At 73.8% G+C, this 57,245-nt stretch carries 48 protein-coding genes, 1 tRNA gene and 1 riboswitch (1 of these 50 only partly in view); of the genes, 19 read left to right on the top strand and 30 right to left on the bottom strand.

Going from position 1 to position 57,245, the window contains the following annotated elements:
• The first annotated feature begins 34 nt into the window (after positions 1-34).
• From J2S46_RS25550 to J2S46_RS25540, 3 genes are all read left to right on the top strand, one after another.
• A complete protein-coding gene (locus J2S46_RS25550; RefSeq protein WP_191289448.1) occupies positions 35-328 on the top strand; it encodes a DUF3311 domain-containing protein in 294 nt (97 codons plus the stop codon).
• Positions 325-1,941 (top strand): monocarboxylate uptake permease MctP, encoded by a 1,617-nt coding sequence (gene mctP / locus J2S46_RS25545; protein ID WP_191289447.1) that lies wholly within the window; start codon positions 325-327, stop codon positions 1,939-1,941. The genes J2S46_RS25550 and mctP overlap by 4 nt, the downstream gene beginning before the upstream one ends.
• A 117-nt stretch (positions 1,942-2,058) precedes the next feature.
• Positions 2,059-2,811, top strand: a complete 753-nt coding sequence (locus tag J2S46_RS25540; RefSeq protein ID WP_191289446.1) for a histidine phosphatase family protein — start codon at positions 2,059-2,061, stop codon at positions 2,809-2,811.
• Positions 2,812-2,862: 51 nt separating this feature from the next.
• Here J2S46_RS25540 and J2S46_RS25535 read toward each other — a convergent pair whose 3' ends face one another.
• Positions 2,863-3,837, bottom strand: coding sequence for a helix-turn-helix domain-containing protein (locus J2S46_RS25535; protein WP_191289445.1), 975 nt, complete (start codon positions 3,835-3,837; stop codon positions 2,863-2,865).
• A 337-nt stretch (positions 3,838-4,174) separates the two neighbouring features.
• Between J2S46_RS25535 and J2S46_RS25530 the strand changes: the two genes are divergently transcribed.
• On the top strand, positions 4,175-4,669 hold the full coding sequence (locus tag J2S46_RS25530; RefSeq protein ID WP_073926196.1) for a GNAT family N-acetyltransferase: 495 nt from the start codon (positions 4,175-4,177) through the stop codon (positions 4,667-4,669).
• Positions 4,670-4,742: 73 nt separating this feature from the next.
• On the opposite strand, the gene J2S46_RS25525 is transcribed toward J2S46_RS25530, so the two are convergent.
• The 5 genes from J2S46_RS25525 to J2S46_RS25505 form a co-directional block, all read right to left on the bottom strand.
• Positions 4,743-6,338: a glycosyltransferase family 39 protein gene (locus J2S46_RS25525; protein ID WP_191289444.1), complete on the bottom strand. Its 1,596-nt coding sequence runs from the start codon at positions 6,336-6,338 to the stop codon at positions 4,743-4,745.
• A gap of 482 nt (positions 6,339-6,820) precedes the next feature.
• Complete coding sequence (locus tag J2S46_RS25520) at positions 6,821-9,121, bottom strand: glycosyltransferase family 39 protein (protein ID WP_191289443.1); 2,301 nt, start codon at positions 9,119-9,121, stop codon at positions 6,821-6,823.
• On the bottom strand, positions 9,121-10,185 hold the full coding sequence (locus J2S46_RS25515) for a glycoside hydrolase family 26 protein (protein WP_191289442.1): 1,065 nt from the start codon (positions 10,183-10,185) through the stop codon (positions 9,121-9,123). Before J2S46_RS25515 ends, J2S46_RS25520 begins: the two co-directional genes overlap by 1 nt.
• Positions 10,182-11,783: a glycosyltransferase family 2 protein gene (locus J2S46_RS25510; protein ID WP_370882241.1), complete on the bottom strand. Its 1,602-nt coding sequence runs from the start codon at positions 11,781-11,783 to the stop codon at positions 10,182-10,184. The genes J2S46_RS25515 and J2S46_RS25510 overlap by 4 nt, the downstream gene beginning before the upstream one ends.
• A 324-nt stretch (positions 11,784-12,107) precedes the next feature.
• Positions 12,108-13,142: a hypothetical protein gene (locus J2S46_RS25505; protein ID WP_191289441.1), complete on the bottom strand. Its 1,035-nt coding sequence runs from the start codon at positions 13,140-13,142 to the stop codon at positions 12,108-12,110.
• Positions 13,143-13,277: 135 nt separating this feature from the next.
• Positions 13,278-13,439, top strand: a riboswitch (cobalamin riboswitch).
• Positions 13,440-13,549: 110 nt separating this feature from the next.
• On the opposite strand from J2S46_RS25505, the gene J2S46_RS25500 reads away from it, so the two are divergent.
• Together J2S46_RS25500 and J2S46_RS25495 are read left to right on the top strand one after the other, a co-directional pair.
• The gene (locus J2S46_RS25500; protein ID WP_191289440.1) at positions 13,550-16,042 is read left to right on the top strand and encodes a ribonucleoside-diphosphate reductase subunit alpha; all 2,493 of its coding nucleotides are present in this window, start codon (positions 13,550-13,552) and stop codon (positions 16,040-16,042) included.
• Positions 16,043-16,089: 47 nt separating this feature from the next.
• Positions 16,090-17,085 (top strand): ribonucleotide-diphosphate reductase subunit beta, encoded by a 996-nt coding sequence (locus J2S46_RS25495; RefSeq protein ID WP_073926365.1) that lies wholly within the window; start codon positions 16,090-16,092, stop codon positions 17,083-17,085.
• A 118-nt stretch (positions 17,086-17,203) separates the two neighbouring features.
• Here J2S46_RS25495 and def read toward each other — a convergent pair whose 3' ends face one another.
• The 8 genes from def to J2S46_RS25455 all read right to left on the bottom strand — a co-directional run bounded on the left by def (position 17,204) and on the right by J2S46_RS25455 (position 25,626).
• Complete coding sequence (def, locus tag J2S46_RS25490; RefSeq protein WP_191289439.1) at positions 17,204-17,842, bottom strand: peptide deformylase; 639 nt, start codon at positions 17,840-17,842, stop codon at positions 17,204-17,206.
• A gap of 158 nt (positions 17,843-18,000) precedes the next feature.
• Positions 18,001-18,990 carry a tetratricopeptide repeat protein gene (locus J2S46_RS25485; RefSeq protein WP_191289588.1) on the bottom strand — a complete coding sequence of 330 codons (990 nt, stop codon included), beginning with the start codon at positions 18,988-18,990 and terminating at the stop codon, positions 18,001-18,003.
• 248 nt (positions 18,991-19,238) lie between these two features.
• Complete coding sequence (locus J2S46_RS25480; RefSeq protein WP_229912599.1) at positions 19,239-20,702, bottom strand: HD domain-containing protein; 1,464 nt, start codon at positions 20,700-20,702, stop codon at positions 19,239-19,241.
• A complete protein-coding gene (locus J2S46_RS25475; RefSeq protein ID WP_370882332.1) occupies positions 20,699-22,189 on the bottom strand; it encodes an HD domain-containing phosphohydrolase in 1,491 nt (496 codons plus the stop codon). The genes J2S46_RS25480 and J2S46_RS25475 overlap by 4 nt, the downstream gene beginning before the upstream one ends.
• Positions 22,190-22,673: 484 nt before the next feature.
• Complete coding sequence (rsrA, locus tag J2S46_RS25470) at positions 22,674-23,063, bottom strand: mycothiol system anti-sigma-R factor (protein ID WP_079198098.1); 390 nt, start codon at positions 23,061-23,063, stop codon at positions 22,674-22,676.
• Positions 23,060-23,803: a sigma-70 family RNA polymerase sigma factor gene (locus tag J2S46_RS25465; RefSeq protein WP_079198137.1), complete on the bottom strand. Its 744-nt coding sequence runs from the start codon at positions 23,801-23,803 to the stop codon at positions 23,060-23,062. Before J2S46_RS25465 ends, rsrA begins: the two co-directional genes overlap by 4 nt.
• Positions 23,804-24,097: 294 nt before the next feature.
• On the bottom strand, positions 24,098-24,757 hold the full coding sequence (locus J2S46_RS25460) for an alpha/beta hydrolase family protein (RefSeq protein ID WP_191289438.1): 660 nt from the start codon (positions 24,755-24,757) through the stop codon (positions 24,098-24,100).
• A 116-nt stretch (positions 24,758-24,873) separates the two neighbouring features.
• Positions 24,874-25,626: an SOS response-associated peptidase gene (locus J2S46_RS25455; RefSeq protein ID WP_191289437.1), complete on the bottom strand. Its 753-nt coding sequence runs from the start codon at positions 25,624-25,626 to the stop codon at positions 24,874-24,876.
• Between the two features lie 184 nt (positions 25,627-25,810).
• Between J2S46_RS25455 and J2S46_RS25450 the strand changes: the two genes are divergently transcribed.
• The 7 genes from J2S46_RS25450 (at position 25,811) to J2S46_RS25420 (ending at position 32,905) form a co-directional block, all read left to right on the top strand.
• Positions 25,811-26,539: a M50 family metallopeptidase gene (locus J2S46_RS25450; RefSeq protein ID WP_191289436.1), complete on the top strand. Its 729-nt coding sequence runs from the start codon at positions 25,811-25,813 to the stop codon at positions 26,537-26,539.
• Between the two features lie 40 nt (positions 26,540-26,579).
• The gene (gene aroA / locus J2S46_RS25445; protein WP_191289435.1) at positions 26,580-27,911 is read left to right on the top strand and encodes a 3-phosphoshikimate 1-carboxyvinyltransferase; all 1,332 of its coding nucleotides are present in this window, start codon (positions 26,580-26,582) and stop codon (positions 27,909-27,911) included.
• A gap of 16 nt (positions 27,912-27,927) precedes the next feature.
• Complete coding sequence (gene rsgA, locus J2S46_RS25440) at positions 27,928-28,983, top strand: ribosome small subunit-dependent GTPase A (RefSeq protein WP_191289434.1); 1,056 nt, start codon at positions 27,928-27,930, stop codon at positions 28,981-28,983.
• A gap of 167 nt (positions 28,984-29,150) precedes the next feature.
• Entirely contained in the window at positions 29,151-29,474 is a 324-nt protein-coding gene (locus J2S46_RS25435) for a DMT family transporter (protein ID WP_073926207.1), read from the top strand.
• Positions 29,475-29,577: 103 nt separating this feature from the next.
• Entirely contained in the window at positions 29,578-30,375 is a 798-nt protein-coding gene (gene hisN, locus J2S46_RS25430; protein ID WP_191289433.1) for a histidinol-phosphatase, read from the top strand.
• Positions 30,376-30,644: 269 nt separating this feature from the next.
• Positions 30,645-32,558: a sensor histidine kinase gene (locus J2S46_RS25425; protein WP_191289432.1), complete on the top strand. Its 1,914-nt coding sequence runs from the start codon at positions 30,645-30,647 to the stop codon at positions 32,556-32,558.
• Positions 32,555-32,905, top strand: coding sequence for a DUF742 domain-containing protein (locus tag J2S46_RS25420; RefSeq protein WP_191289431.1), 351 nt, complete (start codon positions 32,555-32,557; stop codon positions 32,903-32,905). The genes J2S46_RS25425 and J2S46_RS25420 overlap by 4 nt, the downstream gene beginning before the upstream one ends.
• An 86-nt stretch (positions 32,906-32,991) precedes the next feature.
• Here J2S46_RS25420 and J2S46_RS25415 read toward each other — a convergent pair whose 3' ends face one another.
• On the bottom strand, positions 32,992-34,470 hold the full coding sequence (locus J2S46_RS25415; RefSeq protein ID WP_191289430.1) for a catalase: 1,479 nt from the start codon (positions 34,468-34,470) through the stop codon (positions 32,992-32,994).
• A gap of 123 nt (positions 34,471-34,593) precedes the next feature.
• Here J2S46_RS25415 and J2S46_RS25410 point away from each other — a divergent pair, with 123 nt between their 5' ends.
• The gene (locus J2S46_RS25410) at positions 34,594-35,004 is read left to right on the top strand and encodes a Fur family transcriptional regulator (protein WP_191289429.1); all 411 of its coding nucleotides are present in this window, start codon (positions 34,594-34,596) and stop codon (positions 35,002-35,004) included.
• A gap of 127 nt (positions 35,005-35,131) precedes the next feature.
• Here J2S46_RS25410 and J2S46_RS25405 read toward each other — a convergent pair whose 3' ends face one another.
• From J2S46_RS25405 to J2S46_RS25395, 3 genes are all read right to left on the bottom strand, one after another.
• Positions 35,132-37,117: a tetratricopeptide repeat protein gene (locus tag J2S46_RS25405; protein ID WP_191289428.1), complete on the bottom strand. Its 1,986-nt coding sequence runs from the start codon at positions 37,115-37,117 to the stop codon at positions 35,132-35,134.
• A gap of 478 nt (positions 37,118-37,595) precedes the next feature.
• Positions 37,596-37,669: transfer RNA gene (locus J2S46_RS25400), tRNA-Met, on the bottom strand.
• Positions 37,670-37,782: 113 nt separating this feature from the next.
• The gene (locus J2S46_RS25395) at positions 37,783-40,728 is read right to left on the bottom strand and encodes a UPF0182 family membrane protein (protein WP_191289585.1); all 2,946 of its coding nucleotides are present in this window, start codon (positions 40,726-40,728) and stop codon (positions 37,783-37,785) included.
• Between the two features lie 195 nt (positions 40,729-40,923).
• Between J2S46_RS25395 and J2S46_RS25390 the strand changes: the two genes are divergently transcribed.
• Positions 40,924-41,487, top strand: a complete 564-nt coding sequence (locus tag J2S46_RS25390; protein ID WP_073926214.1) for a PPA1309 family protein — start codon at positions 40,924-40,926, stop codon at positions 41,485-41,487.
• Positions 41,488-41,575: 88 nt separating this feature from the next.
• Here J2S46_RS25390 and J2S46_RS25385 read toward each other — a convergent pair whose 3' ends face one another.
• The 4 genes from J2S46_RS25385 to J2S46_RS25370 form a co-directional block, all read right to left on the bottom strand.
• Complete coding sequence (locus tag J2S46_RS25385) at positions 41,576-42,658, bottom strand: YlbL family protein (RefSeq protein ID WP_191289427.1); 1,083 nt, start codon at positions 42,656-42,658, stop codon at positions 41,576-41,578.
• Between the two features lie 42 nt (positions 42,659-42,700).
• A complete protein-coding gene (locus J2S46_RS25380; protein ID WP_073926216.1) occupies positions 42,701-42,895 on the bottom strand; it encodes a hypothetical protein in 195 nt (64 codons plus the stop codon).
• 218 nt (positions 42,896-43,113) lie between these two features.
• Positions 43,114-43,554, bottom strand: coding sequence for a molybdenum cofactor biosynthesis protein MoaE (locus J2S46_RS25375; protein ID WP_229912598.1), 441 nt, complete (start codon positions 43,552-43,554; stop codon positions 43,114-43,116).
• A 234-nt stretch (positions 43,555-43,788) separates the two neighbouring features.
• Positions 43,789-44,937, bottom strand: coding sequence for an NAD-dependent epimerase/dehydratase family protein (locus J2S46_RS25370; RefSeq protein WP_370882240.1), 1,149 nt, complete (start codon positions 44,935-44,937; stop codon positions 43,789-43,791).
• A gap of 212 nt (positions 44,938-45,149) precedes the next feature.
• Here J2S46_RS25370 and J2S46_RS25365 point away from each other — a divergent pair, with 212 nt between their 5' ends.
• Together J2S46_RS25365 and J2S46_RS25360 are read left to right on the top strand one after the other, a co-directional pair.
• The gene (locus tag J2S46_RS25365; protein ID WP_191289584.1) at positions 45,150-46,673 is read left to right on the top strand and encodes a zinc-dependent metalloprotease; all 1,524 of its coding nucleotides are present in this window, start codon (positions 45,150-45,152) and stop codon (positions 46,671-46,673) included.
• Positions 46,670-47,257 carry an NUDIX hydrolase gene (locus J2S46_RS25360; protein ID WP_191289426.1) on the top strand — a complete coding sequence of 196 codons (588 nt, stop codon included), beginning with the start codon at positions 46,670-46,672 and terminating at the stop codon, positions 47,255-47,257. The genes J2S46_RS25365 and J2S46_RS25360 overlap by 4 nt, the downstream gene beginning before the upstream one ends.
• Positions 47,258-47,540: 283 nt before the next feature.
• Here J2S46_RS25360 and J2S46_RS25355 read toward each other — a convergent pair whose 3' ends face one another.
• The 4 genes from J2S46_RS25355 to J2S46_RS25340 form a co-directional block, all read right to left on the bottom strand.
• A complete protein-coding gene (locus J2S46_RS25355; protein ID WP_191289425.1) occupies positions 47,541-48,224 on the bottom strand; it encodes an AIM24 family protein in 684 nt (227 codons plus the stop codon).
• A 12-nt stretch (positions 48,225-48,236) separates the two neighbouring features.
• Positions 48,237-48,929 (bottom strand): AIM24 family protein, encoded by a 693-nt coding sequence (locus J2S46_RS25350; RefSeq protein ID WP_191289424.1) that lies wholly within the window; start codon positions 48,927-48,929, stop codon positions 48,237-48,239.
• Between the two features lie 35 nt (positions 48,930-48,964).
• Positions 48,965-50,326 carry a TerD family protein gene (locus J2S46_RS25345; RefSeq protein ID WP_191289423.1) on the bottom strand — a complete coding sequence of 454 codons (1,362 nt, stop codon included), beginning with the start codon at positions 50,324-50,326 and terminating at the stop codon, positions 48,965-48,967.
• 122 nt (positions 50,327-50,448) lie between these two features.
• Entirely contained in the window at positions 50,449-51,078 is a 630-nt protein-coding gene (locus J2S46_RS25340; protein WP_229912597.1) for a M48 metallopeptidase family protein, read from the bottom strand.
• A gap of 502 nt (positions 51,079-51,580) precedes the next feature.
• Here J2S46_RS25340 and J2S46_RS25335 point away from each other — a divergent pair.
• Both J2S46_RS25335 and J2S46_RS25330 read left to right on the top strand, forming a co-directional pair.
• A complete protein-coding gene (locus J2S46_RS25335; protein ID WP_191289422.1) occupies positions 51,581-52,672 on the top strand; it encodes a ThiF family adenylyltransferase in 1,092 nt (363 codons plus the stop codon).
• A 255-nt stretch (positions 52,673-52,927) separates the two neighbouring features.
• Complete coding sequence (locus J2S46_RS25330) at positions 52,928-54,298, top strand: ABC1 kinase family protein (protein ID WP_191289421.1); 1,371 nt, start codon at positions 52,928-52,930, stop codon at positions 54,296-54,298.
• 122 nt (positions 54,299-54,420) lie between these two features.
• Here J2S46_RS25330 and J2S46_RS25325 read toward each other — a convergent pair whose 3' ends face one another.
• From J2S46_RS25325 to J2S46_RS25310, 4 genes are all read right to left on the bottom strand, one after another.
• Positions 54,421-54,819, bottom strand: coding sequence for a putative WhiB-interacting protein (locus J2S46_RS25325; protein ID WP_191289613.1), 399 nt, complete (start codon positions 54,817-54,819; stop codon positions 54,421-54,423).
• A complete protein-coding gene (locus J2S46_RS25320) occupies positions 54,816-55,172 on the bottom strand; it encodes a WhiB family transcriptional regulator (protein ID WP_073926372.1) in 357 nt (118 codons plus the stop codon). Before J2S46_RS25320 ends, J2S46_RS25325 begins: the two co-directional genes overlap by 4 nt.
• 180 nt (positions 55,173-55,352) lie before the next feature.
• On the bottom strand, positions 55,353-55,799 hold the full coding sequence (locus J2S46_RS25315; protein WP_191289420.1) for a hypothetical protein: 447 nt from the start codon (positions 55,797-55,799) through the stop codon (positions 55,353-55,355).
• 264 nt (positions 55,800-56,063) lie between these two features.
• Positions 56,064-57,245: the 3' portion of an ATP-dependent DNA helicase UvrD2 gene (locus tag J2S46_RS25310; RefSeq protein WP_229912596.1), read on the bottom strand. It continues 1,068 nt past the right edge of the window; only the last 1,182 of its 2,250 coding nucleotides appear in the window; the start codon falls outside the window, past its right edge; its stop codon occupies positions 56,064-56,066.

Genomic DNA, 57,245 nt, shown 5'->3' with positions numbered 1-57,245 from the left:
CGACGAGGTGACACCTCTTCAGCCGGAGCCGCAGATGTCCGCAGATCTCGAAGTGCCCGAACCACTGCCCGGGCCGCCACCCGCGCCACTGCCCGCCGTGACGCCCGAGCGGGTCCTGGCCGGGCTCAGCCTCGCCGTGCCGGTGGTCGCCATGCTCTGGGTGGCCTCGTACACCAAGGCCGACCCGCAGGCCGGCGGCGTGCCGTTCTTCTACTGGTACCAGCTGCTCTGGGTGCCGGTCTCGGCCGTCTTCACCTTCGCCGCCTACCTGCTCGTCAACCGTGACGAGAAGGCCCGCAAGGCCGCCCGGGCGGGTGGGAAGCGATGAACAACGGCGTCAACGTGACCGCCCTGGCGGTGTTCGTCCTCTTCTTCCTGCTGGTCACCGTGATGGGCTTCATGGCCTCCCGCTGGCGCAAGGCGGACAACGCCCTGCACCTGGACGAATGGGGGCTCGGCGGCCGCAGCTTCGGCACCTGGGTGACCTGGTTCCTGCTCGGCGGCGACCTCTACACCGCGTACACCTTCGTCGCCGTGCCCGCGGCGGTGTACGCCACCGGCGCCGCCGGCTTCTTCGCGGTGCCGTACACGATCATCGCGTACCCGCTGGTCTTCCTCTTCCTGCCGCGGCTCTGGTCGGTCTCCCGGGTGCACGGGTACGTCACCCCGGCGGACTTCGTCCGCGGCCGCTACGGCTCCAAGGCGCTCTCCCTGGTGGTGGCGCTGACCGGCATCCTGGCGACCATGCCGTACATCGCGCTCCAGCTGGTCGGCATCCAGGCGGTGCTGGACGTGCTGGGCGTCGGCGGCGGTGCGGGCAGCAACTGGTTCGTCAAGGACCTGCCGCTGTTCATCGCCTTCGGCGTGCTGGCCGCCTACACCTACTCCTCCGGGCTCCGGGCACCGGCGCTGATCGCCTTCGTCAAGGACGCCCTGATCTACATCGTGATCATCGTCGCGGTGATCTACATCCCGATGCGGCTCGGCGGCTACGGCCACATCTTCGACACCGCCGCGCAGAAGTTCAGCACGCCCAAGTCCCCCGGGTCGCTGATCCTCGCCGAGAACAAGCAGTGGACGTACGCCACGCTGGCCCTGGGCTCGGCACTGGCCCTGTTCATGTACCCGCACTCGGTGACCGGGGTGCTGGCCTCCAAGTCGCGCAACACCGTGCGCCGCAACATGGCGATCATGCCGGCCTACTCGCTGATGCTGGGCCTGCTGGCCCTGCTCGGCTTCATGGCCATCGCGGCCGGGGTGGGCAGCGGGGTCAAGGGCTTCAACGCGCAGCTCTCGGTGCCCCAGCTGTTCGAGAACATGTTCCCGGACTGGTTCACCGGGGTGGCCTTCGCCGCGATCGGGATCGGCGCGCTGGTGCCGGCCGCGATCATGTCGATCGCGGCGGCCAACCTGTTCACCCGCAACGTCTACAAGGAGTTCATCCGGCCCGACGCCACGGCGGCGGACGAGACCCGGGTGGCCAAGCTGGCCTCGCTGCTGGTCAAGGTCGGGGCGCTGGCCTTCGTCCTCACCATGGACAAGCAGGCGGCGATCAACCTGCAGCTGCTCGGCGGCCTGTGGATCCTGCAGACCTTCGTCTCGATCGTCGGCGGCCTGTTCACCCGCTGGTTCCACCACTGGGCGCTGTTCGCCGGCTGGGCGGCCGGCATGGTCTACGGCACCTACCAGGCGTACGGCATCGCCAGCCCCGCCACCAAGCACTTCGGCGGCAGCGCGGCGAACATCCCGGTGATCGGCGAGATCGGCTACATCGGGCTGACCGCGTTCGTGCTGAACCTGGCGGTGGCGGTGGTGCTGACCCTGGTGCTGCGGGCCCTGAAGGCCCCGGTGGGCACCGACGAGACCGACCCGGACGACTACGGCGCCGAGGCCGGCGATGCGAGGACGCAGAACGCGCCGGTGCCCGCGGCGGCGCATTGACACGTCCTGCGCGCGCCCTGTGATCGCGCCGTCATCTCCGTGAACACTGGAGGTGACGGCGCGATCATATGTATGAACGGCTGTCGGTGGATCCGACGACAACGGGGAGAACCGGACATGGCAGAACTCGGCACCACCCTCAACGGCCAGCACCGGAGCACGCCCGGGCTGCGGCTGCCGTCCGTGCTGATCGCCACCCGGCACGGGGAGTCCACCGCGAACGTGGAGTTCCAGCTCGCCGAGGCGGCGGGCGCGCTGAGCGTGCCGATCAGCTGCCGGGACGCCGACATCCCGCTCTCCATGCACGGCCAGCAGCAGGCCCACGCGCTCGGCCGCTGGTGGGCCGCCCTGCCCGCCGGCGACCGCCCGCGCAGCGTCTGGTGCTCGCCCTACGTGCGCACCGCCGAGACCGCCCGGATCGCGCTGGCGCAGGCCGCCGGGCTCGGCGCGGTGCCGATCTCGCTGAACATCCGCTACGACGAACGGCTCCGGGACCGCGAGCTGGGCATCCTGGAGATGCTGACCGGCGCGGCCATCGAGGCCAAGCACCCGGAGGAGGCGGCCCGGCGGCGCAAGATGGGCGAGCTGTACTACCGGCCGCCCGGCGGGGAGTCCTGGTCCGACGTGGCGCTGCGGGTCCGTAGCTGTCTGCGCGACCTCGGCGAGGAGGAGGACGGCAACCCCGTCCTGGTGGTCGCGCACGACTGCACCGTGCTGATGCTGCGGTACGTGCTGGACCGGCTGACCGAGCCGCAGCTGCTGGCGGTGGAGCAGGTCGCCAACTGCTCGGCCAGTGTCTGGCGCACCGACGGCGGACGGCTGCGGCCCGAGCGGTGGAACACCACCGGACACCTGGACCCGGCCGGCTGATCCGCCGGGACCGGCGGCGCCGGCGCCCGGGCCGGCGGCGGCCCGGGCCGGTCAGACCCGCAGCTCGGGCTCCCCCTGCCAGCCGCCGGCGAAGGTCCGGCGGTAGGCCAGCGGGGTGGTGCCCAGCCGGCGGCCGAAGTGGTGGCGCAGGGTCGCGCCGTTGCCGAAGCCGCAGCGGGCCGCGATCGAGTCCACCGGCTCGTCCGTGCCCTCCAGCAGCCGCTGGGCCAGCAGCACCCGCTGCCCGGTCAGCCAGCGGTGCGGGGTGGTGCCGGTCTCCTGCTGGAAGCGGCGGGCGAAGGTGCGCGGGGACATGTGGGCGCGGGCCGCGAGCTGCTCCACCGTCCACTCCCGGTCCAGCTGGTGACGCATCCGGTCGAGCAACCCGCCGAGCGAGGCGCCGTCCTCCTCGGGCAGCGGCCGGGCGACGAACTGCGCCTGGCCGCCCTCCCGGTGCGGGGCGACCACCATCCGGCGGGCGATCCCCCGGGCGACCTCCGCGCCCTGCAGCCGGCGGACCAGGTGCAGGCAGGCGTCGATGCCGGCGGCGGTGCCGGCCGAGGTGATCACCGGGTCCTCGTCCACGTAGAGCACGTCCGGCTCGACGACGGTCCGCGGGTAGCGGCGGGCGAGTTCGGCGGCGTGCCGCCAGTGCGTGGTGGAGCGCCGGCCGTCCAGCAGCCCGGCCTCGCCGAGCAGGAAGGCGCCGCTGCAGATGGAGAGCACCCGGGCGCCGCCCTCGACGGCCGCCCGCAGCGCCTCGACGAGGGCCGGCGGGTAGGAGTCGCGCAGGCCGGTCGCGGTGACGACCACCAGGTCGGCCCCGGCCAGCCGCTCCGGGCCGTGCGGCACGTCGATGCTGAAGCCGGCGTGGGTGCGGTGCGGCCCGGTGCGGTCGCCGGCCAGCGCGAACTCGTAGACCGGCAGGCCGTCGCCGCTCCGGTCCAGGCCGAACACCTCGCAGGCCACGCCGAGTTCGAAGGGGTGGATCTCCTCCAGCACCACGGCCACCACATTGTTCAGCATGCCGTCCAGGATGCCGCCCGGGCGCCGGGAGCACCAGGGATCGGCTGGCAGTATTTCGATGCGATCGGGCATTCCTGCCACTCGTGGCGCCGCGGCGCTCCCGCGAGAGTGGAGCCATGGACACCTCGACGCTCACGAACGCGCTCGCTCTCCTCGTCGCCGTCGGCGGCTTCGGCCTGCTGGGCCTGCTGGTCGGGCGGGACTTCGACCGCAACGGCCGGCACGGACGCGACAACTGGCACCGGCCCGGCGGCTATCCGCACGAACCGGCGCCCGGCGACCGACTACAGGACGGCCTGCCCGCCGCCTGCGACCGGGCTTCGGGCAGACTGGAGCCATGGACCTCGTCATCCGCCGCGCCGTTCCTGCCGACCTCGAAGCCGTCGGCGCCGTCACCCACGAAGCCTTCGTCGGCGACGGCCACAGCCCGGCCGACGGCCCTTACGCCGCCAAGCTCCTGGACGCCCGACCGCGGTTCGAGCAGGCCGAGCTCCTCGTCGCGGTCGATCCGGGCGACGGACGGCTGCTCGGCTGCGTGACCTTCGCGACCGGCGGCACCGAGTTCGCCGACATCGCCGGCCCGCACGAGGGCGAGATCCGGATGCTCGCGGTCGGCGGCGCGGCCCGCGGCCGCGGGGCGGGCGAGGCACTGGTCCGCGCCACGATCGCCCGCAGCCGCGAACTCGGCCTGACCGGGATGGCCTTCTCCACCCGCCCGTCGATGACCTCGGCGCACCGCCTGTACGAGCGGCTGGGCTTCCGGCGGGCCCCCGAGCGGGACTGGGAGGTCCGGCCGGGGGTGGAGCTGATGGTCTACACGATGACCTTCTGAGCGGTGCGCCCCGGCCACGGCAGCTGCCGGGGCCGGGGCGCAACCGCCGGGACCGTCCGCCCCGGCCACGGGCTCAGCCCTTGCCCTTGTTCCGCTCCAGCAGCACCAGCCGCAGGTTGGGCACGTTCTCGCTCCGCACGGTGTGGAACTGCTTGAGCTCCTTGGCCACCTTGTCCGAGACCCCGCCGTACGGCCGCCGGTCGGTGGCGCCGACCAGCAGCCAGATCCGCTGGACCCCGGCCAGGCACTTGGCGGGCTCCTCGCACTCCAGGGCGCCGAAGCTGCCGGCCTCCTGCGGGGTGACGCTGAGCAGGACGTCCTTGGGAGCCGGCAGGCCGCGCAGCTCGTACGCCAGGGCCCGCCGCATCGAACTGCTCGGGTCGAAGACCACACCGTCCCCCGGCCGCAGCCCGGCGCTGATCACCCGGGCCCCGGCCCGGGCGTCCATCTCCCCCGGCAGGTCGTCCCGCACCTCGGACTGGGACGGCCAGGCCACCACGGCGACCACAGCGAAGGCCACCACCAGCGGAGCCGGCCCCACCACCCAGCGCGGCGGCGTGTGCGAGGCGGTCAGCTGCGACACCAGCCCGGGCAGCCGGCCCACCACCGCGGCGGCGAGCAGCGTCCAGGCGGGCACCGTGAAGAGCAGGTACCGGGCCAGGAAGAGATGCAGCCAATGAGCCGTCAGCACGGTGGCGAGCACCGGCACCACCGCCCAGCAGGCCAGCAGGCCCACCGGCTGGCGCAGCACCAGCAGGCTCACCGCACCGATCACGCCCGCCAGCAGCAGCGTCCAGCCGAGCCCGGCCGAACCGGCCAGGTCGGTGAGGAGCTGGCCGAGGTCGTCCCAGTCGCGGTCGTTCCAGGCGATCTGGCCGCTCTGGCCCGCGCCCAGCAGCAGCAGCGGGCTGAGCAGCAGCACCGCGCCGGCCATCGCGACGGCCCAGCGCACCGGCAGCACCCAGCGGGCGCTGCCCGCCCGTGAGCGGCGCGCCTTCTGGACGACCAGCAGCAGGTGCCCTGGCAGGATCATCAGGGTCACCAGATGGGTCAGCCCCATCCCGACCACGGTGGCGCCGTAGCCCGCCCAGGCCAGCACCGCCGGGTCCTTGCGGAGCGGCAGGGGGCGTCCCCCGGGCGCCGTCGCGGGCGGGCCGGCCGGGCGCTCGACGATCCTGGTCAGCAGCAGGGTGCTGCCGGCGGCGGCCAGCACCGCGAAGGCGTACGGACGGGCGTCCTGCCCGTACCAGGTGATGCTGGGGCAGACCGCGAACAGCAGCCCGCCGAGGGTGCCCAGCCGGGGCGTCAGCAGCCTGCGGCCGAGCAGGGCCACCATCGCGGCGGCGCCGGCCATGGCGAGGGCGGAGGGGATCCGCAGCGCGGCCTCGGAGTCCCCGAACAGGGAGACCCACAGGTGCAGCAGCACGTAGTACGGCGCCAGCACCAGGTCCATGTTGGCGGTCAGCGCGCCCAGGTCGCCCCAGGACAGGGTGGCGGCCCACCAGCTCGCGTGCTCGTCCCGCCAGAGCTGGCGCTGCTGGATGCCGTACAGGCAGAGCGCCAGGGTGAGCAGCGCGGGCGGCAGGGCGACGGCCAGCGCCACCCGCCGGTCCCGGGCCGGCTCCCCCGGCTCCGGCAGGGCCGTCGCACGGACCGGCGCCGCAGGCACGGGGACGGGCGGGACCTGAGCCGGCGGGACCTGAGCCGGACGGAGCGGAGCGGGCGGGACCTGAGCGGGCGGGACCTGAGCAGGAGGGAGCACCGCGGAAGGCACCTGGGCGGGCGGGGCCGCGGGCGCGGGCCGGAACCGCCGGCCCGGTGCCTGGACCGGCGCCGCGGCCGGCGGGGCGACCTGGACCGGCGCCACGGCCGGCGGGGTCGCAGGCACGACCGGCGGGGCGACGGGCGCCACGGGCGCGACCGGCGGCGCGACCGGCGGCGGACCGGCGGGAGCGGGCACGGGGCGCTCGGGCACGACGGCGGCGGGCGCGGGCGGCGCCGGGGGCACGGCCGGCGCCGCGGGCGGTGTGGGCGCCGGAGCTGCGGGCGGAGCCGTGGCGGGGGTCGGCGGGGTGGCGGCCGCGGGCGGCGTCTGCGGCCGGGGCGGCCAGGCCGCGGACGAGTCCGCCACGTCGGTGGGGGTCGTCATCTCTACTGTTTCACCCAGATCCGGTAGTAGCCCGTCCCGCCGACGTGGGTGAAGGGCAGACGGCCCAGCAGTCGGTAGTGCGGGCTCTGCGCCACGGCCTCCGCGACGACCCGGTCGGTCTCCGGGGTGGCGACCCCGTCGAGCACGATCAGGTCGAACCAGCCGTCGGCGATGGCGGTGCGGTAGCCGTCGTCCGCCGAGTGCAGCTTGCCGTCCTTGTCGACGTAGCCGATGCCGTACGTCGAGGTCCACTGGCTCTGCAGGGTCAGGTCGCGCAGGTAGTACACCGGCACGTTGTCCGCCGAGGCCAGGTAGCGCCCGTTGGCGTCCACGTGCTGGCGCAGCACCGCGACCATCCGGCTGGAGTCGGGCCAGGTGTTGAACCGCCACTCCGACTGCGACAGGCCCAGCGAGAGCATCACCACCCAGAGCAGGATCCCCAGTTGGGGGTGCCGGAAGTGCGGGCCGATCAGTCGTGCCATACCGATGCCGGCGATCGGGGCGGCGAACAGCAGCCCGAAGCCGATGTGCTTGTAGAGCGCGACCGACGTGTGCAGGTGGATCTGGTACGCGGGGGCGAGCAGCGCGGTGCCGGTGAGCAGCAGGCCGAGCATGATCCGGCGCTTGCGGCCGGGGCCGGTCAGCGCCAGGGCCAGCGGAGATTCGTTCATCCGGCCGCGCACCGCGTACGCGATCGCGCCGCCGCAGGCGGTGAGGAACATCAGGCCGCCGAACTCGGCGGACTGCCTCAGCAGTTCGGTCGCCTTCTCGGTGCCGTGGGCCCGGGCCGTGGTGGTGGCCTGGACACCGCTGAGCACGTCGGTGAAGGTCAGCCCGGCCCAGAGCAGTCCGCCCGCCCCGCCCCCCAGCAGCAGGCCGCGCAGCAGCGGCTGCCGGGCCTTGTTGCGGATGCCGGTGAGGACGGCGAGCAGGACCAGGCTGGGCAGGTAGAGCGCCGAGGCGTACTTCAGCCCGACGGCCAGCACCGCCACCGGAGCGGCGAGCACGACCACCGCCGCCGGCGCCCGGTCGGTGCGGACCACGATCCAGATCGACAGGGCCAGCAGCAGCACGGCCGGGGCGTCGTAGGTGGCGAAGAAGCCGAGCACCACGGTCGACTGGGTGACCGCGAACATCGCCGCCGCGCCGAGCGCCACCCGCTCGTTGAAGAGCCGCCGGCTGAAGCTGTAGAGCAGCGCGGTGGCCCCGAGCATGCAGAGCAGGCTGAACACCCGGACGCCGACCATGGCGAAGTGGTTCTCGACCACGGCCGCGACGATCGGGTAGAGCATCGGGGAGCCGGAGAAGTAGCTGTTGTAGTCCTTGGGCAGCGCGGTGCCGTACAGCAGGTGCGACAGTTCCGCGTGCCCCGCGTACATGTACAGCGCCTCGTCCTGGAAGGCGGTGTTGGAGAGTCGGACGGACAGCGCCGCCTGCAGTCCGAGGATGGCCAGCAGCAGGGCGCGGCTGACCCAGGAGCGGCGCCGGCCCGGGTCGAGCGACCAGCTGGCCTCCGGCACCGGGGCCAGGGTGTAGCGAGGGGCGTCGTCCTGCCCGTCCCGCTGGGCGGGGATGTCGGCCAGGGCCGGCACCTCCTCGGGATGCCCGGTCGCGCCGGACTCCTCGGGCGCCTCCCCGGCGGCCGCGGGGTGGGGCTCGGCCCGGTGCTCGTCCGACAGCTCCTCGTCCGGCCGGTGCCCGGCGGGCCGGTCCTGGCCCGCCCGGGCCGCCCGGGCCGCGGCCCGGCGTGAGCGCCCGGCGGCCGGCCCGGGCAGGGCGTTCGCGGACGGACCGTCCTGCGGCAGCTCGTCCCCGGGGGGCTCGTACGTCGCCGGCTCGAACGCGTCGGCCCGGTACGGGCCGTCGGCGTACACCCCTGGCTCGTAGAACGCGTCCTCGTACCGCGCGTCCCCCTCGCGGTGCCCGTCCTGGCGGTGCCCGTCCTGGCGGTGCCCGCCCTGGTGGGACGCCCCGGTGCGGGCACCGTCATGGCCCAGGCCGCCGTCGAAGGGGCCGCCGGCGAAGGGCGCGCCGGCGAAGGAGGCGTCATCGGAGGGGGCGCCGCCGAAGGGCGTGTCACCGGCGGACGCGCCGAACCGGCCGTCGTCGAAGGCACCGTCGTCGTGCGGGCCCGGTCCGGTGGCCGTCGGCCGCTGGGCCTGGAACCAGGAGCCCCCGGGATCGGGCCGGCGGACCGGCTCCTCGATCAGGGACTCGTCGGTGCCGGGCCGGTCGGCGGCCGGCAGGCCCTGATCCGGGTTCCCGCGCCGGCGGCGGCCGCTGTGCGGAGGGGAGGACGTCATCAGGGACTCTTCACATCGAATCCGTAGCGGCCGTCGGAGACCGCCTGTTTGAAGGAGGAGAGCGCCTGCGGATCGCTGTCGATCCGCCAGTTCGTCTCCTTGTTGATGTTGAACCAGATGAACCCGAGACAGTCCGGGCGCTTGATCACGTTGGCGGCCAGGTTGGCGATGTCGGCGGGCTTGCGCGCGCCGGGCTCCGAGCCGGTCTCGGCGATCAGCCAGGGCTTCTGGGTGAAGGTGCGGATCTGGGTCAGCGTCGGGGTGTAGAGGGTGTCGAAGGTGCCGGCCTCAAGGTGGGTGTAGTACGCCACGATCCCCACCCAGTCGACGTAGGTGTCGCCGGGGTAGTAGGGCTTGAGGGCCACGGCCGGCATCGGGTTGATGCTGTTCGGGCTCCACACCCAGATCACCTGGCCGACGCCGAGCTGGGCGAAGACGTCGTGCAGGTGCTGGTAGGCCGCCACGAAGTCGGCGGCGGTGGCGTGCTTGGTGCCCCACTCGTACCAGCCGCCGTTGAACTCGTGCGCGAAGCTGATCGCCACCGGGACGTTGGCGTTGCGGATGCCCGCCGCGTACCGCTTGACGTAGTCGTCGCTCTTGCCGGCGGCGATGTCGGCGAGGCTGACGGTGAACGGCTCCCAGGCGATGTACGGCAGGGCGCCGCTGTCCCAGGCGTTGCGGGCGCCCTTGGAGTCGTACTCGTCGCCCCAGCCGGAGTAGAACTCGATCATGTTGGGCTTCTTGCCGGCCTTGGCCGAGAACTCGTCCACCGCGGCCATCGAGAGCGGCGCGCCGTCGGCGGCGATCCCGAGGTACTTCTTCGCCGGCTTGAGCAGCGGGCGGACGTCGTACGGCAGTCCGGTGGCCTCGGCCGGCGCCGCGGCCGCACCGGTGGCCCCGGGCGCCGCGGCGGCGCCCGAGGCGGCCGCCGCGGACGGGGTGGGGCCGATGTTCTTCTCGCCGAGCAGGTCGCAGGCGGCCAGCGGGAGGACCAGGGCCGCGACCGCGATCAGGCGGACCAGCACCGGGAGCCGGCCCCCCGGGCGGGTGTTGCTGTCTGTCATGCCACTGCGTCCTGGGATCGGGGCTGGATGAGTATTCGGCCGACGGTGACGGCGTAGAACAGGCCGGAGGAGAGCACGAGGGCGAAGTCCGGCGGGTGCATGGTGAACATCCGGTAGACCGCGGCGCCCACCCAGACCACGGCCGTCCCGCCGCTCCAGAAGATGACGCCCCACCAGAAGCGCCGCTGCTTGTCCTTCTTCGCGCCGTTGGAGCCGGTCGGCTGCCAGCCCATCTGGCGGCCGCGGACGAGGTCCCAGATGGCGAAGAAGTGCGACCAGCCGTACATCATCCGGCCGGCCCAGGCCTCCAGGCGGTAGGGCGCCCGGTGCCACAGCGGGAAGATGACGGTCGCGTAGACCAGGCTGGGGATGACCAGCACCAGGTGCCTGACCTCCAGCAGCCTCGGCTGCAGGACGAGCAGCATGATCGGCAGCATCGGCAGCGCGAAGGTCATCAGCGCGGTGTGCATGTAGTACAGGAACCCGGAGACGTAGCAGAGCCGGGTGGTGAAGCCGAGCTTCGCCTGCCAGAACTTCTTGCTGGTCAGCAGGGACATCGAGCCCATGCACCAGCGGTACTGCTGGTTCTGGAAGGCGCCCGCGGTGTCCGGGCAGACGCCGGTGGAGAGCGCCACCGGGATGTACTGCAGGTCCCAGCCGAGACCGCGCAGGTCGAAGCCGGTGTGCACGTCCTCGGAGTGCGCGATGAGCGTGGTGCCGCCGTTCTCGGCCAGCGCCTCGCGCCGGTACACGGCGCAACTGCCGACGCAGATCGCGCCGTTGTTGCGCTGCCGGGCCACCTGCACCGAGCGGTAGAACAGCTCCTGGATGGCGCCCGCGCCGCGCTCGATCCAGTTCTGCGAGTCCAGGACGCGGAAGAACTGCGGCGACTGGACGATGCCCAGCTTCGGGTCCCGGTCCATGTACGGCAGGACCTCGTCCAGCAGGTCGTGGCGGGGCGCGAAGTCGGCGTCCAGGATCAGGATGTACTCGCCGTCCGAGCGGTCGAACCCGTAGTGCAGGTTGCCCGCCTTCTTGAACCAGCCGCGGTTCTCCCGGACGCCGTAGCGGAACCCGAAGTCGGCGGCCATCGCCTCCACCGCCGGGCTGGCCGCGTCGTCCAGGACGTACGGCATGACCAGACCGGGGTAGTGCTCGGCGAGCTTGCGGACGTGGGTCCAGGTGTTGTGCAGGGTCTCGATCGGCTCGCCGCAGACCGGCAGGAACACGTCGACGGTCGGGTACTCGGCCGGGGTCCACTTGCGGACCAGCCGGCGGTGCTCCTTGAGGTCGAAGTTCGGCGTGAAGCTGTTCACCCGCAGGGAGACCAGGTAGTACACGACGGTGAAGACGAGGAACGGCACGCAGAGCCAGAACCACGAGCCGACCCGGAAGAGCTCGACCTGGCTGATCACCAGGCAGACGAAGCTGATCACCGAGCAGAGCGTCAGCACCCACTGGTTGCGGACGGTGTAGTTGTACTTCTCCTGGGCGTTCGGGGGTGCCGGGAGCAGCAGGCCCGAGACGGGCTCCGACGCGTTCCGGCGGCGGCCGGACGACTTGCGTCTTCTGCTGGGCGCACTGGTCGCGGTGCTCACCGCGCGGTACCTCCTGGTAGCTGCGTTCCGCGTGCCGGAGCGAACTGACCATGCAGCAACTGTCCCCCGGGGCACCACACCTTATCGGACGCGCGTTCGCGGCCTGTTACGGCCGTCGTGAACAGGACGTCACGAACGGTCCGGCACGAACGGCCCGGTGCCCCCGGGCCCGGACGGCCCGTCACCCGCGACCGGCACCGGGGCGCGGGTCACCGGCCGGATCCGACCGGATCGGGCCAGGCCAGGCCGGGCAGGGGCCGGGCAAGGCGAGGGCCAGGCCAGGGTAGGGGTAGCCCGCCACCCCACGTCCGCGCGCGGAGGTACTCAGCCGGCGGTGGCCGCCGGCTTGGCCCGGCCCAGCAGGACCTCCTTGGCGCGGTCCGCGAGCGGGCTCGCCGCCGCGGCCGCCGCCGGATCGGCCTGGTCCGGCGTCTGCTTGAGCGAACCGGCGACGGTGAAGTACCCGAAGCGGCCCACCGCGGCGTGCGTCTCGGCGCAGCCCGACTTGTCGGTGACGCAGAAGGTGGCGACCCCGGGGCCGGACAGGCCCTGGACCAGGCCCGCGTGCCGGCCGAGCGCCTTGTCGGCGCCCGCCTTGTTGTCGAAGACGGCGATGCCGACCGTGACGGCGCTCTCCCCGGACACGTAGGTGGCCCGGACCAGCGAACGGCAGGCGTCGTCGCCGAGGGCGAGCCCGAGCCCGCCGGTGGTCGCCTTGGAACAGGGCGAGGTCGACCCGGTGACCATCCGGGTCCAGACCTTGCCGTCGATGGTGCGGGTCTGGTCGGGGAAGAGCGTCGCGGCGTCGACCGGGGCCTTGTCCGTCGAGGCGTCGGAGATCAGCGGCAGCGCCTGCTCCAGCGGCAGGCCGGTCGAGGCGGCCGGCTTCGGGTTCGGCTTGTTGCCGCCGCCGCCCTTGCCGGAGATGACCACGCCGGCGGCCACCACGCCGCCGACGAGCACCACGGCCAGCACCGCGGCGCCGATCCACAGCCGGCGGCGCTTGCGGGACTCGTTCTCGTGCTGGTCGGCCAGCTGGGTCCAGTTCGGCTCGGCCTGGAACGGCTGCGGCGCGGGCTGCCACTGCGGCGGCGGCGCCTGCTGCGGACCGGGCTGGGGGGCGAACGGCTGCTGCGGCTGGTGCTGCTGCGGGATCGGCGGGGGAACCGGCTGGCCCTGCGGCGGGAGCTGCTGCGCGGGCTGGCTGTACGGCACCGGGGGCGGGCCGAAACCACCCGGAGCCGGCGGGACGGGCTGCTGCCCCTGCGGCGGCTGCCCCGGTGCCCCCGGCTGCTGACCCTGGACCGGCTGTGCGGGCTGACGCGTCCAGTCGGACGGTACGCCCGTTCCCTCGCTCATGAGGCGAGATCGTAAAGCATGGTGCGCGCGGCAGGGCTGTCCGGTAATCAATCCGTTCCCAAATCCGGGCCCGGCACCCTCCCCCTTGCCTGCTCCGTGAGCCGACGACTGGTCGCCCGACACGCCACAGTGCACAACATGTGGTGCTTCATCGGGCTGGCGCCACTAGATGTATGCTCACTCCTGCTGTCGAACGCAGGGGAACCCGGTGCGAGTCCGGGACTGCCCCGCAGCGGTGAGCGGGCTGCCCGACCGGGCCACGCGAGTCCGATGACCTGCCGACGGTGTGCCACAGGGCTTCCCCGCAGTCGCCATGCAGCACAGCAGTATCGTCCGGGCCTCGCGGGTGGGCCGGGGGGTGGTTCGCGCGCGCCGTGAGGTGTTCCGCGCTGCCCTCCCCTGCGCCCATGCGGCCCGGCAGCCCCCTCGCCGACCGCCGCCGCCAGGAGAGAAGCGCCTTGACCACCGCTGCCTCAGTCACCCTGCCCGCCCAGGGTTCCAGCCCCGCCGCCCCGTCCGACCCGACGGTGTCCGACCCCGGTGGAGCGCTCCTGCGCCTCCTGACCGACCGCAGCGTCGACCTGCCCCAGGTCGACCCCGGCCACGTCGCCGCCGCCGCCCTGCGCGGCCGGCACGCCGGCTCCGACTTCGCGGAGCTGCGCGGGCTGGCCGTCGAGGCCGCCGCGTCGATGATCGCCGAGGACCCGCAGTACTCGAAGCTCGCGGCCCGGCTGCTCGCCCTGGAGATCCAGGACGAGGCCGTCGGCCAGGGCGCCGTCTCCTTCTCCGCCTCGATCACCGTCGGCCACGCCGAGGGCCTGATCGGCGACACCACCGCCGCGTTCGTGGCCAAGCACGCCGACGCGCTGGACGCCCTGATCGACCAGAAGGGCGACGACCGCTTCGAGTACTTCGGCCTGCGCACCGTGCAGTCCCGGTACCTGCTGCGCCACCCGATCACCCGCAAGGTGATCGAGACCCCGCAGCACTTCCTGCTCCGCGTCGCCAGCGGCCTGGCGGTCGGCGACGACGAGCAGTCGGTCCGCGAGGTCGCCGAGCTGTACGCGCTGATGAGCGCGCTCTCCTACCTGCCGTCCTCGCCGACGCTGTTCAACTCCGGCACCAAGCACCCGCAGATGTCGTCCTGCTACCTGCTGGACTCGCCGCTGGACAACCTGGACTCGATCTACTCGCGCTACGCGCAGATCGCCCGGCTCTCCAAGCACGCCGGCGGCATCGGCCTCTCCTACAGCCGGATCCGCTCGCGCGGCTCGCTGATCCGCGGCACCAACGGCAAGTCCAACGGCATCGTGCCGTTCCTGCGCACCCTGGACTCCTCGGTGGCGGCGGTCAACCAGGGCGGCCGGCGCAAGGGCGCGGCCTGCGTCTACCTGGAGACCTGGCACGCGGACATCGAGGAGTTCCTGGAGCTCCGCGACAACACCGGCGAGGAGGCCCGCCGCACCCACAACCTGAACCTCGCCCACTGGATCCCGGACGAGTTCATGCGCCGGGTCAACGCGGGCGGCGACTGGTCGCTGTTCTCCCCCGCCGACGTGCCCGAGCTGGTCGACCTGTGGGGCGCCGACTTCGACGAGGCGTACCTGAAGGCCGAGGCGGCCGGCAAGGCCGTGCGCACCATCCCCGCGCAGACCCTGTACGCCCGGATGATGCGCACCCTGGCGCAGACCGGCAACGGCTGGATGACCTTCAAGGACGCCTCCAACCGGGCCGCCAACCAGACCGCCCTCCCCGGCCGGACCGTCCACTCCTCCAACCTCTGCACGGAGATCCTGGAGGTCACGGACGACTCCGAGACCGCGGTCTGCAACCTGGGCTCGGTCAACCTGGGCGCCCACGTGGCCCCCGGCGCCACCCCCGCCGACCTGGTGAACGCGATGGACTGGGACCGGCTGGACTCGACCGTCCGCACCGCCGTCACCTTCCTCGACCGCGTGGTGGACATCAACTTCTACCCGACCCCCGAGGCCGGCACCTCCAACTCCCGCTGGCGCCCGGTGGGCCTCGGCGTGATGGGCCTGCAGGACGTCTTCTTCAAGCTCCGCCTGGACTTCGACTCCGCCGAGGCCAAGCAGCTCTCCACGCTGATCTCCGAGCGGATCATGCTGGTCGCCTACGAGCGCTCCAGCGAGCTGGCCGAGCAGCTGGGCCGGCACGAGGCGTACGCGGAGACCCGCGCCGCCCGCGGCCAGCTGCACATCGACCACTTCGGGACCACCCCGCAGTGGACCGAGCGCTGGGACGCGCTGCGCGCCCGGATCGCCACCACCGGCCTGCGCAACTCGCTGCTCCTCGCGATCGCGCCGACCGCGACCATCGCCTCGATCGCCGGCGTGTACGAGTGCATCGAGCCGCAGGTGTCCAACCTGTTCAAGCGCGAGACCCTCTCCGGCGAGTTCCTCCAGGTCAACCCGTACCTGGTCCGCGAGCTGAAGGAGCTGGGCGTCTGGGATGCGCAGACCCGGGACGCGCTGCGCGAGGCCAACGGCTCCGTCCAGGACCTCAACTGGCTGCCCGCCGAGGTCCGCGCGCTGTACCGCACCGCCTGGGAGCTCCCGCAGCGGGCGCTGATCGACCTGGCCGCCGCCCGGCAGCCGTACATCGACCAGAGCCAGTCGCTGAACCTCTTCATGGCCGCGCCCACCATCGGCAAGCTCAGCTCGATGTACGCGTACGCCTGGAAGGTCGGCCTGAAGACCACGTACTACCTGCGTTCGCGCCCGGCCACCCGGATCGCCCAGGCAGCCACCGGCACCGCCCGCGCGGCCGCCCCGGTGCCGGTGGCGGTCACCGCGCCGACGTCCACCCTCACTCCGGAGGAGGAGGCGGCTCTCGCCTGCTCCCTGGAGAACCCCGAGTCCTGCGAGGCCTGCCAGTGAGTTCCCCCACCCCGGAGACCGACTTCGACGCGCCCGGCCGCGAGAAGATGCTCCTCGACCCCGGCTTCGAGCTGACGCTGCGTCCGATGCGGTACCCGTCGTTCTACGACCGGTACCGGGACGCGATCAAGAACACCTGGACCGTGGAGGAGGTGGACCTGCACTCCGACGTCGCCGACCTCGCCAAGCTCAGCGAGGGCGAGCGGCACATGATCGGCCGGCTGGTCGCCTTCTTCGCGACCGGCGACTCGATCGTCGCCAACAACGTGGTGCTGAGCCTCTACAAGCACATCAACTCGCCCGAGGCCCGGCTCTACCTGTCCCGGCAGCTGTTCGAGGAGGCCGTGCACGTCCAGTTCTACCTGACGCTGCTCGACACCTACCTGCCCGACCCGGACGACCGTGCGGCGGCCTTCGACGCGGTGGAGAACATCCCCTCCATCCACCAGAAGGCGCAGTTCTGCTTCAAGTACATGAACGCCGTCGACCACCTGGACTCGTTGCGGACCAAGGACGACCGGCGCGCGTTCCTGCTGAACCTGATCTGCTTCGCGGCCTGCGTCGAGGGCCTCTTCTTCTACGGCGCCTTCGCGTACGTGTACTGGTTCCGCAGCCGCGGCCTGCTGCACGGCCTGGCCACCGGCACCAACTGGGTGTTCCGCGACGAGTCCATGCACATGGACTTCGCGTTCTCCGTGGTGGACACCGTCCGCCAGGAGGAGCCGGACCTCTTCGACGACGAGATGGCCAAGCAGGTCACCGAGATGCTGGAGGAGGCCGTCGAGGCCGAGCTCCAGTTCGCCCGTGACCTGTGCGGCGAGGGCCTGCCCGGCATGAACACCGAGTCGATGCGGGAGTACCTGCAGGCCGTGGCCGACCAGCGCCTCGCGCGCCTCGGCATGCCGGTCCGCTACGGCTCCAGCAACCCGTTCGGGTTCATGGAGCTGCAGAACGTCCAGGAGCTGACCAACTTCTTCGAGCGCCGGGTCTCCGCCTACCAGGTCGCGGTCGAGGGCTCGGTCGCCTTCGACGACGACTTCTAGCCTGCCCGGTCCCCGGCCCGGGGACGGCGACGGGGCCGGTCCGCACCTCGGGTGCGGCCCGGCCCCGTCGCCGTTCCCGGGCGCCGCGGCCGGTGGCCGCCGCGCCCGGGACGGGGGGTCAGTCGTTGGGGACGGTCGCGTACTTGGGCGTCCCCTCGGCCATCTGCTTCAGCGCGTCCTTGCGGTCGCGCTTGGAGAGCCGGTCGATGTACAGCTGGCCGTACAGGTGGTCGGTCTCGTGCTGCAGGCAGCGGGCGAAGAAGCCGGTGCCCTCGACCCGGATCGCGTTGCCGTCCTTGTCCTGGCCGGTGACCGCCGCGAAGTCGGGACGGGCCAGCTCGGCGTAGGCGGTGGGGACGGACAGGCAGCCCTCGTTGCTGTCGTCCAGCACCCGGCGCCCGGCCGGGAGCTCCTCCAGCACCGGGTTGACGACGTGTCCGATGTGGCGGACGCCCTCGTCGTCCGGGCAGTCGTAGACGAAGACCTTGGCGTCGACGCCGATCTGGTTGGCCGCCAGGCCGACGCCCTCGGCCGCGTACATCGAGACGAACATGTCGTCGATCAGCTCGGAGAGGCCGGCGTCGAAGGCGACGACGTCCTTGCACTCGTGGTGCAGGACGGGGTTGCCGACCACGGTGATCGGGCGGGCGGTGCCCTTGGAGAGGTCCGGCTCCTCACCGACCACCTTCAGCGGGGCGGCCGGCGCCTCGCCGTGCTCGTGGTCGTGCTCGTGGGTGTGGTCGTGCTGCTCCGCCATCGATTCTTCCGCTTCCCATGGGTCTGCCGAGGTGTCCGCTCAAGGGTACGGCCCCCGCGGGCCGCCGGTCCCTTACTTCCGGGTCGACGGCCGCCGCCCCGGGCGACGGCGCCCCGGGCCGCACCGGACCGGGCGCGGCCGCAGGGGCCCGGCAGGGCTCAGCAGACCTCTTCGAGGTCGCGGTAGGCCCGGCCGCCCGGGTTCGCCGCCACCCAGCGGTCGAGCAGGGTGCGGACCAGTGCGGCGGGGGCCGCGATGCCGCACTCCCGCTCGGCCAGCCAGGCCAGCCCGCCGGCCCCCTGGCTGAGGTGGCTCAGGTGCCCGGGGTGGGCGGCGTCGCCGTCGTCGTGCGGGTCGTGGTGGGCGGTGCGGCCGTCGTCGGCGGGCATCCGGCTCTCCGAGCAGGCCCGGCAGAGCAGCCGGACGGAGGAGGTCCAGTCCTCGGCCGCGTAGCCGGCGTCGGCGACCAGCCGCTCCAGGGCGTCCCGGTCACCGGCCGTGGCGGCGTGCAGCAGCACCACGTAGGTCGGCACCGGGGACGGCGCCCAGAGCTCGATCTCGTCGAAGACCGGGTAGGCCGCGCCGTCCGCGACCCGCTCGCCGTGCGGGGCGCCGTCGTGCAGCACCACCTCGCCCCAGCGGCGGCCGGAGGAGGGCAGCGGGATGGAGAGCACCTCGATCCGGGCCGGGTCCAGCCGGCGGCCCCAGACCACCTCGGACTCGCCCTCCGGGGAGAGCCGGACCGGGGTGGTGCCGAGGTCCAGGCTGACCGGGCCGTCACCCGGGGTGCCCGCCCGGCCGGGCAGCTTCAGCCCGTACGCCTGCCAGGCGCGGTGGGCCAGCGGCCAGTCCTGCAGGGCGGTGGCGGTGATGCCGAGGTTCCACCAGTCGGCGGCGCCGTGCTCGCGGTCGAGCAGGGCGACCGCGCGCAGGCCGGCGGCTCTCGCCTGCTCCCAGTCCCGGCGGAACTTGTGCAGCAGCGCCAGGTTGAACCAGGAGTCCGAGAGCCACGGCTCCAGGTCGGCAGCCATCACGAGCAGCGCCCCGGCGTCCTCGTACCGGCCGTCGCCGATCAGCGTGAAGGCCCGGTCGGTCGTCTGCCGCCAGGTGGCGGACGGCCGGTGCCGTGTCCGGTGGAAGATCCTCACGTTCGTCCCTGCCGTCGTCGTCCGCTGAGTCCCGCTGGTCACGCTCAGCCCTGCTGAGTCCTGATGCCTGCTGCCCCGCTCGGTTGCCGGGTCACAGGTCCCGCACCGCAAGTCCCGCACCGCGGGCCCCGTACCGCAAGCCCTGCGGCGTGAACCCTCGATGCGAACCCCGTGCCCCGGATCGGGTGTTCCACGCTACGACCGCATCCAACCACGGTCACCAGGGGCCGCGCTCCCCGCCGCCTGGTTCAGCCCGGTTCGCGGGCCCGGCCGCCCATCCGCGCCAGGGCCTCGACCACCCGCGGGTCGTACGCCCGGCCGCGTTCCAGCCGGAGCGCCTCCAGCGCCTCCAGGCGGCCGGCCGGGTCGGACAGGCCCCGGCCGCGGGCGGCGGTGAGCAGGTCGTCGTGGGCGTTGGCGACCCGGATGATCCGGGCGGACAGCGGCAGCGAACGGTCCAGCCCGCCGTCCGGCCGGCGGCAGGGGTCGGCCAGCCGGGCGACCTGCTCGGCGACCCGGGGCGGCACCCCGGTGCGGCGGATCACCTCGCTGCCCAGCCGGGCGATCCGCTGCTGCTCGGCCGTGGGCAGCAGGGCGGTGGCGCCGTCCGGGACGGGCTCGACCAGCGAGAGCTGCCCGACGTCGTGCATCAGCGCGGCGTACTCCAGCAGGGCGAGTTCCCGGGTGCCCAGCCCCAGCTCGCGGCCGAGCGCGCAGGCCGTGTCGGCGACCCGGCGGGCGTGGCCGGGCGGGGTGTAGCCGGCCACCTCGGTGGCCCGGGCCAGGGTGGCGATGGTCTGGCCGGTGGTGGCCCGGATCGCCGCCGCCCGGCGGAAGGAGACCTGGGCGAGCAGCAGCGGGGCGCAGAACACCGGCAGCGCCCAGAGGCCGATCTCGCCGGCCGCCAGGCTGACCAGCATCCCGGTGGCCACGATGGCCGAGCCGATCCCCGGCAGGGAGCGCAGCTCGTCCTCCAGCGCGGCCGGGAACCGCAGGCCGGTACGGGCCCGGTGCAGGGCGGCGGCGAGGGTCGCGTCGCAGAGCGCCGCCAGGGCGGCCACCGCCGCCAGGAACACCCCGTACGCGGGGCCGGCCGACGGCAGGCGGTCGAGCAGACCGCCGTTGTACAGCGGCTGGAAGACGGCGGCGGCGAACCCCACGGTGAGCAGCCGGCGGGCCGCGGTGTCCCGCCGGACGGGATCGCCCCAGGGCCGCCCTCGCCGGCGCCGCAGGGCCCGGCCGTAGGCGCCGGGCAGCGCCCGGGAGAGGACCGGTGCGACGGCGGCGAGCAGGCTGCCCGCACCGGCGACGGCGACCACCTGCAGCACCCCGTGGGTGGTCGGCAGGCCGCGCAGCGGCCCCAGCAGGGCGTACGCGAGGGCGGCGGCGGCCCCGATCGGGGCCTGCTCGCGGTCGCCGGGCAGGGTGATCCGGACGCATTCGCCGACCGCGATCAGGGTGAGGAAGGCGACCGCCACCAGGGGCTGGGCCACCCCGGCCGCAGCCGTGGCGGCGACCGCCGCGACCAGCAGCGTCGCGGCGGCGGTGTGCAGCACCGCGGGGACGGCGCCGGCGCCCCGCGGCCGGCGGGGCGCCCCGCCGGGGGCCTGCCCCGCCGGGGGTGCCGACTGCTCCGCGGGCGCGTCCGGGCCGGCCGCCGGCCGGGGGACCCGCTGCTCCGCCCGGCGGACCGGGCCGCGCCGGCGGCTCATGCCGGACCGGCCTGCGGTGCGTTCTTCCCGCCCTGGGCCGGCTCGTCGGCCGGCGCCGGGCCGTCGGCCTGGGCCGGGAGGCGGGGCGGCGCGCCGCGGGCCGGTTCGGGCACGCCCAGCGGGATGTCCGGGACCTCGCCGGTGCAGCCGCCGGGCGGCGGCAGCGCGGGCTGCCAGCCGTGCTCGCCGACCGCGACGACCAGGGCCCGCACCATCACCGGGTCGAACTGGCTGCCCGCGCAGCGCTCCAGCTCGGTGACCGCCTCGGCCACCGGGCGCCCGCGCCGGTACGAGCGGGTGGAGGTCATCGAGTCGAAGGCGTCCGCGACCGAGATGATCCGGGCGAACTCGGGGATCCCGTCCCCCGCCAGACCGCTCGGGTAGCCCCGGCCGTCCATCCGCTCGTGGTGGTGCAGGATGCCGGCGTGCGCCTCGCCGAGGAAGGAGATCCCCCGGACCAGCTCGTACCCGTACACCGGGTGCACCTCGACCGCCCGGCGCTCCTCCTCGGTCAGCGGGCCGTTGCGGCGCAGCAGCTCGGTGGCGACCCCCAGCTTGCCGACGTCGTGCAGGATGCCGGCGAAGCGCAGGGTGCGCAGCCGCTCGGGCTCCATCCCCAGCTGGCGGGCGATCAGCACGGCGGCCCGGCCGACCCGTTCGCTGTGCCCGCGGGTGTAGGCGTCCTTGATCTCGACGGCCTGCACCAGGGCCTGGACGGTCGCCTGGTGGGTGTCGCGCTCGCGGTGGCCCTGGGCCAGCACCCAGGCCGAGATGGTGAGCGGCAGGAGGGCCAGCAGCGCCGCGAAGGCGCCGTACGGTCCCTGCCAGAGCACGGCGACCATCAGGGCGCCGGCCGCGTGCACCAGGACGGGCAGGCCGATCGCGGCGGTGGCGCCGCGGAGCAGGACGGCCGGCGGCCGGCGTTCGGCCAGCGCCAGCATGGCGCCCACCAGCGCGCTGTTGACCAGGCAGAACACCGCGACGGCGGCGAAGGCGGGCAGCAGCGCCCCGGGGAAGCGCGAGCCCAGCAGCAACCGGGGCCCCGCCAGCAGGTGGAAGGCCCCGGCTGCGGCGAAGGCGGAGAGCGCCAGCTGGGCGGCGTTCCAGCAGCGGCGCGCGGCGCTGGGCGGGGCTGCGCCGGCGGCGAGCGCGCCCGGTACGGCGACCAGGGCGGCGGCCGCGGGCGGGAGCATCAGCAGCCCGGCGAAGAGCACCGGGAAGAAGGTGTAGGCGCCGGGCCGGGCCGGGGCGCGCCGGGGCGGGGGCCGGCGGCCGAGCAGCCGGGCCCGGGTGCGCAGGAGCATCTGCAGGCAGGGGGTGGGCAGGCCCTGGGCGACCGACTCCCAGCAGGCGTGCAGGAAGGCGAGCAGGCCGACCTTGGGCCAGTCGACGGGGGCGCCGAGCCAGTGGGGCGGCACGGCCGCGGCGGCGGGCAGCAACGGCAGGGCGCAGCAGTACGCGACCAGCGGCAGGACGAGGGCGGGCAGGGCGACGAGGTAGCGGACGGCTCCGGCCGGCAGGGCCGGGCCAACAGTGTCGGTAGCGATCCCGGCCTCCCCCGCCGTCCTGGTCCACGCCGCCCTCGACGCGTCGGGTGGCGCGGCGGCGGGTGTCGTCAGGAGGATAGGCCTCCGCCCCGGCGTGGGGACGCATGATCGCGGAATGGCCCTGCTGGCGCAGCCCCAACTCACCCGAACGAGTGAAACAGGTGGTCAGGGGTTCGCGGCCGGGCAGACCGAAGGCCCCGGGAGCGTGCTCCCGGGGCCTTCGGTCTGCCCGGCCCGTCGCGGGCCGTGCTGCGCAGTGCAGGGCCGCGGCGCGCCCGGCCGCACCACGGAAGGGCACGTCACGGAACGGCAGGCCGGCGGACGGGCACGGCATCCCCGCGGGCGTGCACGTCGCCGCTCCGACGGTTCGGGCGCCCCGGGCCGGTCGGCCGACGCGCGGGGCGTCGGCTCGTCCGGCGGTGGGTCACTCCGACGCGCCGCTCGCCTCAGCGGCCGCGTACGGCGCCGAGCGGGTGTCGCGGGTGGGTGCGGGGGCGGGCTCGGCCGTCATCTCGACGGTCGTCTCGACCGTCACCACGAGGGCCTCGCCCGGACGCTGACCGGCGCGGATCGAGTCGATCCTGGCCAGCACCTTGCCGCGGAGGTCCGCGGGGGTGTCGTCACAGCCGCAGGAGCGCTTGATCAGTGCCTTGATGGCCTGTTCGAGGCCGTACTTCTCCAGGCACGGCGAGCACTCGTCGAAGTGCACGCGCAGCTTGGCGCAGTCGCCCTCGGCCATCTCGTTGTCGAGGAATTCGTAGAGGTGGTCGAGGACCTCGCCACACTCGGTGTCGTGCGGATCGCCGCAGCTCATGAGCCCGAGCCCTTCGCTTCCTGCCCTGCCCCGGTGCCGGCGGGGACGAGCCCGCGCTCACGGGCGTAGTCCTCCAGCATGCCGCGCAGCTGACGGCGGCCACGGTGCAGCCGGGACATCACCGTACCGATGGGTGTACCCATGATGTCCGCGATCTCCTTGTACGCAAACCCCTCGACATCGGCGAGATAGACGGCGATGCGGAACTCCTCCGGGATGGCCTGGAGGGCGTCCTTCACGTCGCTGTCGGGGAGGTGGTCGAGCGCCTGGGTCTCCGCCGAACGCAGGCCGGTCGACATGTGCGACTCGGCCCGGGCGAGCTGCCAGTCCTCGATCTCCTCGGCCGCCGTGCGCTGGGGCTCCCGCTGCTTCTTGCGGTACGAGTTGATGAACGTGTTGGTGAGGATGCGGTACAGCCAGGCCTTGAGGTTGGTGCCCTCACGGAACTGGTGGAAGGACGCGTACGCCTTGGCGAACGCCTCCTGGAGCAGGTCCTCCGCGTCGGCGGGGTTGCGGGTCATCCGCAGCGCCGCCGAGTACATGGGATCCAGGTAGCCCAGGGCGTCGCGCTCGAAGCGCTCCCGCCGGGCCTCCTCGCTCTCCTCCGCGGACACCCGGAAGGTGTCCTCACCGATCGCCTCGGCCAGCTCCTCGCCGGTGAGCGCCTCACCTGTGGGCACGCCCTCGCGCGGGTCCGTACCCGGATCGGCCTCGTGCTCGGTCCCGACGACCGGACCCACCTCCTCGGCATAACGGGCATGGCCCACGGTGGGCCGTCCCGAAATGGAGGATATCGGGCTGACGGGCTTCTCGCCCGCGACAAGCCACTCGGACCAGGACGGGACGAAGCCGTTCTCGACCGCGCGCTCGTCAGGCCGCTCGGGGCACACGATCGAACCCATCTGCACTTGCCTTTCCACCGGGACTGAAGCTGACGAGGGTGACAACCATGCCGCTCCCGCCCGCATTCCCGGGGGCTCCGACCGCCCGACCGGTCGGGCCGGGGCCCAGCCCGGGCCCGGTCAGGGCCCGGTTCAGGCCGGCTTCCCGACCAGTCCGAGGACCCACTCGCCCACCGCGTCGGTGATCGTCTCCAGCACCTCGGCCTGCCCGACCGGCGCCCGCTTGGGCACCTCGAAGCCGTGGCTGCCGTACGGCACGGCCACCAGCCGCTGCCCGGCCGGCAGCTCGGGGAACTCGGCCGGCCCGCCGAAGGGGTCCGCCACGCTCTGCACCACCAGGGCCGGCAACCCGCACTCCAGCAGCTCCCCGGCCCGGCTCTTCTCCGGCTTGCCCGGCGGGTGCAGCGGGAAGGCCAGCGCCAGGACGCCGACGGCCCCGGTCGCCGCTCCCGTCCGGCAGGCGACCCGGGCCCCGGCACTGCGGCCGCCGGCCACCACCGGCAGGCCGTGCTCCGCCAGCACCTCCGTGACCGGGAGCCAGCCCGCGTCCAGCGTCCTCGGCGCCGGGGCGAGCCGCTTGCCGGCCACCCTCCAGGGCTGCTCGACGAGCGCGACGGTGATCCCCAGCGCCGGCAGCGCGACGGCCAGCGCCTGCAGGTCACGGGCCTCGATCCCGCCGCCGGCGCCGTGGCCGAGGGCGAGCAGCGCCTTGGCGGCGCCGCCGGCCCGGGCGTAGGTGATCCGGGCGTCGCCGGCGGGGGTGGGGACGAGGACGGGGTCGGTGGTCTGCATGGTGCGGGGCTCCGTACCGGGGTCGGCCCGACCGGACCGGGCGGGCGGGAACAGGCGGGGAAGGCAGGAGGGGACGGGAGAAGAGGGGAGGGTGGAGGGAAGGGCGAGGGGAGGCCTCAGAACAGGGTGGTGACCAGTTCCTCGGCGTCCAGCGGCCGGACCAGCCCGGGCCCGTCGTTGCGGATGCTGCCGACGGCGGCCGCCACCGGCGCCGCCAGCAGCGCGCCCGGGGCCGGCGGGACGAGCAGGGGAAGCAGCTCGTCCGGGTCGCTCAGGCGGGGGTCCAGCCAGTCGTCGAAGGTGGCCGGGTCGAGGAAGAGCGGCATCCGCTCGTGGATCGGGGCCAGCGTCTCCTCGGCGGCGGTGGTGACGATGCTGCAGGTCACCAGCCAGGCCTCGGGGTGGTCGGCGGGGTGCGCGCGGTCGCGCCAGAACTCGTAGACCCCGGCCAGCGCCAGCACCCCGCCGTCCGCGCGGCTGACGAAGTACGGCTGCTTGGGCGGCCGGCTTCCGCCGCCGGGCAGGGTCTGCCACTCGAAGTAGCCGTCGACCGGGATGATGCAGCGCCGGGCGGCGAAGGCCTGCCGGTAGGAGGGCTTCTCGTGGATCGTCTCGGCCCGGGCGTTGATCATCTTGACCGCCGACTCCGGGGACTTCGCCCAGGCCGGCACCAGCCCCCAGCGCAGCACCCGCAGCTGGCGCACCGGCCGCGTCCCGCCCTTGGGCAGGCGCTCCAGCACCGCGAAGGCGGGCCGGGTCGGCGGGACGTTCCAACTGGGCGCCAGCGTCTCGGCGGGATCCCACTGCTCGACGCCGAAGATCTCGACCAGGTCCTCGGGCTTGTTGGTGGAGGCGAAGCGACCGCACATGCCGTCAGCTTGCCACGCGGGCCCCCTTCACCACTTCCTCATCCACGGATCAGAACCGACGGCTACCCGGGCACCGTCCTGGCATGGGAGGCTGCCACCTCGACGGGGCGCCGGACCGGCCCCGGCCCCGGCACCGAGCCGGACGGCACCGCGACGAGCACGACCGGAGGCGAGACCCGCAGGCATGGACGGACACAGCATCGCCGAGGTGTGGGACCGCGTCCTCGGCACCCAGCCCGCCCCGCCGCAGTGGATCGCGCTCGGCAGCGCCGGCCTGGCCCTGCTCGCGGTGCTCCCGCAGCCGCTCTGGCGGATCACCCGCAACGTGGTGACCATCGCGCACGAGGGCGGCCACGGCCTGACCGCGCTGCTCACCGGCCGCCGGCTCTCCGGCATCCGGCTGCACTCGGACACCTCGGGCCTCACCGTGTCCTCCGGGAAGCCCACCGGTCCCGGCATGATCCTCACCGCCGCGGCCGGCTACACCGCGCCCTCGCTGCTGGGCCTCGGCGGCGCCGCGCTGCTGGCGGCCGGCCACACCACCGCGCTGCTGTGGATCTCGATCGCCCTGCTGGCCGGCCTGCTGATCATGATCAGGAACGCCTTCGGGCTGCTCTCGGTGATCGTCACCGGCGCCGCCTTCTTCCTGGTCTCCTGGTACGGCAGCAGCGAGTTGCAGGGCGCCTTCGCCTACCTGGGCGTCTGGTTCCTGCTGCTCGGCGGGGTCCGGCCGGTCGCCGAGCTGCAGCGCAAGCGCCGGCACGGCGGCGCGCGCGACTCGGACGCGGACCAACTGGCCCGGCTGACCGGCGTCGCCGCGCTCGTCTGGGTGACCGTCTTCCTGGTGGTGGCCCTCGCCTGCCTGGGCCTGGGCGGCAGCTGGCTGGTCGGGCCCGTCCCGCCATTCGGGTAGGCGCGAGGGCCCTCCCCGTACGGCCCCTAAACTGGCCCCTATGACCGACACCCTGTGGCCCGCCCCCGTCGCGACCACCGCCGTTGACGCGACCGTGACCATCCCCGGCTCCAAGTCGGTCACCAACCGAGCGCTGCTGCTGGCCGCGCTGGCCGGCGAGCCCGGCTGGGTGCGCCGCCCGCTGCGCAGTCGCGACTCCCAGCTGATGGCCGACGGCCTGCGGGCGCTCGGCGTCGGCATCGAGGAGACGGTCAACAACGCGACCGGCGGCAGCGGCGGCGGGGAGGCCTGGCGGGTCATCCCGGCACCCGTGCTGCGCGGCCCGGCCCGGATCGACGTGGGCAACGCCGGTACCGTGATGCGCTTCCTGCCGCCGCTCGCGGTACTGGCCGACGGCCCGGTGCACTTCGACGGCGACCCGCGCTCCTACGAGCGCCCCCAGCACGGCGTGATCAACGCGCTGCGCGCCCTGGGAGCCCGGATCGACGACGGCGGCCGCGGGTCGTTCCCGCTGACCGTGCACGGCTCGGGCGCGCTGGACGGCGGGCCGGTCGAGCTGGACGCCTCGTCCTCCTCCCAGTTCGTGTCCGCGCTGCTGCTCTCCGGCGCCCGCTACAACCAGGGCGTGGAGGTGCGGCACGTCGGCGGCCCGGTGCCCTCGCTGCCGCACATCCGGATGACGGTGGAGATGCTGCGGCTGGCCGGCGTGCAGGTCGACGCCCCCGAGGACGGCGGCGAGAAGGACGTCTGGCGGGTCACCCCCGGCGCGCTGCTCGGCCGCGACATGGTGGTCGAGCCGGACCTCTCCAACGCCGCACCGTTCTTCGCCGCCGCGCTGGTGACCGGCGGCCGGGTGACCGTCCGCGACTGGCCGGCCCACACCACCCAGCCGGGCGACCAGCTGCGCGAGATCTACACGCAGATGGGCGGCAGCTACCGGTTCACCGAGGAGGGCCTGGAGTTCACCGGCACCGGCCGGATCCGCGGCATCGAGGCCGATCTGCACGACGTCGGCGAGCTGACCCCGGTGATCGCGGCGGTGGCGGCGCTGGCCGACTCCGAGTCCCACCTGTACGGCATCGCCCACCTGCGCCTGCACGAGACCGACCGCCTGGCCGCGCTCGTCAAGGAGCTGAACGACCTCGGCGGCGACGTCACGGAGACCGAGGACGGCCTGCGGATCCGCCCGCGCCCCCTGCACGGCGGTGTCTTCCACACCTACGAGGACCACCGGCTGGCCACCGCCGCCGCCGTGGTCGGCCTGGCCGTCGAGGGGGTGGAGGTGGAGAACATCGCCACCACGGCGAAGACCCTGCCGGACTTCCCGCAGATGTGGCGGGACCTCCTCGCGGGGGCGGCGGCGAGGGCCTGAGCGGAGACTTGAGCACATGCGCCGCTACGGCAAGGACGCCGACGAGGACGACATCCGCAACCGCCCGGGCCGCAAGGGTTCCCGGCCACGGACCCGGATCCGCCCCACGCACGACGACGCCGCTGAAGGGATGATCCTCACCGTCGACCGCGGCCGGCTGACCTGCCTGGTCGACGCGGGGACGAAGAACGAGCGCGAGATCGTCGCGATGAAGGCCCGCGAGCTGGGCCGCAAGGGCGTGGTGGTCGGCGACGTCGTCAACATCGTCGGCGACCTCTCCGGCGAGCCGGACACCCTGGCCCGGATCGTCCGGGTGGAGGAGCGCACCTCGGTGCTGCGGCGCACCGCCGACGACGACGACCCGTACGAGCGGATCGTGGTCGCCAACGCCCAGCAGCTGGCCATCGTCACTGCGCTGGCCGACCCGGAGCCCCGGCCCCGGCTGATCGACCGCTGCCTGGTGGCGGCCTACGACGCCGGCATGGAGCCGATCCTGGTGCTCACCAAGTCCGACCTGGCGCCGGCCGAACCGCTGCTGGAGTCGTACGCGCCGCTCGGCATCACCTACGTGGTGACCCGGCGGGACGAGCTGGCCACCGAGGGCGCCGAGGCGGTCCGCGCCCACCTGCGCGGCCGGTCGACGGTCTTCATCGGCCACTCCGGGGTGGGCAAGACCACCCTGGTCAACGCCCTCGTCCCGCTGCACCAGCGGAGCACCGGCGTGGTCAACGCGGTGACCGGCCGCGGCCGGCACACCACCGTCTCCGCGCTGGCCCTGCGGCTGCCGCCGCCGCCCGGTGTGAAGCCGGGCTCGAAGAAGGCGCTGGACCCGGGCTGGGTGATCGACACGCCGGGCTTCCGCTCCTTCGGGCTCTCGCACATCGACCCCTCGCGGGTGATCCTCGCCTTCCCCGACCTGGAGCCGGGCACCGTGGACTGCCCGCGGGCCTGCAGCCACGACGAGAAGGACTGCGCGCTGGACGCCTGGGTCGCGGACGGCCACGCCGACCAGGCCCGGCTGTACTCGCTGCGCCGGCTGCTCTCCGCCAAGGACACCCGGGACGGCGACTGACCGGCGGTCACCCGGGGTCCGCCCGCCCGGTGCGGGCCCCGCACCCCCGGGAGCCGATCCCGTCCCGGATTGCGGTGCGCCGCGAGGTGTCGGAGCGGCCCGCTCTGGTGATCATAGGAAAGTCGGCCGCACCGGCCCGACCCGTCGATCGACAGGGAGTCAGCGCGATGGCATGGGCCTTGGTGATCCTCGCCGGCCTGCTGGAGACAGGTTTCGCGATCAACCTGAAACTCAGCGATGGCTTCACCAAGCTCTGGCCCACCATCGGCTTCTGCGCCTTCGCCCTCGGCAGCTTCGGACTCCTCACGCTCTCCCTGAAGAGCCTGCCGGTGGGCAGCGCCTACGCGGTCTGGACCGGCATCGGCGCGGCCGGCACCGCGATCTACGGCATGGTGTTCCTCGAAGAGTCCTCCTCCACCCTCAAACTGGTCTCGATCAGCCTGGTGATCGCCGGCGTCGTCGGCCTGCAGCTGAGCGGCAGCGGGCACTGATCCGGCCCGCCGTGCGGCCACCGGCGCGGCCGCCGCACGACACGGTCGTCCGACGACCGGGCCCGACTGTCGGGAAGCCGGGCACCTCGCTACTGTTTCGACCATGGCCGATTACCACGACGATCTCCGCCTCGCCCACGTCCTCGCCGACTCGGCCGACTCGATCACCCTGGAGCGCTTCCGGGCGCTCGACCTCAAGATCGAGACGAAGCCGGACCTGACCCCGGTCAGCGACGCCGACAAGGCCGCCGAGGAGCTAATCCGGGGCGTGCTCCAGCGGGCCCGGCCGCGCGACGCGGTGTTCGGCGAGGAGTTCGGCATGCAGGGCTCCGGCCCCCGCCGCTGGGTGATCGACCCGATCGACGGCACCAAGAACTACATCCGCGGCGTCCCGGTCTGGGCCACCCTGATCGCCCTGCTGGAGACCGGCGCCGACGGCGAGGAGCGGCCGGTCGTCGGCATGGTCTCGGCCCCCGCGCTGAACCGCCGCTGGTGGGCGGCCGAGGGCCTCGGTGCCTACGCCGGGCGCAGCCTGGCCAAGGCCTCCCGGATCCACGTCTCCGGCGTCTCCCGGCTGTCGGACGCCTCGTTCTCCTACTCCTCGCTCAGCGGCTGGGAGGAGCGCGGCCGCCTCGACCCGTTCCTGGACCTCACCCGGGCCTGCTGGCGCACCCGCGCGTACGGGGACTTCTGGTCGTACATGATGGTCGCCGAGGGCTCGGTGGACATCGCCGCCGAACCCGAGCTCAGCCTGTGGGACATGGCCGCGCCCTGCATCGTGGTACAGGAGGCGGGCGGCCGCTTCACCGGCCTGGACGGCGTACCCGGCCCCGGCGGCGCGGACGCGGTGGCCTCCAACGGCATCCTGCACGACGAGGCCCTGCGCCGGCTCGGCGTCTGAGCGGACGGGCCCGGCTCGGCGTCCGAGCGGACGCTCTGCGCGGGCGTCCGAACGGACGGGCCAGGCTCGGCGTCTGACGAACGTGTTTCGACGGCTGGTCGGCCGGATTGCCGACTGCTCATCAACTGCCGCCGGGCAGTGCGGGGTTCACGGCAACCCGGCGGCAATCAGCGCCCCCTAGGCTCGACGGGTCAAGGCCGGTACCGCAGCCGCGCCCCACTCCCCCGTGCGCCCACCCCGCCGGGCCGCCCGCCTAGGGGAACCCCGACGTGCGTACGTTCCGCATCCGCACCATCCGCCACCGGCTCGCCCTGCTGCTCGCCCTGCCCACCGGGGCCCTGGTGGTGCTGGCGTCACTCGGCACCGCCGGACAGGCCACCCGGTACGCCGAGGCCGGCCGCAGCAGCGACCGGGTGGCGCTCGCCGTCACCACCGAGAGCCTGGTGCACCAGCTCCAGCTCGAACGCGGGCTGACCGCCGGTCTGCTCGGCGGCGACGAGAGCTTCCGCGCCCAGCTCGGCGGCCGGCGGGCCGGCGCCGACCAGGCCCGCCGGACGCTGGACCAGCGGCTGGCCGCCGGACCGCCCGGCGCCGACGCCGTCCGGTCCGCGCTGTCCGGCCTCGCCCGGCTCGCCGAGCTGCGCGGGCGGGCCGACACCGGGACCGCGACCCGGGCCGACGCGCTCGGCTTCTTCACCGACGCGATCACCGGTCTCACCTCGGCGGCCTTCGCCGGCCTCGGTGCCTCGGGCGACGACCGGCTGCAGGCCTCGCTGACCACCCTGCGGGCGCTGACCGACGCCACCGAGGCGGCGGCGCTGGAGCGCGGCACCCTCAACGGGGTCCTGGCGTCCGGCTCGTTCAAGGGCGCCGACTACCCGTCGTTCGTCCGGATCACGGCGGTGAGGAACGCCGCCCTGGCGCAGGTGCCGCGCACCGCCACGGCGGCCCGGACGAGCGCGCTGGACGCCGCCCTGCGGACCCCGGCCGCGGTCTCCGTCGCCGGGATGGAGCAGCAGGCCCTGGCCGGCTTCGCCGCCGACCGCCTGCCGGTGACCCCGGCCGACTGGTGGCGGGCCGCGAGCACCCTCGTCGACGACCTGCAGCAGGTCGGGGCGCAGGCGGCGCAGGAGAGCCTGGACCGGGCGGACGAGCTGCGCTCGGCGGCCCTGCGCTCCCTCGTGCTGGACCTCGTGCTGGCGCTGGCCGCGGTGCTCGGCGCCGGCGCCCTCGGCCTGGCCGCCACCCGCTCGATCACCCGCCCGCTGGCCGCGCTGGCCGCCGAGGCCGGCCGGCTCGCCGACCGGGTGCTGCCGGACGCGGTCGCGCGGATCCAGGGCGCCGGCCCCGACCAGGACCTCGCCGAGGTCGCCGTCCTGCCGGCCCCTGAGCGCCCCGGCCGGGCGGCGGAGCTGGCCGAGGTCGGCGCCGCGCTGGACCGGCTGGCGGGGACGGCCGTGCGGCTCGCCGTGGAGCAGTCCGTCCTTCAGCGCAACAGCACCCGCTCCCTGGCCGGCCTGGGCCGACGCAACCAGGCCCTGGTGACCCGTCAGCTCGGCTTCCTCTCCGGCCTGGAGCGCACCGAGCACGACCCGGGCGTGCTGGCCAACCTGTTCGAGCTGGACCACCTGGCGACCCGGATGCGGCGCAACGCCGAGAGCGTCCTCGTCCTGGTCGGCGAGCCCAGCCCGCGCCGCTGGGCCCGGCCGGTCGGCATGGGCGACGTCGTCCGGGCCGCGCTCGGCGAGGTGGAGGACTACCGGCGGGTGGTGCTCCGCCGGGTGGACGAGGCGCTGCTGGACGGCGGGGCGGTCGCCGAGGTGGCGCACCTGCTGGCCGAGCTGATCGAGAACGCGCTGGCCGCCTCCGCGCCTGACACCGACGTCGAGGTCTTCGCGCGGCTCACCGGCACCGGGTACCTGGTCGCCGTCGTCGACCACGGGACCGGCCTGACCGAGGCCGGGCTGGAGCGGGCCAACGCCCGTCTCGCGGGGCAGGAGAGCTTCCTGGTGGGCAGCTCGGGGCTGCTCGGGCACTACGTGGTCGGCCGGCTCTCCGTCCGGCTCGGCGCGGAGGTCCGGCTGACCCCCTCGCCGGTGCACGGCGTGACGGCGACGGTGCTGCTGCCGGGCGCGCTGCTGGCCCCGGCGGCCCGGCCCGTGCTGGTCGGTGAGGCGCTGTGACGACCGCGGACGAGTACGAGACCGGGGAGGTGGTCCGCCCGTTCATCGTCTCCGGCGGCCGGACCAGCCCGGTCACCGGTGAGCTGCGGCTGGAGACCCTGGTGTCGGCCCCGCCGTCGGCGCTGACCGCGCCGCTCGGCTTCGAACGGCACCGGATCGTCGAACTCTGCCAGTACCCCCGCTCGGTGGCCGAGCTGGCGGCGCTGCTGCCGACCCCGCTCGGGGTGGCCCGGGTGCTGGTGGCGGACCTGGCGGCGGAGCGCTACGTCCGGGTCCACCAGGACGGGCCGGAGAACCCGTCGGTGGCCCTGCTGGAGCGGATCCGGGACGGGCTGCTCAGGCTCTGACCGGGCGGCGGCCGGACCCGGTCGTGGGTGCGGGCCCCGGGCAGCGTGGTGGCAACTGTCCCCGGGGCCCGCTGTTCAGGGGGCGGTCACTTCTGCTTGCGCAGCTCGCGGACCGCCGTCTCCAGGCGCCGGCCGTAGTCGGCGTCGGCCCGGCGGAAGTTCTCGACGGCCCGCTCGACGATGTCGTCGCGGTCGGCGGAGACCTTGGCGATGAAGCCGGCCAGGTTGTCGATCAGGCGGGTCTTCTCGTCCTCGCCGAACAGCCGGTAGAGGTTGCCGGCCTGCACGAAGTCGTCGTCCTCGCTGTGCGAGGGCGCCTCGTGGTTGCCGGTCGTGCCGGTGACGGCGGTCGCGGCCCAGAGCGGACGGCCGGTCTGCACCGGGCCGCCGAAGGTGTTCGGCTCGTAGTTCTTGCGGCGGCCGTGGCGGCCGTCGTACAGGTGGCCGTCGCGGCCGTTGGTGAGCGCCTCGGTGGCGTGCGGGCGGTTCACCGGCAGGTGGTCGGCGTTGATCCCGACCCGGTAGCGGTGGGCGTCCGCGTACGCGAACAGGCGGCCCTGGAGCATCTTGTCCGGGGACGGGCCGATGCCGGGCACGAAGTGCGAGGGCGAGAAGATCGACTGCTCGACCTCGGCGAAGACGTTGTCGGGGTTGCGGTTGAGCTCCAGCTTGCCGAACTCGACCAGCGGGTAGTCCGCGTGCGGCCAGACCTTGGTCAGGTCGAAGGGGTTGAAGCGGTACGTCGCGGCGTCGGCGGCCGGCATGATCTGGACGCTGACCGTCCAGCTCGGGAACTCGCCGCGCTCGATCGACTCGCGCAGGTCGCGCTGGTGCGAGTCGGGGTCGGTGCCAGCGAGGACGGCGGCCTCCTCGCTGGTGAGGTTCTTGATGCCCTGATCGGTCTTGAAGTGGTACTTCACCCAGAAGTGCTCGCCGGCCTCGTTCTGCCACTGGTAGGTGTGCGAGCCGAAGCCGTCCAGGTGGCGGTAGGAGGCGGGGATGCCGCGGTCGCCGAAGAGCCAGGTGACCTGGTGGGTCGCCTCGGGCGAGAGGCCCCAGAAGTCCCAGACGTTGTCGGCCTCCTGCGAGCCGGTGTACGGGTCGCGCTTCTGGGTGTGGATGAAGTCCGGGAACTTGACGGCGTCCTTGATGAAGAACACCGGGGTGTTGTTCCCGACCAGGTCGTAGTTGCCGTCCTCGGTGTAGAACTTCAGCGCGAAGCCGCGCGGGTCGCGGACGGCGTCGGCGGAGCCGAGGTTGCCGGCGACGGTCGAGAAGCGCAGGAAGGTCTCGGTCTCCTTGCCCACCTCGGACAGGAAGGCCGCCCGGGTGTACGCGGTCACGTCGCCGGTCACCGTGAAGGTGCCGTAGGCGGCGGCGCCGCGGGCGTGCACCACGCGCTCCGGGATGCGCTCGCGGTTGAAGTGCGCGAGCTTCTCGAAGAGCAGCTGGTCCTGTATCAGGGCGGGGCCGCCCGCGCCCGCGGTCTCGGTGTTCTGATTGTCGGCCACGGGCGCGCCCGCCTCCGTGGTCAGCGTGGGCCGCAGCTCGTCCTGGGCAGTCATGGGGAGACCTCCGCGTCATCCGGTCGTGAGGAGCCTCAGCCTAGCTTGGACTTTGTCCAAGTCAATACTCATCCGAAGTCCGGAGCCGTTCCGAAGGAAGACGGCCCTTGCTACCCTGGCCGCATGAGTGACCTGCTGGAACGACTCCGGATGCGCGGCTGGCGCCTGACCGCACAGCGGCGGGTCGTGGCCGAGGTGCTCGACGGCGACCACGTCCACCTCACCGCCGACGAGGTGCACGCCCGCGCCGTCTCCCGGCTGCCCGAGATCTCCCGGGCGACCGTCTACAACACGCTCGGCGAACTCGTGATCCTCGGCGAGGTCCTGGAGGTCGCCACCGACGGGCGTGCCAAGCGGTACGACCCGAACGCCCACCGCGCCCACCAGCACCTGATCTGCTCGGGCTGCGGCGCCATCCGCGACGTCCACCCGCTGGGCGACCCGATCGCCGCGCTCCCCGCCGACCAGCGCTTCGGCTTCACCCTCTCGGGCGCCGAGGTCACCTACCGCGGGCTCTGTCCCGACTGTCGCTAGCCGGCCGCCCGCCGGGGCGGCCGGCGGCCCCGGCACCCCGACCCCACCGCCGTCGGCCGCAACGGGCGTTCACCCCTGCGGCCCGCGCCGGGCCCGCCCCGGGCCCGGCGCGATCGGGCCCGCCCGCTCAGGCGCTGAGTTCGGCGTGCAGCGCGCCGAGCAGCCGGCCCGCCCGCTCGGCCACCTCGGCCGGACCGTAGTCCGCCGCCCGCCGGCACCAGTTCTCCGCCTGGACCGGCTCCCCGCGCCGCAGTGCCAGCAGGGCCAGGCGCAGCGCGGCCCGCCCGTGGCCGGCGTCGGCCGCCCGGGTGTACCAGAGCATCGCCTCGGCCTCGCTGTCCTGACGGGCCAGCAGCAGGCCCAGATTGAAGGCCGCGCTACGGCTGCCGGCCTCGGCCGCCCGGCGGTACCAGCTCTCCGCGATCTCCAGCGCGCCGCGCTCGGCGGCCCGCACGCCCATCCGGACCTGCGCCCGGCGGTGACCCGCGTCGGCCGCGACCGCGTACCAGTGCTCGGCCTCGGTGTCGGCGTCGCCGCGCCGGTCCAGCAGCGAGGCCAGCCGGAAGCAGCCCTCGGCCGAACCGCCGCCGGCCGCCTGGCGGTAGCGCTCCAGGGCGCCCGGCAGGTTGCCGCGCTGCTCCTGGACGACCGCCAGCTGGAGGGCGGCCTCGCCGTGCCCCTCCGCGGCGGCGCGCGCGTACCACTCGTGCGCCTGCTGGTGCTCCCCGCGCCCGGCGTGCAGCACGCCGAGGTTGAAGGCGCCGTCCACACTGCCCGCCTCCGCGGCCTTGGAGAACCACGGCTCGGCGCCGGACTCGTCGCCGCGCTGCAGCAGGACGACGGCCAGCGCGTTGCAGGCCTCCCGGTGGCCGGCGTAGGCGGCCCGCCGGTACCACTGCTCGGCCTGCTGGTCGCGGCCGGCGCCGGCGCAGAGCAGCCCGAGGTTGAAGGCGCCGTTCTGGTCGCCGGCGTCCAGCGCCGCCCGGTACCAGTGCTCGGCGACGGCGGCCTCCCCGCGGCCCGCGTGCAGCGCGCCGAGCGCGTTGGCGGCGTTGCCGTCACCGGCCTCGGCCGCCTCCTGCCACCACTCGGCGGCGGCCGTCAGGTCGCCGGAGTCGCGCATCAGGAAGCCCAGCGCGCAGGCCGCCCGGGGCTCGCCGTTCTGCGCGGACTGGCGGTACCAGCGCGCCGCCTCCTCCATCAGTGCCGGGTCGCCCTGGGCGCGCTCCTCCAGCAGCACGCCCAGGCGCAGCGAGGCGCGGGCGTGGCTGCGGGCGGCGGCGGTGCGGTACCAGGTCTCGGCGGTGTCCTTGTCCCCGGCCGCCTCGCGCATCCGGGCGAGCCGGTAGGCGGCCTCCCGGTGACCGGCGTCGGCGGACACCTTGAACCAGCGCTCGGCGCGCACGTCGCGCCGGTGCTCCATCAGGTCGCCCAGCGCGTACGCCCCCAGCGGGTGCCCGTGGTCGGCGGCGAAGTGCAGCCAGTACTCGGCGGCCTCCTCCTCGCCCTGGTCGCGCAGCTGCAGGCCGAGCGCGTGCGCGGCGGGGGCGCTGCCGGCCACGGCGGCCTGCCGCCACCACTGGGCGGCCTCGGCCCGGTGGCCCTGCTGGTGCAGCAGCACGCCGAGGTTGTTGGCGGCGGCGCGCACCCCGGCCGCGGCGGCGGCGCGCAGGTACGGCTCGGCGTCCTCCAGGTCTCCGCGGCGCAGCAGCAGCGCGCCGAGCCGGCTGGCGGCGTCGGTGTCACCCTCGTCGGCGGCCTGCCGGTGCCGGCTCTCCAGCGCGGCCTGCTCGCGGGCCGCGAGGGCGCGCTCGAAGGTGGCACCGTCGAGGCCGGCGCCGTCCTGGTCCGGGTCCTCGCCGCCGGGCGCGTCCGCGCGGCCGGCGTAGGGGCCGATGCCGGCGGCGAACTGCTGGGCGGAGACGTGGACGAGGCTGTCGGGGCCGTAGCCGGCCGACGGTCGGCGATCCGCCAGGCCGCTGGTGCGCTGGGCCGGCAGAGCCCCCGGCAGGCCTTCCGCGCCCTCGGGGTCGGGGCTCTGCGCCCAGCCCTCGGTGTCCGGTTCGGCCGTGACGGGCTTGCTCCCTGGTCCGTTCTTTCCGATCAGCTTCATGCCGACTCCCGCTCCCCCAGAGTGTCGCGGCATCTGCCGGGGGCAGATCGGAGCCGACGGCCGGTCAACGGCCGTGCCCCGTACCCCATGTGCTCCATCGTCGCATCACCCGCAACCCGCGTACACCTGCCCCGGCCAAATTTGGTGGTGCGGGCCGAAGCCGGCGGGATTGCTTCAGTGCTTTGTCGATTTCCCGACACTTCAGCCTCACAAACCCCCACCAGGGCCCCGATGGTGAGTGTTCGCCACCGAACGGCGGCGGGGCCGCACCGGCGGCCGGCGTTGGTCGGCACCCTTGGCGACACCCGGACAGATCTCCCGCCCGGCCGACCGGGACGGATCGGGCGAGCAACGCTAGATGGTACCGAAGGCACCGCCGCCGGGACCGCGCCCGGCCGGGACTCCCCCGGGCGGCCACCCTTCCGGCCGCACAACACCGAAGGCCCGGAGGAAAGATCCTCCGGGCCTTCGGCCTTTGTAGCGGGGACAGGATTTGAACCTGCGACCTCTGGGTTATGAGCCCAGCGAGCTACCGAGCTGCTCCACCCCGCGTCGGTAGTTGAACTCTAGCACGATCACGGACGGGGCCGTGAATCGCACCGGGCGGGCGGCCCGGCACGGTCCACGGCCCCGTTCCGCGCGACTGCGCGCGGCCCGGCCCGGAGCTACGGGGTGGCCCCCGGCGAGGGGGTCGCGGCCGGGGACGGCGAGGCGGCGGGCGCACCCGCCTTCTGCTCGGCGGCGATCGCCGCGCTCACCGCGTCCTGGAGGGCCTTCTGGGCCTGGCCGTACTTGACCCAGTCACCGGCCTTCAGGGCCTCCTGGCTGTCGGTGATCGCCTTCTGGGCGTCCTGCAGCGCCTTCTGCACCACCGGGTCGTTGCTGCCCGCGGCGGGCGGCGTGGTGGGGTTCGTCGGCGTGGTCGGCGTCGTCGGCGTGGTGGCGGGCGGCGTGGTCGTCCCGGTGGAGACACCGGCGAAGACCTTCTTCAGCGCCTCCTCCAGGGTGTTCTCGAACGCCACGTTGTCGTTGCCGTACACCGCGAGCACCTTCTGCAGCACCGGGTACTTGGCGCCGCGGCCCTTGACGTACACCGGCTCCACGTTGAGCAGCCCGCCGCCGACCGGCAGGGTGAGCAGGTTGCCGTACTCCAGCTGGGAGTCCCCGCCGCTCTTCAGCAGCGTCAGCTGGTTGGCGACCTCCGGCCGGGAGTTGAACTGGGACTGGACGAGGTTCGGCCCGAGGGTCTTGCTGTCGCCCGGCACCTTGAGGATGCGGATCTTGCCGTACTCGGGGCCCGGGTCCGCGCTGACCGCCATGAAGGCCGCCAGGTTCTCCCGCCCGCTGGGCACGAAGGTGGTGGTCAGCGAGAAACTCGCCGAGGTCACCGCCGGGTCGGGCATCCGGACGGTCAGGTAGTACGGCGGCTGGACCTGCTTGGTGTCGCTGGTCGGGTCGACCGGGATCTGCCAGATGTCGGTGCCGTTGAAGAAGGACCCGGCGTCCGTCACGTGGTACTGGCCGAGCAGCTCGCGCTGCACCTTGAACATGTCCTGCGGGTAGCGCAGGTGCGGCATCAGGGTGCTGGGGATGTCCGCCCTCGGCTTGACGGTGTCCGGGAAGGCCTTCATCCAGGTCTTCAGCACCGGGTCGGCGTCGTCCCACTGGTAGAGCGTCACCTCGCCGGTGTACGCGTCCACGGTGGCCTTGACCGAGTTGCGGATGTAGTTGACCTTGTTGGCCGCGGTCAGCAGCTCACCGCGCTGGTTGGTCAGCGAGTCCTTGGTGACCGCGCCCAGGGTGGTCTTCGAGGCGAACGGGTAGCCGTCCGAGGTGGTGTAGCCGTCGAGCACCCAGACCAGCTTGCCGTCCTGCACCACCGGGTACGGGTCGGCGTCGATGGAGAGCCAGGGCGCGACCTTCTCGACCCGCTCCTTGGGGGTGCGGTCGTAGATCACCTTGGCGCCGTCGGTGATCGCCCCCGCGTAGAGGATCTGCGGCTCGGCGAACTTCACCGCGTACGCGGCCCGGGTGAACGGGTTGTTCAGCGAGACACCGCTGCCCCCGGTGTACTGGTAGAGCTTGTCCCCGAAGTCGGTGGTGTAGTCGATCTCCTGGTTGGAGCCGCCGACGATCGAGTAGGTGCCGGTCTTCTCGCCGTAGTAGATCCGCTGCTGGTACTCGCCCAGCGAACCGGTGGCCGGCAGGCTCGACTCGGTGAAGACCGGCTGGCCCTTGTCGTTGACCTGGTTGCCCTTGGCCGCGACCGCGCCGTAGCCGTGAGTGAACTTGAAGTGGTCGTTGATCCAGTTCCGCTTGTCGCCCTGGACGCCGCTCAGGTCCAGCTCGCGCAGGCCGATCACGGTGTCCTGGGCGGCGGCGCCGTTGCCGTAGCGGTCGACGTCCAGGGTGCTCGGGAAGGCGTAGTACGACCGCTGCTGCTCGATCGACTGGAAGGTCGGCGAGACCACGTTCGGGTCCAGCAGCCGGATGTCCGCGATGGTCTGCGCGTCCGGCTTCAGGGCGTCCGCGGTGGTGCTGGCCTTCGGCGTGTACGGCTGGGTCTGGCTGTCCGCGATGCCGTACGCCTGCCTGGTGGCGTCGATGTTCTTCTGGATGTACGGCGTCTCCTTGGCCTGCTCGTTCGGCTTGACCTGGAACTGCTGCACGATCGCCGGGTAGACGCCGCCGATCAGCACCGCCGAGAGCGCCATCAGCCCGAAGCCGATCAGCGCCGGCACCCAGGTGCGGCGCAGCGGCGTCAGGAAGAACATCACGGCGCAGATCACCGCGACGAAGAACAGGATGGTCTTGGCCGGCAGGAAGGCGTTGGCGTCGACGTAGCGCAGGCCGGTCCAGCCGTCCACGCCCTTGTAGGAGCCGGTCTTGACCGCCAGCGCGTACCGGTCCAGCCAGTAGGCCGCCGCCTTGAGCAGGACGAAGACGCCGAGCAGCACCGCCAGGTGCCCCTGCGCGCCGACGCTGGCGCGCCGGCCCGGGCCCTGCAGCCGCAGGCCGCCGTACAGGTAGTGCACCAGGACGGAGGCCAGCAGCGCGACGATCACCGCGCTGAAGGCGAAGCCGAGCACGAACTCGTAGAACGGCAGCTCGAAGGCGTAGAAGGAGACGTCCAGGTTGAACTGGCTGTCCTTGACCCCGAAGGAGGTGCCGTTGGTGAACAGCAGCCAGGTGCGCCACTGGCCGGACGCGGCCGCGCCGGCGATCAGGCCGACCACCAGCGAGACGCCGATCAGCGCCCAGCGCTTGAACGGGGCGATCCCGGACCGGTAGCGGTCCAGGCTCTGCTGCTCGACCGACATCGCGGACAGCGGCGGGCGCAGCCGGTGGGCCAGCCAGATGTTGGCGCCGACGAACAGCGCCATCAGCAGGCCCACGACCGCGAACAGCCCGACCTTCGTCCACAGCTGGGTGGTGAAGACCGAGGAGTAGCTGACGGACTTGAACCAGAGCCAGTCCGTCCAGAACCCGGCGAACATGACGAACAGCAGGAACAGCACCGCGAGCACGCCCACCGTCAGCAGGAGCACCCGGGTGCGCCGTGAGGGCGGGCCGACTCTCGGCCGGAAGCCCGGTCCTGAGCGGTCGGGCATCTGGAACACCACGGTGGCACCTCGGCTGTGTCGTCTCGAATCGTTCGGTCCTCCATGCAACTTAATCAGTCTTTACCTGAGTTCCCAGGCTTTGCTGTCGGTTCGGTACCGGTTCCCCGGGCCGGGGCCAGGGGGCCGCCGCCGGGCCGGGAGCGCCGGGCACCGGGGCCGCTCGCCTCGTGTGAGGATTGAGACATGTCCGATGCTTCCAACACCCCGTCCGACGTCTCCAGCCTCCCCGCCGCCACCCCGCTGACCAGGGCCGCGCTGGAGATCGACGAGTACGCCTCCACCCTCGGCTGGGACCTCCCGGCCCGGCTGTTCGCCCTGGTGGACAGCGCCCAGCTGCGCAAGGCCGACCCCAAGCTGGCCAAGCAGCTCGGCCTGGCGGACTCCGACGAGCCCGGCCTCACCCCGATCGAGCAGGACGAGCTGCCGGCCGGCATGGAGCTGGACAAGTTCCTCGGGACGATCGCCTGGCCCGACATGATCGCCGGCTGCGCGCTGGTGGTCGAGCGCCTGATGCTCCCGCCGGGAGCCGAGCAGAGCCGCCCGAAGAACGCCACCGAGGCCCAGCTCGCCGAGTGGGTGGCCAACCACCCCAAGCGCGAGGAGGTGCGGATCACCGCCGCCGTGCTGCGCGACGGCAAGCGCGAGACGGCGCTGCGACTGCGCTCCAAGGACGTCGCGCGCGAGGTGCTGACCGGCCCCGACCTGGTACCGGGCCTGACCGACGCGCTGCTGGCCACCTTCGCCTGACCGGACGGGCCGGAGCAGACCGGGCCGGAGCAGACCGGACGGCCGTGCGGGCTCCGCACGGCCGTCCGGCCCGGGTCGGCCCGGCGGCTCAGCCCTTGCCGCAGGAGGGCAGCGCCGCGGTCTGCCCGGAGCGGACCTGCTCCAGCGACTTCAGCGCGCCGTCCAGGGTCTCCGCCTTGATCAGGGTGAGCCCGCTCGGGGTGGCCCCGGCGGCCTCGGCGCAGTTGTCGGCCGGGGTGAAGAAGTACTGCGCGCCGGCGTCGCGGGCGGCGATCAGCTTCATCGCGATGCCGCCGATCGGCCCGACCTTGCCGTCGTCCGTGATCGTCCCGGTGCCGGCCACGAACTTGCCGGCGGTCAGGTCCTCGGGGGTCAGCTTGTCGATGATCCCGAGCGAGAACATCAGCCCGGCGCTCGGCCCGCCCACGTCCTGCAGGCCGATGTCGATCTGGAACGGGTAGGTGTGCTTGGTGTCGGGGCCGATCCCGACGATCGCGCGGTCCCCGTCGGAGGCCTTGGCCGTGGTGATGGTGACGTCGGTCGGCCGGCCCTGGTCCGGCGCCGTGCTGTCCTTGCCGCGCGGGACGACCGTGAAGACCACGTTCTCGCCGGGCTTGTGCTTGGTGACCAGCTTGGCCACCTGGTCGTCCGCGGTCACCACGGTGCCGTCCACCGAGACGATCCGGTCGCCCGCGTGCAGCTTGCCGTCGGAGGGCCCGCCGGCCACCACCGAGGCGACGATCACCTCGCTGCCCATCGGGATGCCGAGCTCGCCGAGGGCGGCCGTCTTGGCACTGTCCTCGGAGGAGGCGAACTCCTCGGCGTTCTGCTGCTGCGCCTCCTTGTCGGTCTGCCCGGGCGGGTACACGTTCTCGTGCGGCACCACCAGGACGTCGCCGCGCAGCCAGCCGACCACCGCCGAGACCAGGCTCGGCTCGTACTTGGCGCCGGTCACCTGGACGGTGGTCATGTTGAGGTGGCCGGTGGTCGGGTACGACTCGTGACCGGTGATGGTGATCACCGGCCGGCCCGTCTTGTCCTGCACACCGAGCGTGTTGTACGTCGGCCCGGGGCTCATCTCCGTGTACGGCACCTTCATGAGCACGGAGACGCAGAGCAGGGCTATCAGCAGCAGGGTGGCGGCGAGCATCGTCGCAGAGCGGCGTGGCATGGCTCGACAGTACGGGACGCCGGTGGCCGGGCGCCCGCCGGGCTACCGGCCCAGGCCGTCCGTGGGAGCCGCGCCGGGGGCCGCCGTGGTGCGCTCCATCGCCGCCAGGAAGCGCTGGTGCTCGGCCAGCGAGGCCGGATCACCGGCGGATTTGGGGGCCCTGGCCGCCCAGAGCGCCCACATCGAGGCAAGCACCGCGGCGACCGCGGGAATGATCAACCAGGCGAGCGCACCCATATCCGAACTCCCAGCTCGTCGTGTCTATGAGCAGATTAACCACCCACACGAACAACGGGCGTGGCGCCATCCGGGTTACGGCACCGACAACCCGCCCACAGCCCCGGGAGGCGGCCTCAGGCCCGCCGGGAGGCCACGGCCGAACGAGTGAGACGGGTACGCCCGGACCGGCGGACGGGCGGGCCGGTGCCGGGCGGGGAGCCGCCGCGGACGGGCGCTCAGCAGGAGCCGGCGCCGACCCACTCCTCCTCGCCGTCGGAGAAGACCTGGTGCTTCCAGATCGGCACCTCGTGCTTGAGGTCGTCGATCAGGCGGCGGGCGGCGGCGAAGGCCTCGCCCCGGTGGGCGCAGGAGACGGCGACGATCACGGCCTTGTCGGTGATCTCCAGCCGGCCGATCCGGTGCACCGCGGCGAGCGCCCGGACGGGGAAGTCCGCGACGACCTTCTCGGCGATCCGGCGCATCTCCTGCTCGGCCGTCGGGTGGCAGCTGTACTCCAGCGCGGCGACCGACTTGCCGCCGTCGTGGTCACGGACCGTCCCGACGAAGACGGTGGTCCCGCCGGCCGCGTCGTCACCGACCGCCTCGTACACCTCGTCGAGGGAGAGCGGGGTCTCGCGGATCGCGAGCAGGCGGATGGGGTCGTGGTTCTCGGACATGCCCCCATGATTCCTCATCCGGGGCGACCCTGGGCAAGGGCCTTCCGCATCACGATTCCGAAATTTCGCATCGTGAGAAAATCCGGGATCCCGGGCGGACGCCCCGGGCGGCGGGGAATCCACGGGGAAAGCCGCGCTCCGCCCCGCGGTGGGCCGTCGGCCGGCAGGACGGCGCCCGACGGGCCGTAGTGAGGCCGGCAGGCCGGGCGGCCGGGGCGAGGCCGGGCGGAAGCCTCAGAAGCGGCGCCGCTTGCGCGCCCGGCGCACCAGCGCCGCCGTACCGACCAGGGCCACCGTGGCACCCGCCGCCCCCAGGCTGGTGGCCGCCTCCTTGCCGCCCAGCCGCCGGCCGGCCACCGCGTGCTTGCCGGCGACCTGCGCCAGCAGTTCCGCCAGCACCTGCTCGTTGGAGTGGGCCGGGCGCCAGCCCGCCTCGTGCAGCCGGCTGCCGGACACCACCCAGGGGTACATCGTGTAGGCGAGGTCCCCCGCCGGGGCCGGGGTCAGGCCCAGCCGGTGCAGCCGGGCGGCGGTGCCGAGCGCCAGCGAGGCGGGCAGCTCCATCCGCCGGATGCCGGAGAGCTTCTCGACGTCCTCCTGCTCCAGCCAGCCGTCGCAGCCGACCGTCACCTCGCCCTCGACCAGACCGAGCGCGGCGTACTCCAGCGCCGCCGCCAGGTCGTCCACGTGGCAGAACTGCCAGCAGGGCCGCGAGCCCGCCACCACCAGCAGCCGGGGGGCCTCGAAGTGCCGGGTCAGCACGGTGTCGACGCCCGGGCCGACCACCACGGCCGGCCGCAGCACGGTGACCTGCAGACCGGGGTGGGCCCGCGGGGCCCGGCGGGCCAGGCGCTCGATCTCCAGCAGGTCGCCGACCAGCGACGCCTCCTCGGTGGCCCGCAGCTCGGAGTCCTCGGCGAGCGGCACCTCGTTGTCCGGCAGCGCCCCGTAGACCATCGCGGAGGTACAGAGCACCACCCGGCCCACACCGGCGGCCGCGGAGGCGGTCAGCACCGTCTGCGCGCCCCGCACGTTGTACGCGCTCCGGGCGCGCGGGTCGGTCTCCATCCCGAGGTCCATCGCCAGGTGGACCACCACGTCCACCCCGGCCAGGCGCTCGGCCACCGCCGGGTCGCGGACGTCCAGGACGCGCCACTGCACGCCCGGCACCTCACCGCGCCGGTCGTCGACGGCCAGGACCTTGCGGACCCCGGGCGAGGCCACCAGCCGGGCCGCGACCCGTTCGCCGAGCACACCGGCGGCACCGGTGACGGCCACGGTCAGCGGCTTGCCGCCGTAGGCTGGAGGCGGCGACACCGTGGTGCGTGGGTCGTCCTCACCTCCGGTCAGCCCAGAGCGAACGTCCGAAGGCGGGGAACTCACCGGCCATCCTCCACGGTTAGCTTATGTGCGTACGTACGAGTGTCACGTACCGTCCATCCTGCCCGAGGCGAAGGCCCGGCGGTGCACCCCGCGCGGGCCGGTCCGTGCGGGAGCCGCTCACCGGCTGTGAGTTACGACTCCTTCCACCGCCCCGGGCCTGCAGACTTCCCCGCCACACCATCCGCGTGACGGCCGACCAGATCGAGGAACCCGTGAGCGACCTTCCCTTCGGATTCGGCGTTCCGCCCGAGGAGCCCGAGGACGGCAAGGCCAAGCGCGACAAGTCCGAGGACTCCGAGAAGGGCGGGCCCGACGCGGGCGCCACCCCCCAGGTGCCCTTCGGTTTCGGCCCGGGCAACCCGCTGGGGGCGCTCTTCGGCATGGGCGCGCCCGGTGGCGCGCCCGGCGCGGACAACCCCTTCGGCGCCATGCTCGGCGGTCTCGACCCGGGCGACCTCGGCGCGGCCTTCCAGCAGCTCGGGCAGATGCTGTCCTTCGACGGCGGCCCGGTGAACTGGGAGCTCGCCAAGGACATCGCCCGGCAGACCGTGGTCGCCGAGCCCGCCGAGGGCAAGAGCAAGGACCGCTCGGTCAGCGCCGCTGAACGCTCGGCCGTCGCGGAGGCCGTCCGGCTCGCCGACCTCTGGCTGGACTCCACCACCGAGTTCCCCTCGGGCGCCGGCACCGCCGTGGCCTGGAGCCGAGCGGAGTGGATCGAGGCGACCCTGCCGGTCTGGAAGGACCTGGTCGACCCGGTCGCCGAGCGGGTCGGCAACGCCATGGGCGGCGTCCTCCCCGAGGAGATGCAGGCCATGGCCGGCCCGCTGATGGGCGTGATGCGCTCGATGGGCGGCGCCATGTTCGGCACCCAGATCGGCCAGGCGCTCGGCGCGCTGGCCGCCGAGGTGGTCGGCTCCACCGACGTCGGCCTCCCGCTGGCCCCGGCCGGCAAGGCCGCGCTGCTGCCGCAGAACGTCGCCGAGTTCGGCGAGGGCCTGAACGTCCCGGCCGACGAGGTGCGCCTCTACCTGGCCCTGCGCGAGGCCGCCCACCAGCGCCTCTTCGCCCACGTGCCGTGGCTGCGGGCGCACCTGTTCGGCGCGGTCGAGGCGTACGCGCGCGGCATCAAGGTCGACACCTCCCGGATGGAGGAGCTGGCCGGCCAGCTCGACCCGAGCAACCCCGAGGCGCTCCAGGAGGCCCTCGCCGGCGGCCTGCTGCAGCCCGAGGACACCCCCGAGCAGAAGGCCGCGCTGGCCCGGCTGGAGACGGCGCTCGCGCTGGTCGAGGGCTGGGTGGACGCGGTCGTGCACAGCGCCGCCCAGCCGCACCTGCCGCAGGCCGGCGCACTGCGCGAGACCGTCCGGCGGCGCCGGGCCGCCGGCGGCCCCGCCGAGCAGACCTTCGCCACCCTGGTCGGCCTGGAGCTGCGCCCGCGCCGGCTCCGGGACGCCTCCCGGCTGTGGGCCACCCTCGCCGACGCCCGCGGCGTCGACGGCCGGGACGCCCTGTGGCAGCACCCCGACATGCTGCCGACCGCCGCCGACCTCGACGACCCGGACGGCTTCGTGCACCGCGGTTCCGCCGACGACGCCGAGGGCGGCTTCGACTTCGACGCGCTCGACAAGCTGCTCGGCGAGGCTGCGGCCGGCAAGGACGGCACCGGGGACGGCACCGAGGGCGCCAAGGGCGCCGACGGCACCGACGAGGACGGGAAGGGCGAGCCCACCGCATGACGGTCACCGAGACGAGTGCCACCGCGCTGCACGGCGACGCCGTGCGCACCCTGGAGGAGTGGCGGACCGCCGACGCCCGCCAGGACCAGCTGCGGCGCGACTACCTCGCCCACCTGGCCGGGCATCCCGACGGCCTGTTCCGGGCCTGTCTGCCCGCCCACGTCACGGCCAGCGCCCTGGTCGTCGACCCGGCCGCCGGCCGGGTGCTGCTGACCCTGCACCCCAAGGTCGGCATCTGGCTGCAGATGGGCGGCCACTGCGAGCCGGGCGACCCGACCCTCGCGGCCGCCGCGCTGCGCGAGGCCACCGAGGAGTCCGGCATCCCGGACCTCACCCTGCTGGCGGCCGGCGACGCGCCCGTCCCGGCGCTGCTCGACCGTCACCAGGTGCGCTGCACCGGCAAGGACCGTCCGGAGAACACCCACCTGGACGTCCAGTACATCGCGCTGGCCCGGCCCGGCTCCGAGGCACTGATCAGCGAGGAGTCGCTGGACCTGCGCTGGTTCGACTACGACGGGCTGCCCGAGCTGACCGACGACTCGCTGCGCGCGCTGGTCGCGCGGGCCAGGGAGCTGACCGCCTGACCCCGGGGCGGGACGGCTCCGGACCGGCGCCCCGCAGCTCACCCCCGGGAAACGGACGAAGGGGGCCCGGCCACCGGGCCCCCTTCGGCGTGTCCGCACCCGCGCGCCCCGGGCGCCGGCCGCGGGCGGGTCGGCGCACGGGACCAGCGTGGTGGGGTCGGTGCGGTGGGGTCGGTGCGGTGGGGTCGGTGCGGTGGGGTCGGTGCGGTGGGGTCGGTGCGGTGGGGTCGGTGCGGTGGGGTCGGTGCGGTGGGGTCGGTGCGGTGGGGTCGGTGCGGTGGGGTCAGCGCACGGGCACCCGCTGCGGGGCGAGCAGCTCGCTCGGCTGCACCAGGACGAAGCCGCTGCCGGTGAAGGCCATCTCCCAGCCCTCGGTGGCCGTGCCGCGCCGCCGCCAGGCCTCGGTGTTGCTGCTCTGCGCCTGGAGCTGCACCTCCAGCCCGGAGGACCAGCCGACCACCGCGTCGGCGTCCGCGTACACGTACCGGCCGGGCTCGACCCGCATCACCAGCGGCTGGCCGGAGGTCATCAGCACCAGCCGGCCGCTGCCGGTCAGCTCCAGGCTGCGGGTGCCCACCCCGGCGATCCGCTCGCCGCCCTCGATGCCGACGACCTGCCAGGTGATCGTGGTGTCCATCGCCAGCACGTAGGTGCTGTTCACCGTCAGCCGGTCCCGCCGCAGGTCGAGGATGTGCAGGTGCTGCGCGAGGTTGGCGAGGTAGACCGTGCCGGTGCCGCTGCACCGCATCAGGTCCAGCTCGGTGGGGGCGACGTTGGCGCGGTTGCGGCGGCCGGGCGGCGTCCAGCCGGTGAACTGGACCCGGCCGGTGTGGGCGACCATCGCGCCGCTGCGGGCCAGCACGTCGGCCGGACCGCCGTCCAGCACCACCCGCAGCATCTGCGGGTTCTGCAGGGAGTAGCGCTCGGTGCCGGTCAGGGCGGCGTGGTCGAGAAGGGGGCTCTGCACGGTGGTCGCTCCTCAGCCGCGGATTTTGAGTCGGTCGGAGGTGTCCTCGCTGGGCTGGACGACGACGAAGCCCGAGCCCTTGAAGCCCAGCTGCAGGGCCTCGCCGCTGCCGCGGCCGATCAGCGCGCCGACCTTGACGGTGCGGCGGGTCTTGATCTCCAGGCCGGTGGTCCAGGCGACCAGCGCGTCCGGGTCGACGAAGGTCTCGGCCTCGGCGCAGTCCAGCACCACGGGCACGCCCCGGGAGGTGACGGAGACCCAGCCGCTGCCGGACACCGTCACGTTGAAAAGCCCGGTGCCGGCCAGCATGGCCGGGCCCTTCACCTTCTCGACCACGCAGGTCAGCCCGGCGTCCATGGCCAGCAGGTGCGAGCCGTTGACGGACAGCGACTCGTTGTCGAGCTGCAGGTTGAGCACGTCGGCGCCGAAGTCGGCGAGGTAGAGGGTGCCGTCCCCGGACCACCGCAGCAGCGGGCTGCGCTCGCCCGAGGCCCACTCCCCCAGCGCCCGCCGGAAGGTCTGCGAGACCGCCTCGTACTGCAGGAACCCGTCGTACGCGACCATCGCGCCCGGCTTCGCCAGGACGTCCTGGCCCGTCGTCACCGCGACCTTGCACATCGCGGCGCCGTGGTTGCTCATCCTGGCCGTCACCGGGGACTCCAGGTACCCCTCCAGGTACGTGCCCGAGAGCGTCTGCCTCTGCATGGATCCCGCCTACCTCTCCCGGACGCGTCCGGCTCTCAGACCTCGAACGGCTGGACGACGACGAAGTTGCCGGGGCCGCCCCTGAACTGCAGGCTGTACGACTCCGCGGCGTGGCCCACGTACGCCGAGCGCCTGATCCGCACCGGCGCCGTGGTGATCACCTGGGACCCCTTCGACCAGGCCACCAGGGCGTGCACGTCCGCGTAGGTCTCCGGCGCCGGGGTGACCGGCAGCACCACCGGGATGCCGTTGGTCTTCACCACGACCGTGCCGTGCCCGCTGAACTGGAGGGTGAAGAAGCCGCCGCCGGGCAGCCCCTCGCCCTCGATCCGCCGGACCTCGTGCTCCAGGCCGGCGTCGAAGGCCAGCACCCGGTCGGAGCTGACACAGAACGAGTCGCCCTCCAGCCGGACGACGTGCAGGTGGCTCGCCTCGTCCGCGAGGAAGACCTGACCCTCGCCGGAGACCCGCATCAGCTTCAGTTGCTGGCCGGTCAGGTTGGCGGTGAGCTTGCGGAGCACGCCGGAGCTCTCGTGGGCGAAGTCCGCCTTGCCCTGGTAGGCGACCATGCTGCCCTGCAGCGCGAGCACGTCCTGGCCCTTGGTGAGGGTGAAGCGGACCAGGTTGTCGTTCTGCTTGAGCCAGCCGGTCTGCTCGGGGAGTTCGGCGTACTTGGTGAGCGAGATCTTCACGCCGGGGGCCTGGACGGGGGCCTGGACAGGTGCCTGCGGCTGGGCCGGGATCTGCACGGTGGCGGCGGGCACCGGCGCGGGCACGGGTACGGCCGCGGCGGGTGCGGGTACGGCCGCGGCGGGGGCGGGTGCAGGAGCGGCGGGGGCGGGGGCGGGGGCGGGGGCCGGGTCGTCCTCGACGACCTCGCCGCCGAAGTTCTCCAGCAGCGCCTGCAGACCGCCGTCGAAGCCCTGCCCGACCGCGGCGAACCGCCACTCCCCGCCGCGCCGGTAGACGTCCGCCAGCATCACCGCGCGCTCGGTGGTGAACTCGGCGCCGGTGAAGGAGTACCGGCCGACCTCGGTGCCGCCCGCGACGATCCGGACATGGCCCGAGCTCACCTGCGACATCCGGCCGTCGCCGTCGATGGTCGCGGTCAGGCTGAGCTTGTGGATGCCCTCCGGCACGGCCGAGAGGTCCAGCTGGAAGGACTCGGTGTCGTCCTGCTGGGCGCCCAGCAGCCGCACCGCGTTCTCGGGGCTGGCCGGCTGGTTGAAGAAGACGAAGTACCGGTCGTCGCTGAGGCGCTCCTCCGCGTCCAGACCGAAGCAGCTGATGTCGAACGTCAGCCCGGGCGCGGTCAGCCGGACACCCAGGTAGAGGTCGGTCACCGGCGTGAGGTCACCGATCCGGATCCGGGACGCCTTGGCGAGTTCTCTGGTCATGGCGCTGAGAACGCCCCTCCCTGTGTGCCGGCCTGATTCCGGTGACCCTATCCCAGGGAGGTCGCTCGGCAGCAGGCCCGGTCCACGGCTTTCCGGGCCCGTCCGCGGTGCGCCCGGCGGGGCTAGCCGCAGGTCTCACCGGGCGCCGGCTCACGGGTCGCGGAGCCCGCCGGGCGGTCCCCCCGGGCGCCGGGGATGTGCGGCAGCCGGGCCGCCGACACCACCCCCTCCAGGTACCCGCGGGCCCGCTCGGTGCGCGGGTAGGCCTCCAGCAGCGCCCAGAACCCCGGACCGTGGTCGGGGACCAGCAGGTGCGCCAGCTCGTGCAGCAGCACGTAGTCGACGACGTACTCGGGCATGCCCTGCAACCGGTGCGAGAGCCGGATGGTCCGCTCGCTGGGCGTGCAGGAGCCCCAGCGCGAGTTCTGGTTGGTCACCCAGCGGACCTGCAGCGGCCGGGCCCGGCCGCCCAGGTAGGCGGCGGACAGCTCCCGGGCGCGGGCCGACAGGGCGTCGTCGCCGAGCATCCGGCGACTCTCCTGGGCGGCCAGCTTGTCGAGCATCTGGGCCACCCAGCGCTGCTCCTCGGCGACCGACATCCGGGCCGGGATCAGGACGACGGTGCGGTCGCCCTCCCGGTAGGCGGAGACCGTACGGCTGCGGCGGGCGCTGCGGCGGACCTCCACCCGGGAGCGGTCGGCCGACTGGTCCGGCCGGGATCCCTGGGCGGCTGCCGGCGACTGCCCGGTCAACAGCGACTGCCCGGCCGACGGGGGCTGCGCGGGCGACGGGAGCTGGGCCTGGGGCCGGTGCTGCGCGGGGGCGGCGGATTCAGAAGGATCCGGGCGCCCGCGCGTGCTCGGCGTCGCGACACCCGACCCGGACGCTGCACGGGCACGCCGACGCGACGCCGGGGGATGGGGTTCCCGTTCGGCCGCCATGGCACACGACGTTACCGGTTACCCCTGACAGAAGTCCCGGTGCCTTGGCCGAAATGTTTCATGGAGTGATCGCGAACGAAAGGCCTACGGGGGATGACGCCGCGGTGAGCCGGGGCGGACTGGAAAGTTATCCACAGGGCATGCGAAGCGTTCCTATGACCATAGGCCCGGAGCTGTGGACAACGCCGAGCACGAGGGGCCACCGATCCGGCATCCTGCGGGCAGCTCCCCCGCCGGGGAGCGCCGCCGCGACACGGCCGGGCCCGACCCGGGCCCGCCCGGCTGTCCGGATCCGACCTGGAGGCAACACCCCATGCACCCGGTGCTCAAGCCCGCCCTCTCCCGCACCTGGCGGGACGCCGAGACCCTGCAGTTCGGCACCGTCCACCGCCACGCCGGAGTCGTCGAGCAGGCCGACGCGCCCTTCTGCTCCTTCCTCGGCCTGCTCGACGGCAGCCGGGAGCGGCCCGCGCTGCTGGACGCGGGTGAACGGCTCGGGCTCGGTCGCGACCGGACCGGCGACCTCCTCGACTCGCTGGAGAAGGCCGGCCTGCTGGACGACGCCGTGGCCGGCCGGGAGGCACTGGCCCGCTACCCGCAGCCGCACCGCGACCTGCTCGGCCCCGACCTGGCCTCGCTCTCCCTGGTGCACCCCGAGCCCGGGGCCGGCCCGGCCGTCCTCGGCGCCCGGGCCGCCGCCCGGGTCGAGGTCCGCGGCGCCGGACGGGTCGGCGGCGCCATCGCCGCCGTCCTGGCGGCCGGCGGGATCGGCGGCGTCACCGTGCTGGACACCGGGCGGGTCACCCCCGCCGACTGTTCCCCGGCCGGCCTGCCGCCCACCGAGGCCGGCCGGCTGCGGACCAGCGCCGCCCGCGCCGCGGTCGACCGCGCCACCGGCCGCGGGCCGGCCGGGCAGCCGCGCCGCGACCGGGCCGGCGGCCCGCCGCCCGCGCTCGTGGTGCTGGCGCCCCGCGACGGCAGCGGGGGCTTCGCCGGCGGCGCGGTCGAGGCCCGGCGGCTGATGCGGGCCGGGGTGCCGCACCTCTACGTGGGCGTCGTGGAGCACCTCGGCGTGGTCGGCCCGCTGGTGCTGCCCGGCGCCTCGGCCTGCGGCGGCTGCCTGGCGCTCAGCCGCACCGACGAGGACGCCGCCTGGCCCCGGCTGCTCGCCCAGCTCGCCGAGGACGGCCCCGGACGGCCCCGCACCCCCGCCTGCGACAGCGCCCTCGCCACCGCGGTGGCCGGGCTGGCGGCCCTGCACGTCCAGCTGTACGTCGACGGCGCCCGGCCGCCCAGCGTGGACGGCTGGTGCGAGATCTCGGCCGCGGACGGCTTCGCCCGCCGGCTGCGCCTGCCGGGCCATCCCGACTGCGGCTGCCTCTGGCAGCCGGCCGCGCACCGCTGAACCGGCGCCGCGGCGACAAGCGGCCACGGCCCGGGCACCGGCCGGGCACAGCCGCCGGCGGGGCCGGGGCCAGGGGTCCGGAGCCGCCACCCGGCCCGGTGCGGTGCCCGCCGGGTGCCGTACTGTCAGCGCTCCCGCACTATCCACAATTCGGCCGGGCCCGCCCGCCGAGCGGGCACAATGACGTAGTGACCGCCGTTCCTCAGGCCCCGCAGCTCGCGAGGGCCGCCGGGGGCGTCTGACTGGGAGGCCCGGGTGAGCGATCTTCCGCGCAAGGCAATGACCCGTACGGCAAAGCTCGCAGCTCTGCCGCTGGGGATGGCCGGCCGGGCCACGCTGGGCCTGGGCAGGCGGATCGGCGGACGCTCCGCCGAGGTGGTGACCGCCGAACTCCAGCAGGCCACCGCCGACCAGCTCTTCAAGGTCCTGGGCGAGCTCAAGGGCGGGGCGATGAAGTTCGGGCAGGTGCTGTCCGTCTTCGAGGCCGCGCTGCCCGAGGAGGTCGCCGGCCCCTACCGGGCCGCCCTGACGAAGCTTCAGGACGCCGCGCCGCCGATGCCCGCCGCCAAGGTGCACACCGCGCTCGCCGAGCGGCTCGGCAAGGACTGGCGGGAGAGATTCCGGAGCTTCGACGACAAGCCGGCCGCCGCCGCCTCCATCGGGCAGGTGCACCGGGCGGTCTGGCACGACGGCCGCGAGGTCGCGGTCAAGGTCCAGTACCCCGGCGCCGGCGAGGCGCTGCTGGCGGACCTGGCCCAGCTCAGCCGGGTGGCCTGGCTGCTCGGCCCGCTCATCCCCGGGCTCGACATCAAGCCGCTGATCACCGAGCTGCGCGAGCGGGTCGCCGAGGAGCTCGACTACGAGCTGGAGGCGCAGGCCCAGGGCCGGCACGCGGCGGAGTTCGCCGGCGACCCGGACATCGTCGTCCCGGGCGTGGTGGCCCAGGCCGACCAGGTCCTGGTCACCGAGTGGATGGGCGGCACCCCGCTCGCCGAGGTGATCGCCAACGGCACCCAGGAGGAGCGCGACCGGGCCGGCCACCTGCTCGCCCGCTTCCTGTTCGCCGGCCCGTCCCGGACCGGCCTGCTGCACGCCGACCCGCACCCGGGCAATTTCCGGCTGCTCAAGGACGACGGCCCGGCCGACGGCTGGCGGCTCGGGGTGCTCGACTTCGGCACCGTCGACCGCCTGCCGGGCGGCCTGCCCTCCCCGATCGGGGACTCGCTGCGGATGGCGCTGGCCGGCGACGCCTCGGGCGTCCTGGACATGCTCCGCGAGGAGGGTTTCGTCAAGCCCTCGATCCGGCTGGACCCGGACGCGGTGCTGGACTACCTGCTGCCGATCATCGAGCCGGCCACCGTGGAGACCTTCCACTTCACCCGGGCCTGGATGCGCTCCCAGGCGGCCCGGATCGCCGACCCGCGCTCGCCCGCCTACAACCTCGGCAAGCAGCTCAACCTGCCGCCCTCCTACCTGCTGATCCACCGGGTGACGCTGAGCACCATCGGCGTGCTCTGCCAGCTCGGCGCCAACGCACCGTTCCGCGCCGAGATGCTGGAGTGGCTGCCCGGCTTCGCACCGGCGGCCGCGCCGGGCACCACCCCGGAGCAGCTGAAGAAGCGCTGACCCAGCGTCCGGCCCGGTGGCCGGGCGCACGGCGATGGCCGCTCCCCCGGTTCGGGGGAGCGGCCATCGGCACGACGGGGGTGAACGCCGGAGCCCGTCGCACGGGCTCCGGGGGCTGCGGATTACATCACCGCGAGGGCGATCGCCTTGCGGGCCCGCAGGGAGGCCCGCTCGGCCTTCCGCATGAGCTTCTGGGCCCTGACGACCCGTAGGCCGAGGCGTTCGTGCTCGGCCTCCTGCAGGCGGTCCTGCATATGGGCGCGAGCCAGGGATTCGTGGAGGAGTTGCATCTCAAGGGTCCTGTTCTGGATCTGAAGTTCGGTGGTCTGCTCTGCGCGGACGGTGGGATCGACGGCGGCGGCGGTCATGTGGTGGTCCTGCTCGTGGTGCGTGCTCGGAAAGGGGATGCTGCGGGCTGCGTCCGCCTTGGCGGCGGCGAGGCGTACGGAGTGGCGCAGGGCACTGTCCAGCGGGGGCTGCTCTCCCCGGCGGACGGCGTCGGCACCGAGCGCGGGGTTCACGCGACGGCCTCGGTCTTGCGCGGACGGCCCCGGGGACGCTTGCGGGCGACGACGACGCCCTGGACGAAGAGCTCGCCACCCCAGACGCCCCACGGCTCACGCCGCTCCAGCGCACCGGCCAGGCAGGCCTCCTTGACCGGGCAGGCCCCACAGAGGGACTTCGCGTACTCGACGTCCGCCGGGGTCTCGGCGAAGAAGACCTCCGGGTCGAAGGCGCGGCACGGGATGGGAAGGCCCAGGGCCTCGGCGTCGTCGATCGCGGTGAGCTGCATGAGAGATACCTCCGGGGGGTCGGCCTGGTCGGCCTTGGTGATCTGGTCTGTCGTCGGTACGGACGGGAGGGGCGGTGTGATGACCGTGGACACTGTGGGCGTCTTCCTCGTCTTTTCAGTGGGTCCGGTTCAGCTGGCTGGTGGGGCCGAACCGGAGGCCCCGGAGGGCCTGGGTGGTCTTACGTACCGGACAAAACAGAAGGGCCGCGGATCCCGGTGTACGGGTTCCGCGGCCCTGGAGGGTGCCGACCTGATGCTGACTCAGGTGCGTTCTCTCCAGGGTTCAGGCCCGCGGAAGGCCCTGCTCCGGATGACCGAGGCGCCGATAAAGGCGGCCTTGGCCTGGTTGATCAGCTGCTCGTTCTGCTTCTGGGTGATTCCGGCACCGATGACCTGCGCATAGTCGCCATGCTTGGCGACTGCTACTGCTGCCTTCGGTGCCTGGATCGGTCGCTCGTCACGCAGATCGCGGGACATGGCGTCCGTCGCCCAGTCACGGGACAGACCCGTCTCGACGGCGCCGGCTCCCGTGCTGCCGCCAGTGTTCCCAAGGGCACTGACAACGGGCACGACGGAGACAACGGTGGTGTCGAGACCCAGACCGGCCGCGGCAAGCAGGGCGACAAGCGCCCGCTCGGGGGCAACGCACAGGGAGGTAGCGGCGACGGTCTGGCCAGTCAGTTTGGTGATCATCGTCTTGGTTTCCACTGTCTTCGCCTCCTCTCGGCGTCTCGCGGTGCCCAGTCCCCCGGGCTCCGGCTGTTCGGATGTCTGTCTCGGTGAAGCTTCTTCTCGGTCAGGCTCGTGGTCGCGCGTTGTGATACGCACGACACGCAGGGGAAGGCCGTTTCAGGAGTGACCCCGTACGGCTTGCGATCTCGTCCCCTTGACCGCTCCGGCAGGCTATTGCGCTCCATGCACGGCGCGCAAACTATTTTTCCGGCGAGTTTCGAAGTGCCCGCCGCGAGTGGCTCAGGCCGGCTCGTCCGACGTGTCGTCCGGAGCCTCTTCCGAGTCTGCCTCGGGCTCTTCCCCCGCACACAACGAGAGCACGGCGGCCCCGTACTTGTCCAGCTTCATGGCGCCCACACCCGAGATGACGGCCAGCTCGCGCTCGTTGGCCGGCACGTCCTCGGCGATCGCCATCAGGGTGGCGTCGGTGAAGACCACGTAGGCCGGCGCGCCCTGCTTCTTCGCCTGACCGGCCCGCCATTCGCGCAGTCGCTCGAACAGCGCCTCGTCCATCGAGGACGGGCAGCTCTCGCAGCGGCGCAGCTTGCGCTCGACGGCCTCGGTCAGGGTGCGGTCGCAGACGCGGCACTTGACCGGGCCGCGCGCCTTGCGGGCCGCCGGGCGCCCCTCGCCGAACTCGACGCCGCCCCGCCCGCCCCGGGCGCCGGAGCGCGAGCCGGGCGCGCCGGAGCCCGGGCGCAGCCCGTCCAGGAAGCGGGTGGGCTTGCGACTGGCCCGGCCTCCCGGGGAGCGGGAGAGCGACCAGGAGAGGGAGAGGTTGCGCCGGGCCCGGGTGACCCCCACGTAGAGCAGCCGGCGCTCCTCCTCCACCTGCTCGTCGGTCTTGGCGTAGATGATCGGCATGGTGCCCTCGGTGAGGCCGACCAGGAAGACGGCGTCCCACTCCAGGCCCTTGGCGGCGTGCAGCGAGGCCAGCGTGACCCCTTCGACCGCCGGGGCGTGCTGGGCGGCCGCCCGGGCGTCCAGCTCGGCCACGTAGGCGCTCAGGTCGCCGCTCTCGCCGGCCTTGTGCCGGGCCGCCTCGAACTCCTCGGCCAGCCGGACCAGCGCGGCCAGCGACTCCCAGCGCTCGCGGACCGCGCCGGAGCCGCCCGGCGGGGTCGCCGTGAAGCCCCGGGTGGCCAGCACCGCGCGGACCTGGGAGGCCAGGTCGGGGGCGTCGGCGGTCAGCGGGTCCGAACCGGCCCGGGCGGCGCCCTTGAGCAGCACCCCGGCCTCCCGGACCTCGGGCCGCTCGAAGAACCGCTCGGCGCCCTTCAGCTGGTAGGAGATGCCGAGGTCGGCGAGCGCCTGCTCGTAGACCTCGGACATGCCGTTGGTGCGGAACAGCACCGCGATCTCGCTGGCCCGGCAGCCGCCGCGCTCGGCGGGCAGGGCCAGCAGGTCCTTGATCCGGTGCGC

Source organism: Kitasatospora herbaricolor, from assembly GCF_030813695.1.
GTDB lineage: Bacteria > Actinomycetota > Actinomycetes > Streptomycetales > Streptomycetaceae > Kitasatospora > Kitasatospora herbaricolor.
This window is presented reverse-complemented; position numbering and strand designations above follow the sequence as displayed.

Bases quoted from the DNA above. Each gene is read 5' to 3' on its own strand.
- J2S46_RS25550 (WP_191289448.1), top strand. From the start codon at position 35: ATGTCCGCAGATCTCGAAGTGCCCGAACCACTGCCCGGGCCGCCACCC.
- mctP (WP_191289447.1), top strand. From the start codon at position 325: ATGAACAACGGCGTCAACGTGACCGCCCTGGCGGTGTTCGTCCTCTTC.
- J2S46_RS25540 (WP_191289446.1), top strand. From the start codon at position 2,059: ATGGCAGAACTCGGCACCACCCTCAACGGCCAGCACCGGAGCACGCCC.
- J2S46_RS25535 (WP_191289445.1), bottom strand. From the start codon at position 3,837: ATGCTGAACAATGTGGTGGCCGTGGTGCTGGAGGAGATCCACCCCTTC.
- J2S46_RS25530 (WP_073926196.1), top strand. From the start codon at position 4,175: ATGGACCTCGTCATCCGCCGCGCCGTTCCTGCCGACCTCGAAGCCGTC.
- J2S46_RS25520 (WP_191289443.1), bottom strand. From the start codon at position 9,121: ATGACGTCCTCCCCTCCGCACAGCGGCCGCCGCCGGCGCGGGAACCCG.
- J2S46_RS25515 (WP_191289442.1), bottom strand. From the start codon at position 10,185: ATGACAGACAGCAACACCCGCCCGGGGGGCCGGCTCCCGGTGCTGGTC.
- J2S46_RS25505 (WP_191289441.1), bottom strand. From the start codon at position 13,142: ATGAGCGAGGGAACGGGCGTACCGTCCGACTGGACGCGTCAGCCCGCA.
- J2S46_RS25500 (WP_191289440.1), top strand. From the start codon at position 13,550: ATGCGGCCCGGCAGCCCCCTCGCCGACCGCCGCCGCCAGGAGAGAAGC.
- J2S46_RS25495 (WP_073926365.1), top strand. From the start codon at position 16,090: ATGCTCCTCGACCCCGGCTTCGAGCTGACGCTGCGTCCGATGCGGTAC.
- def (WP_191289439.1), bottom strand. From the start codon at position 17,842: ATGGCGGAGCAGCACGACCACACCCACGAGCACGACCACGAGCACGGC.
- J2S46_RS25480 (WP_229912599.1), bottom strand. From the start codon at position 20,702: ATGAGCCGCCGGCGCGGCCCGGTCCGCCGGGCGGAGCAGCGGGTCCCC.
- rsrA (WP_079198098.1), bottom strand. From the start codon at position 23,063: ATGAGCTGCGGCGATCCGCACGACACCGAGTGTGGCGAGGTCCTCGAC.
- J2S46_RS25460 (WP_191289438.1), bottom strand. From the start codon at position 24,757: ATGCAGACCACCGACCCCGTCCTCGTCCCCACCCCCGCCGGCGACGCC.
- J2S46_RS25455 (WP_191289437.1), bottom strand. From the start codon at position 25,626: ATGTGCGGTCGCTTCGCCTCCACCAACAAGCCCGAGGACCTGGTCGAG.
- J2S46_RS25450 (WP_191289436.1), top strand. From the start codon at position 25,811: ATGGACGGACACAGCATCGCCGAGGTGTGGGACCGCGTCCTCGGCACC.
- aroA (WP_191289435.1), top strand. From the start codon at position 26,580: ATGACCGACACCCTGTGGCCCGCCCCCGTCGCGACCACCGCCGTTGAC.
- rsgA (WP_191289434.1), top strand. From the start codon at position 27,928: ATGCGCCGCTACGGCAAGGACGCCGACGAGGACGACATCCGCAACCGC.
- J2S46_RS25435 (WP_073926207.1), top strand. From the start codon at position 29,151: ATGGCATGGGCCTTGGTGATCCTCGCCGGCCTGCTGGAGACAGGTTTC.
- hisN (WP_191289433.1), top strand. From the start codon at position 29,578: ATGGCCGATTACCACGACGATCTCCGCCTCGCCCACGTCCTCGCCGAC.
- J2S46_RS25415 (WP_191289430.1), bottom strand. From the start codon at position 34,470: ATGACTGCCCAGGACGAGCTGCGGCCCACGCTGACCACGGAGGCGGGC.
- J2S46_RS25410 (WP_191289429.1), top strand. From the start codon at position 34,594: ATGAGTGACCTGCTGGAACGACTCCGGATGCGCGGCTGGCGCCTGACC.
- J2S46_RS25405 (WP_191289428.1), bottom strand. From the start codon at position 37,117: ATGAAGCTGATCGGAAAGAACGGACCAGGGAGCAAGCCCGTCACGGCC.
- J2S46_RS25395 (WP_191289585.1), bottom strand. From the start codon at position 40,728: ATGCCCGACCGCTCAGGACCGGGCTTCCGGCCGAGAGTCGGCCCGCCC.
- J2S46_RS25390 (WP_073926214.1), top strand. From the start codon at position 40,924: ATGTCCGATGCTTCCAACACCCCGTCCGACGTCTCCAGCCTCCCCGCC.
- J2S46_RS25385 (WP_191289427.1), bottom strand. From the start codon at position 42,658: ATGCCACGCCGCTCTGCGACGATGCTCGCCGCCACCCTGCTGCTGATA.
- J2S46_RS25380 (WP_073926216.1), bottom strand. From the start codon at position 42,895: ATGGGTGCGCTCGCCTGGTTGATCATTCCCGCGGTCGCCGCGGTGCTT.
- J2S46_RS25375 (WP_229912598.1), bottom strand. From the start codon at position 43,554: ATGTCCGAGAACCACGACCCCATCCGCCTGCTCGCGATCCGCGAGACC.
- J2S46_RS25360 (WP_191289426.1), top strand. From the start codon at position 46,670: ATGACGGTCACCGAGACGAGTGCCACCGCGCTGCACGGCGACGCCGTG.
- J2S46_RS25350 (WP_191289424.1), bottom strand. From the start codon at position 48,929: ATGCAGAGGCAGACGCTCTCGGGCACGTACCTGGAGGGGTACCTGGAG.
- J2S46_RS25345 (WP_191289423.1), bottom strand. From the start codon at position 50,326: ATGACCAGAGAACTCGCCAAGGCGTCCCGGATCCGGATCGGTGACCTC.
- J2S46_RS25335 (WP_191289422.1), top strand. From the start codon at position 51,581: ATGCACCCGGTGCTCAAGCCCGCCCTCTCCCGCACCTGGCGGGACGCC.